The 57,671-nt window shown below is 66.2% G+C and carries 46 protein-coding genes and 1 tRNA gene (1 of these 47 running past the window's edge); 28 read left to right on the top strand and 19 right to left on the bottom strand.

Features of this window, described 5'->3' with window-relative positions; all coding sequences use genetic code 11:
• The 10 genes in view from KM135_RS15605 to KM135_RS15560 are tightly spaced (at most 36 nt apart) and all read left to right on the top strand, a layout consistent with a single transcriptional unit that may run on beyond the window.
• A protein-coding gene (locus KM135_RS15605; protein WP_221714963.1) for a baseplate J/gp47 family protein crosses the window boundary here: on the top strand, positions 1-692 show its 3' portion. 1,033 nt of this gene lie to the left of the window's left edge; the window shows 692 of its 1,725 coding nt (coding positions 1,034-1,725); its start codon lies off the left edge, out of view; it ends in the stop codon at positions 690-692.
• The gene (locus tag KM135_RS15600) at positions 689-2,008 is read left to right on the top strand and encodes a hypothetical protein (protein WP_221714962.1); all 1,320 of its coding nucleotides are present in this window, start codon (positions 689-691) and stop codon (positions 2,006-2,008) included. Before KM135_RS15605 ends, KM135_RS15600 begins: the two co-directional genes overlap by 4 nt.
• Before the next feature lie 13 nt (positions 2,009-2,021).
• Entirely contained in the window at positions 2,022-2,552 is a 531-nt protein-coding gene (locus KM135_RS15595) for a hypothetical protein (protein WP_221714961.1), read from the top strand.
• Positions 2,553-2,562: 10 nt separating this feature from the next.
• Positions 2,563-3,522 carry a hypothetical protein gene (locus KM135_RS15590; RefSeq protein WP_221714960.1) on the top strand — a complete coding sequence of 320 codons (960 nt, stop codon included), beginning with the start codon at positions 2,563-2,565 and terminating at the stop codon, positions 3,520-3,522.
• Positions 3,523-3,524: 2 nt separating this feature from the next.
• Positions 3,525-5,066, top strand: coding sequence for a coiled-coil domain-containing protein (locus KM135_RS15585; RefSeq protein WP_221714959.1), 1,542 nt, complete (start codon positions 3,525-3,527; stop codon positions 5,064-5,066).
• Positions 5,067-5,102: 36 nt separating this feature from the next.
• Entirely contained in the window at positions 5,103-6,002 is a 900-nt protein-coding gene (locus tag KM135_RS15580) for a hypothetical protein (protein ID WP_221714958.1), read from the top strand.
• The gene (locus KM135_RS15575) at positions 5,999-7,888 is read left to right on the top strand and encodes a hypothetical protein (protein WP_221714957.1); all 1,890 of its coding nucleotides are present in this window, start codon (positions 5,999-6,001) and stop codon (positions 7,886-7,888) included. The genes KM135_RS15580 and KM135_RS15575 overlap by 4 nt, the downstream gene beginning before the upstream one ends.
• A 3-nt stretch (positions 7,889-7,891) precedes the next feature.
• The gene (locus tag KM135_RS15570; protein WP_221714956.1) at positions 7,892-11,188 is read left to right on the top strand and encodes a hypothetical protein; all 3,297 of its coding nucleotides are present in this window, start codon (positions 7,892-7,894) and stop codon (positions 11,186-11,188) included.
• A 5-nt stretch (positions 11,189-11,193) separates the two neighbouring features.
• Positions 11,194-17,772 carry a M23 family metallopeptidase gene (locus tag KM135_RS15565; RefSeq protein ID WP_221714955.1) on the top strand — a complete coding sequence of 2,193 codons (6,579 nt, stop codon included), beginning with the start codon at positions 11,194-11,196 and terminating at the stop codon, positions 17,770-17,772.
• Entirely contained in the window at positions 17,757-18,509 is a 753-nt protein-coding gene (locus KM135_RS15560; protein WP_221714954.1) for a metallopeptidase domain-containing protein, read from the top strand. The genes KM135_RS15565 and KM135_RS15560 overlap by 16 nt, the downstream gene beginning before the upstream one ends.
• Positions 18,510-18,589: 80 nt before the next feature.
• Here KM135_RS15560 and KM135_RS15555 read toward each other — a convergent pair.
• Positions 18,590-18,664, bottom strand: a tRNA-Gln gene (locus KM135_RS15555).
• A gap of 121 nt (positions 18,665-18,785) precedes the next feature.
• Here KM135_RS15555 and KM135_RS15550 point away from each other — a divergent pair.
• Positions 18,786-19,292, top strand: coding sequence for a MarR family winged helix-turn-helix transcriptional regulator (locus tag KM135_RS15550; RefSeq protein ID WP_221714953.1), 507 nt, complete (start codon positions 18,786-18,788; stop codon positions 19,290-19,292).
• A 477-nt stretch (positions 19,293-19,769) separates the two neighbouring features.
• On the opposite strand, the gene KM135_RS15545 is transcribed toward KM135_RS15550, so the two are convergent.
• From KM135_RS15545 to KM135_RS15520, 6 genes are all read right to left on the bottom strand, one after another.
• On the bottom strand, positions 19,770-20,606 hold the full coding sequence (locus tag KM135_RS15545; RefSeq protein ID WP_221714952.1) for a pyrroline-5-carboxylate reductase family protein: 837 nt from the start codon (positions 20,604-20,606) through the stop codon (positions 19,770-19,772).
• Entirely contained in the window at positions 20,593-21,099 is a 507-nt protein-coding gene (locus tag KM135_RS15540; RefSeq protein WP_221714951.1) for a type III secretion system chaperone family protein, read from the bottom strand. The genes KM135_RS15545 and KM135_RS15540 overlap by 14 nt, the downstream gene beginning before the upstream one ends.
• A 183-nt stretch (positions 21,100-21,282) precedes the next feature.
• Positions 21,283-21,573 (bottom strand): accessory factor UbiK family protein, encoded by a 291-nt coding sequence (locus KM135_RS15535; RefSeq protein ID WP_221714950.1) that lies wholly within the window; start codon positions 21,571-21,573, stop codon positions 21,283-21,285.
• 39 nt (positions 21,574-21,612) lie between these two features.
• Positions 21,613-22,161, bottom strand: a complete 549-nt coding sequence (locus KM135_RS15530) for a TspO/MBR family protein (RefSeq protein ID WP_221714949.1) — start codon at positions 22,159-22,161, stop codon at positions 21,613-21,615.
• A gap of 113 nt (positions 22,162-22,274) precedes the next feature.
• A complete protein-coding gene (locus KM135_RS15525; RefSeq protein WP_221714948.1) occupies positions 22,275-23,018 on the bottom strand; it encodes a TlyA family RNA methyltransferase in 744 nt (247 codons plus the stop codon).
• Positions 23,018-25,126 carry a protein-disulfide reductase DsbD family protein gene (locus KM135_RS15520; protein WP_425517071.1) on the bottom strand — a complete coding sequence of 703 codons (2,109 nt, stop codon included), beginning with the start codon at positions 25,124-25,126 and terminating at the stop codon, positions 23,018-23,020. The genes KM135_RS15525 and KM135_RS15520 overlap by 1 nt, the downstream gene beginning before the upstream one ends.
• Positions 25,127-25,183: 57 nt before the next feature.
• Here KM135_RS15520 and KM135_RS15515 point away from each other — a divergent pair, with 57 nt between their 5' ends.
• The 5 genes from KM135_RS15515 to KM135_RS15495 all read left to right on the top strand — a co-directional run bounded on the left by KM135_RS15515 (position 25,184) and on the right by KM135_RS15495 (position 29,205).
• Complete coding sequence (locus KM135_RS15515) at positions 25,184-26,827, top strand: alkaline phosphatase family protein (protein ID WP_221714946.1); 1,644 nt, start codon at positions 25,184-25,186, stop codon at positions 26,825-26,827.
• 75 nt (positions 26,828-26,902) lie between these two features.
• Positions 26,903-27,856 carry an SDR family oxidoreductase gene (locus KM135_RS15510; RefSeq protein ID WP_221714945.1) on the top strand — a complete coding sequence of 318 codons (954 nt, stop codon included), beginning with the start codon at positions 26,903-26,905 and terminating at the stop codon, positions 27,854-27,856.
• Positions 27,853-28,251 carry a nuclear transport factor 2 family protein gene (locus KM135_RS15505; protein ID WP_221714944.1) on the top strand — a complete coding sequence of 133 codons (399 nt, stop codon included), beginning with the start codon at positions 27,853-27,855 and terminating at the stop codon, positions 28,249-28,251. The genes KM135_RS15510 and KM135_RS15505 overlap by 4 nt, the downstream gene beginning before the upstream one ends.
• Positions 28,248-28,805, top strand: coding sequence for a pyridoxamine 5'-phosphate oxidase family protein (locus KM135_RS15500; protein WP_221714943.1), 558 nt, complete (start codon positions 28,248-28,250; stop codon positions 28,803-28,805). The genes KM135_RS15505 and KM135_RS15500 overlap by 4 nt, the downstream gene beginning before the upstream one ends.
• Before the next feature lie 10 nt (positions 28,806-28,815).
• Positions 28,816-29,205, top strand: coding sequence for a Rid family hydrolase (locus KM135_RS15495; RefSeq protein WP_221714942.1), 390 nt, complete (start codon positions 28,816-28,818; stop codon positions 29,203-29,205).
• Between the two features lie 3 nt (positions 29,206-29,208).
• On the opposite strand, the gene KM135_RS15490 is transcribed toward KM135_RS15495, so the two are convergent.
• Positions 29,209-29,706, bottom strand: coding sequence for a DUF3237 domain-containing protein (locus tag KM135_RS15490; protein WP_221714941.1), 498 nt, complete (start codon positions 29,704-29,706; stop codon positions 29,209-29,211).
• Positions 29,707-29,871: 165 nt separating this feature from the next.
• Positions 29,872-32,055: a PQQ-dependent dehydrogenase, methanol/ethanol family gene (locus KM135_RS15485; protein ID WP_221714940.1), complete on the bottom strand. Its 2,184-nt coding sequence runs from the start codon at positions 32,053-32,055 to the stop codon at positions 29,872-29,874.
• Between the two features lie 158 nt (positions 32,056-32,213).
• Between KM135_RS15485 and KM135_RS15480 the strand changes: the two genes are divergently transcribed.
• Positions 32,214-33,563, top strand: a complete 1,350-nt coding sequence (locus tag KM135_RS15480) for an aldehyde dehydrogenase family protein (protein ID WP_221714939.1) — start codon at positions 32,214-32,216, stop codon at positions 33,561-33,563.
• A gap of 489 nt (positions 33,564-34,052) precedes the next feature.
• On the opposite strand, the gene KM135_RS15475 is transcribed toward KM135_RS15480, so the two are convergent.
• Positions 34,053-35,528 carry an aldehyde dehydrogenase gene (locus KM135_RS15475; protein WP_221714938.1) on the bottom strand — a complete coding sequence of 492 codons (1,476 nt, stop codon included), beginning with the start codon at positions 35,526-35,528 and terminating at the stop codon, positions 34,053-34,055.
• Positions 35,529-35,861: 333 nt separating this feature from the next.
• Between KM135_RS15475 and KM135_RS15470 the strand changes: the two genes are divergently transcribed.
• From KM135_RS15470 to KM135_RS15460, 3 genes are read left to right on the top strand one after another with little or no spacing between them, the layout of a single operon-like run.
• Positions 35,862-36,194 (top strand): hypothetical protein, encoded by a 333-nt coding sequence (locus KM135_RS15470; RefSeq protein WP_221714937.1) that lies wholly within the window; start codon positions 35,862-35,864, stop codon positions 36,192-36,194.
• 59 nt (positions 36,195-36,253) lie between these two features.
• Positions 36,254-37,165 (top strand): TauD/TfdA dioxygenase family protein, encoded by a 912-nt coding sequence (locus tag KM135_RS15465; RefSeq protein WP_221714936.1) that lies wholly within the window; start codon positions 36,254-36,256, stop codon positions 37,163-37,165.
• Positions 37,166-37,167: 2 nt separating this feature from the next.
• The gene (locus KM135_RS15460) at positions 37,168-38,538 is read left to right on the top strand and encodes an MFS transporter (protein ID WP_221714935.1); all 1,371 of its coding nucleotides are present in this window, start codon (positions 37,168-37,170) and stop codon (positions 38,536-38,538) included.
• A 4-nt stretch (positions 38,539-38,542) separates the two neighbouring features.
• Here the strand turns inward: KM135_RS15460 and KM135_RS15455 are convergent, their stop codons facing one another.
• A complete protein-coding gene (locus tag KM135_RS15455) occupies positions 38,543-39,400 on the bottom strand; it encodes an SDR family NAD(P)-dependent oxidoreductase (RefSeq protein ID WP_221714934.1) in 858 nt (285 codons plus the stop codon).
• A gap of 87 nt (positions 39,401-39,487) precedes the next feature.
• On the opposite strand from KM135_RS15455, the gene KM135_RS15450 reads away from it, so the two are divergent.
• On the top strand, positions 39,488-40,237 hold the full coding sequence (locus tag KM135_RS15450) for a glutathione S-transferase family protein (RefSeq protein ID WP_221714933.1): 750 nt from the start codon (positions 39,488-39,490) through the stop codon (positions 40,235-40,237).
• Positions 40,238-40,361: 124 nt separating this feature from the next.
• Here KM135_RS15450 and KM135_RS15445 read toward each other — a convergent pair whose 3' ends face one another.
• Complete coding sequence (locus tag KM135_RS15445; protein ID WP_221714932.1) at positions 40,362-42,002, bottom strand: alpha-amylase family glycosyl hydrolase; 1,641 nt, start codon at positions 42,000-42,002, stop codon at positions 40,362-40,364.
• Complete coding sequence (locus KM135_RS15440) at positions 41,999-42,196, bottom strand: hypothetical protein (RefSeq protein ID WP_221714931.1); 198 nt, start codon at positions 42,194-42,196, stop codon at positions 41,999-42,001. Before KM135_RS15440 ends, KM135_RS15445 begins: the two co-directional genes overlap by 4 nt.
• A 28-nt stretch (positions 42,197-42,224) precedes the next feature.
• Between KM135_RS15440 and KM135_RS15435 the strand changes: the two genes are divergently transcribed.
• The 4 genes from KM135_RS15435 (at position 42,225) to KM135_RS15420 (ending at position 44,484) form a co-directional block, all read left to right on the top strand.
• Positions 42,225-42,407 (top strand): hypothetical protein, encoded by a 183-nt coding sequence (locus KM135_RS15435; RefSeq protein WP_221715070.1) that lies wholly within the window; start codon positions 42,225-42,227, stop codon positions 42,405-42,407.
• Positions 42,408-42,471: 64 nt separating this feature from the next.
• Positions 42,472-43,215: an SDR family NAD(P)-dependent oxidoreductase gene (locus KM135_RS15430; protein WP_221714930.1), complete on the top strand. Its 744-nt coding sequence runs from the start codon at positions 42,472-42,474 to the stop codon at positions 43,213-43,215.
• Between the two features lie 79 nt (positions 43,216-43,294).
• The gene (locus KM135_RS15425) at positions 43,295-43,690 is read left to right on the top strand and encodes an endonuclease domain-containing protein (RefSeq protein WP_221714929.1); all 396 of its coding nucleotides are present in this window, start codon (positions 43,295-43,297) and stop codon (positions 43,688-43,690) included.
• A 41-nt stretch (positions 43,691-43,731) separates the two neighbouring features.
• Positions 43,732-44,484: a sulfite exporter TauE/SafE family protein gene (locus tag KM135_RS15420; protein ID WP_221714928.1), complete on the top strand. Its 753-nt coding sequence runs from the start codon at positions 43,732-43,734 to the stop codon at positions 44,482-44,484.
• 62 nt (positions 44,485-44,546) lie between these two features.
• On the opposite strand, the gene KM135_RS15415 is transcribed toward KM135_RS15420, so the two are convergent.
• The 3 genes from KM135_RS15415 to KM135_RS15405 all read right to left on the bottom strand — a co-directional run bounded on the left by KM135_RS15415 (position 44,547) and on the right by KM135_RS15405 (position 47,321).
• A complete protein-coding gene (locus KM135_RS15415) occupies positions 44,547-45,560 on the bottom strand; it encodes an inorganic phosphate transporter (RefSeq protein WP_221714927.1) in 1,014 nt (337 codons plus the stop codon).
• 11 nt (positions 45,561-45,571) lie between these two features.
• Complete coding sequence (locus KM135_RS15410; RefSeq protein WP_343228211.1) at positions 45,572-46,633, bottom strand: DUF47 family protein; 1,062 nt, start codon at positions 46,631-46,633, stop codon at positions 45,572-45,574.
• Between the two features lie 211 nt (positions 46,634-46,844).
• Complete coding sequence (locus KM135_RS15405; RefSeq protein ID WP_221714925.1) at positions 46,845-47,321, bottom strand: Lrp/AsnC family transcriptional regulator; 477 nt, start codon at positions 47,319-47,321, stop codon at positions 46,845-46,847.
• 97 nt (positions 47,322-47,418) lie between these two features.
• On the opposite strand from KM135_RS15405, the gene putA reads away from it, so the two are divergent.
• Together putA and KM135_RS15395 are read left to right on the top strand one after the other, a co-directional pair.
• On the top strand, positions 47,419-51,039 hold the full coding sequence (gene putA, locus KM135_RS15400) for a trifunctional transcriptional regulator/proline dehydrogenase/L-glutamate gamma-semialdehyde dehydrogenase (protein ID WP_221714924.1): 3,621 nt from the start codon (positions 47,419-47,421) through the stop codon (positions 51,037-51,039).
• A gap of 242 nt (positions 51,040-51,281) precedes the next feature.
• Positions 51,282-52,298 (top strand): sensor histidine kinase, encoded by a 1,017-nt coding sequence (locus tag KM135_RS15395; protein ID WP_221714923.1) that lies wholly within the window; start codon positions 51,282-51,284, stop codon positions 52,296-52,298.
• Here KM135_RS15395 and pobA read toward each other — a convergent pair.
• The gene (gene pobA, locus KM135_RS15390; RefSeq protein ID WP_221714922.1) at positions 52,295-53,479 is read right to left on the bottom strand and encodes a 4-hydroxybenzoate 3-monooxygenase; all 1,185 of its coding nucleotides are present in this window, start codon (positions 53,477-53,479) and stop codon (positions 52,295-52,297) included. The two genes, KM135_RS15395 and pobA, sit on opposite strands and share 4 nt — an antisense overlap.
• Positions 53,480-53,549: 70 nt before the next feature.
• On the opposite strand from pobA, the gene KM135_RS15385 reads away from it, so the two are divergent.
• The gene (locus tag KM135_RS15385) at positions 53,550-54,404 is read left to right on the top strand and encodes a helix-turn-helix domain-containing protein (protein WP_221714921.1); all 855 of its coding nucleotides are present in this window, start codon (positions 53,550-53,552) and stop codon (positions 54,402-54,404) included.
• Positions 54,405-54,578: 174 nt separating this feature from the next.
• On the opposite strand, the gene KM135_RS15380 is transcribed toward KM135_RS15385, so the two are convergent.
• On the bottom strand, positions 54,579-55,979 hold the full coding sequence (locus KM135_RS15380) for an aldehyde dehydrogenase (RefSeq protein WP_221714920.1): 1,401 nt from the start codon (positions 55,977-55,979) through the stop codon (positions 54,579-54,581).
• A 75-nt stretch (positions 55,980-56,054) separates the two neighbouring features.
• Positions 56,055-57,323 (bottom strand): MFS transporter, encoded by a 1,269-nt coding sequence (locus KM135_RS15375; protein ID WP_221714919.1) that lies wholly within the window; start codon positions 57,321-57,323, stop codon positions 56,055-56,057.
• Between the last annotated feature and the right edge of the window lie 348 nt (positions 57,324-57,671).

Here is a 57,671-nt window from a genome sequence, read left to right as displayed (position 1 = left end):
TCGAGGAGTTGCGGCCCGCCGGTATCTATGTCGATCTGCGCTATGCCGGCGGCCTCAAGCTCGGCGTGTCGATCGACCTCGTCTTTGCCGGAGCCCGCCTCGCGACGAGCGAGCAGGAGGATGCCAAGGCCCGCATCCGTACGGAGCTGAGTTCGGCGATCACGCGGCTTACGCCCGGCGCGACCTTGCGCATGGGACCGCTGGCGGCGCTGGTGCTGCGCGACGAGCGGCTGATCGATGCGAAACTCAGCTGGACGGCCGACAACGCACCGATTGCCGATGGCTTTGCGATTCCCCCGGACAAGGCCGCCAGACTGGAGGATGTCGCCTTCGGGTCGATCACCTTCGACCAGGCCTCGGCGGATAGCGGGCCGATCGCCGTGCATGTCGATCTGCAGGGCAGCTTCAGCAATCTCGCGATGTCCGAGTCAGGCGCGCAGGCCCAGATAACGGCGCGGCTGGGGGCATTTCTCGGCAAGCTGGCGGGCGGCAGTTCGGTCGCGTTCGATGCGCTGGTCAGCGCGGTGCGGGACGATGCGGCCTATGTGCTCGATCTCGACTCGCTCGTCGTCGTGGTCGAGCCCGACGGCAGCGCCTTTGCCGAACTGCGCCGCGGCGATCCGGCATGGACCTCCCCGGCCAGTGCGACCTTCTCGATGCGCACCGTCGCCATCACGAGTGCCGTGCCATGATGCGGCTCGACGCCATGCTGGGGCGCCTGCCGCCGATCTACGATGTCCGGCAGGGCTCGCTGCTGGAGCGCTTCATGTCGGTGTTCGCGCTGGCGCTGGCGGCGTTCGACGAGGACATGGACCGGGTACAGCGCGCGCACTGGGTCGATACGGCGTTCGACATTGCCGACCTCTCGGCGCTGGGCGCGCTGTTTGACGTGCCGCGCGCGGAATGGGAAGGCATAGAGCTGTATCGCGAGCGGCTGAAGGCGATGATCGCCGCGCGGTTCAAGGGCGCCAACACGATCGACGTGATCGAGCAGGTGTTGCTGCGCATCCTGATCGGCGTCGAGACCGAGCTCGGTGACCGCTATATTGCTCTGCCCAAGCGCGAGGCGCTGGGCACGCCATGGATGGCACGCGGCGAGGATCGCTCGCCCGCCCGGGGCCGCTTCGTGGAATTTCCGATCCGGCGCGCACGCTCGCCGGCGCTGCGCGGGCGCAATGCGCTGCAACAGCCGCTGGGGCGCTTCGAGCTGGTCAATCGGGGGCTGGACGCAACGCCGTTGCAGGGCCGCATTCAGGGCGTTGCGGGCATGAAGACGGCCGTGCCGGTGCTGGTCAATCTCACTACCGGCGGTATCCTGCTCTACGCCGATCTGCTCGAATGCGGGCAGCGGCTCGAGCTGGGCGTGGATGACGAAGGCGTGCTGACGGCGCATGTCGGCGACCGCGACGTGATCGACAAGATGTGGACCGGCGAAGGCTTCGAGCCGGGCGCGCGCTTCGCGCCGGTGCGGCCGGACCCGGAGCCTCAACCGCTACGGCTCTTGCGGGGCAAGAACGATCTGTGGTTCTTCCCACTCGGTCTCTACGATGTGCGCGGACTCGATTCCGCCGTGTTCGCCTCGCCCAGCGCGGACTTGCGGCAAGGGCGCTATGCCGGGCCGGACGCGGCAGGGACGGCGTTCGACGCATCGCTTTTCGAGCAGACACCTGCCGTCTCGCTGGACCTCTGGTGGCAGGAGCGCGCGCCGGCCACCTTCCGGGTCGATATCGCGGCCGGAGCGGTCGTGCGCAATCGATCGCGGCCGGGGCGCGACGCGGAAACGCAGCGGGCGCAGCTCTTCGCGCTGCTGGAGGATACGGTCGATGTGCTGCGCGCCGCCGGGGTGGACGGGCAGGTCGCGGCGCTGCCGCTGCGCGAGGAGCAGCGGCTGGCGAGCCGGGCGACCGTGATCCGCCCGAACAAGGAAACACAACGCATGGAAAGCGCCCTGTCCGGCGTGTCGGCACTGTTCGACACGACGGCCATCGATGGCGCGCGCATGGAATAGGAGGCCGGAGGGCATGGAGCGGATCATCGGCAGCCTTGCCATCGAATTGCGCGAGCCGGACGGCACGGTGGTGCTGCGCCGGACGGCGCGGAACAGCGTGATGCGCGGCGGCGCGGAACTGATCGCGGATCTGTTTCGCGGGACGGCCGCGACGCCGGTGAACGGCATGGCGGTCGGCCTGTCGAGCGAGCCACCCGCGCCACCCTTCGACAGCAGCGCGCTCACCACGACCAATCCGGATGCGAGTCCGGCATTGACGCGGTTCGCCATACCCTTGGCGCCGGACGCAACCAGCGTGACGGTGCTGGAGGACGCCCTCAAGGTGCGCGTGCGCGTGCGCGGACTGGTACCCGCCGATTTTGCCCAGAACGCCGACACCACGCAGACATCGGTGGCCATCGGCGAAGCCGCGCTCGGCGTGCTCTCGGCGGATGGCGCCAGCCTGGCGCGCCTCTACAACCGCGTCGTCTTCGAACCGATCCAGAAGGAACAGGACCAGGAAATCGCTCTCTATTGGGACATCGATTTTCCGTTCGGCAGCTAGGAGTATCGCGATGGGAAGTCTCAACCTGATGCTGAATGCGCAGCCGGCCGTGCTGCGCGACATGAAGGTGAGCCTGGTCAACACCGTGACGTCGGAGAAGCGCGAAGTCACGCCGTTCCTCGATGGCACGGTCCAGGTCGCGAACATCGAGGCCGGCAACTGGCAGGTGATCGCCAAGCACCCCAATCTCATCTTCGACGTGATCAACAAGCCGATCCGCATCCTGCCCGACCGGCCGACCATCACGCGCATTCCGATCCCCGCGAATATCTTCAGCAACGCGGCGATCGCCGACACGCCGGATGCCAATCTGGGGCCTGCTCAGGCGAAGCTCGCCGAGTCCGAGACCTCCGCGCGGGATCAGGCGCGCAAGGTGGCGGGGCAGCCGATCTTCGCCGATGACTGGAATGCCCTGGCCGCGACGCTCGGCGACACCGCGAAGGCGACCGGCGAGTTGGCGACGCTGGTTTCGCCCATCGGCCACGATCACCCGGAATTGGTGAGCAAACTCAGCGAGATACAAGGCAATCTGCAGACCTTCTACGATCTGTTCGCGCGCAGCCTCGCCGAGCTTCAGCGCCAGATCGAGCAGCTTGCCTTGCAGCGCAAGGTCGAAGCGGTAGCCGAGCGTGTGCCAACCCTCCCGCCGGCCGCCCGCGAGCGCATGTTCTCCGCCGTCGAGGAGCTGACCAGGGCCTATCAGGACCCGCCCTCCGTCTACAATCTCAAGAAGCGGAATGCCGGTACGGTCATGCAGGAGGAGCTGGAACAGGCGCTGTTAGGCGTCAATCTCGACGGCGACGCGCAATCAGCGGTTACGGACTTCCGCAACGTCACCGGCGCGCTCTCCAGCGGGAGCGCGACGCCTGATTACGGCGCTGAACTCAAGCAGCGGCAGCGCGCCGAGAATGCCTCGAACAGCGGCATGTTCATCGACGCCATGCGGGCCGTGAAGACGAGGACCTTCTAGCCATGGCCGATACGCTCGAAATTCTGGCGAAGGTCGTGGAGGGCCTCAAGCCGCTCGCCGATCGCGCGCGCGGCGAGCCGTTGCGGGCCCAGGACTGGAACCAGCTCGTAACGTCCATCACCGATCTGGCCCAGCTCGTCGCGGCGCGCGAGGCCGCGACCGATGCGACCCTCGCTCAGCGCTTCGCGCCACGCGATCACGGCCATGAGGGTCAGGTCCAGCTCTCCTGGTTCGAACCGCAGACGCGGCAGATGCTGGAGCGCGCCGTCAACGGAGCGGTCGAGCAGACGACCGCAATCGAGCGGCTGGACGGACAGGTGGCGAGCCTGACCAAACAGCTCAAGGACATGGGCACGCAGGTCGCCAAGCTGCAATCCGATCTGGTCGAGACGCGCGAGACCGATTTCGTGCGCAAGAACGCGATTGAGCGCGTGCAGCTCGATCTCGAATCCGTTCGCACGGTCGAACGGTCGGTCACCGGCCTCATCAACCGGTTCGACGGGTTCGACGACAGCAAGCGGCGGATTCTCGAATTCCAGGACTCGTTGCGCGATGCGAACGGGCAGCCGATCGATGTCGCGCAATTGAGCGAGGGCGTCGCACAGCTCGGCGACCTGCGCGAAAGGCTCACGCTTGCCAATGGCCAGCTGGCGAGCCTCACCACCTTCGAGCGCCAGATCGCCAGCCTGGAACGGCGCCTGGGGCGCGGAACGGGGAATGTTCGCGCCTCCATCCTCGAGGCCCTCGGCGACGCGAGCTTCCTCGACGGATCAACGCTCGAAACCCGGCTGCAGGACCGGCTCATCGGCACGATAAACCCACGTATCGACGCTTTCGAAGGACGTCTGCAGGGCGTCGATGAGCGCTTCACGACGCTACAGGGCGTCGTCGAAACGTCGCGCGATGACCTGGGCAGTCTCAGAGCGGAAGTCGGTACGGTGCGCGGAAGCCTGGCCGGGATCGACGCGGTCAGTACGAACGTCACCAGCCTGACGCAGCGGGTCAACGACATTGATCGGGTCGCCAACGAGGCCCGTCAGGGCATGCAGCAGATCGGCGACCTGCGAACGGGGCTGGATCGTCTCTCCGACCGGACGGACGGCCTCAGCAACCAGCTGACCACCTCGATCGCAACCGTGAACCTGAACCTCGACGGGCTGCGCAATCAAGTCGGCGTAATCGGGGAGCGGACCAACCCCAACGGCCTGTTCGAGACGCGCCTTGCCGAACTCGGCAATCAGCTCAACCAATTCGGCGACGTGTCGGGGCGCTTCAGCCGCCTCGAAACCAGCATCGAACGACAGGACCACCGTCTGCAAGGCGTGCAGGCGCAGACGGCGGAGCTCGAAAACCAGACGCGGCTGATACCGGATCTAAGCGCCGGACTGACTGCGCTGCAGGGACGCGGCGCCGCGATCGATGTGGAGCTGGGCCGGTTGCGATCCGAGACCACGACCTTGGGCACCCGGTTCAACACACTCAACAATGGCGGGTTGCTGGGCGGCGCAGGGCGCGATCGCATCGTCATCGGGGGCGGGACGTGATTCGCGGACGCTCCGGATCGGGCAGAGGCATAAAGCATGCTGAACGCCTTTGAGGAACGGCTGATTGCGCTCCTTGCGGACGCCTTCGCTGGCCCGCCGCCGGCCGGTACGCCGCGCGTTCGGCTGCGTCCTCGTGCCGGCGGCGCCGAGCCGGCGAACACCGATGTTGCCCTCTCCGTCGCTCTCGGCGACGCCAGCCCGTGGACCGACTTTGGCGATGACGCGGAGGTCGCGCGGCGAGTCGACAATGTCTGGCTGTTGCGGCCGGAAGTCCCGCTCTCGGGCGAAGTGTCGATCGGGCTGGAAGCGCTGACCGGCGATCCGGTCGAGCGGCGCACGCGGCTGATGCAGGCGATCGACCGCCTGCTGATCGCGCTCGACGGCGAAGATGTGCGGCGCGGCAAGGACTTCGAGCAGCCTGCCGATCAGGGCTTCTCGATCAGCGCGTTCCGGCTGCTGCGGCTCGAAACCAAGCTCGACGACACGCCCGATCCGACACGGGCGCGCCTCGTCTACGGCTATGAAGGCCGCTTCTGGCCGGTGCGGCCCGATGTCGAGGGCGACGCGATCACGGATCTGCCGACCCGCATTGCCATTCTCCCGCTGCGCGTGCCGAACGCGACCGTGGTGCGGGCCGGCTCCGGCCCTGCGGTCATACCCGTCCGGGGAGACTTCCGGGCGCTGGATGGCGCGCTTCCGGTCATGCTCGCCCGGCTGCGGGGACTCGCACCCGGTACGCTGGCGGGCAGTGGCGCCCCGGCTCCCGAAGGCTTCGTCGCCAGTGTGGCGGAGGCAGACGGGCGCTTCCCGCTGAGCTATGCGCCCCCCGCAGCCGTCGCCTCGCCTGTCCGCGTCGAGATCGAGCTCAGCCTGGGCTCGCCCGATGGCACCAGCGTCGTCCTCGACGAGCTGAGCCTGGAGGTCATCCCGGCATGATCGTGGCAACCGGCCCCACGCAACAATCCGGCATCGGCGCTTTTGCCAGCGCGACGCTCCTGCTGAGCGTGCTGGACGCGCCCTTCCTCATCATGGATTCGACGCCGGCGGGGCTGTCGCCGCGCGAGGTCGAGCCCGGCGTCCCATTCCTCGAACCGATCCCGGTGCCCCTGCTACCCGGCATGGACGAGATCGAGGTGGAAAGCGCGAGCCTGGCCGTGGCGGGCGGGCTGACGGATTGTCAGGTTAGCGGGTCTCCAGGATCGGGCCGGGTCGATCTGCGGCTGCAACAGCCGGCTGGCACCTCGGGCGCTTTGAGCCGCGTCGAGTTCAAGGGCTTCAGGCTGAGCGAGAGCGGCAAGGTTCTGGGCAATAGCGCGTCGCACGTCGCCTTTCGCGACGCTGGGGGAGAGACGACGGCGGGTCCTGTTCCGACGGGCGTGGGCAATGTCTTCCTGCATGTGCTGGCACAGCCTCTCGAAGGCAATTCGGCTGGGCCACCGGTAGCAGCGGCGCCCGAGTTCGCCATGCCCGGCGGGGGCAGGATGGGCTACGGCCCGGCGCTCGGCGGCGCTTTTCTGGATCTTGGCGCGCCGACCGGCGGATCGCTCCCCGTCACCGCCTCCTTCTCGCCACTGCTTGCTGGCCGCAACTTTCGTCTCTCGCTCGGCGTGGCGGGCACGGGAACAACGGCCACAAGCGGCCTTCCAAACGAAGCGGCGCCGTTCGCGGGGTGGCAGGCCAGTGAGGTCGTCGCCGTCTTCCGGACCCGCCCGGAGGATGTCGAGTTCAGCCTGCTCGCGCATGGCTCGGCGCCTGCGGTGGTCGCCTCCTACCCCGGCGAACTGCCGGCCGCGCGCAGCGACACCGATCTGACACCTGCGTTCCGCGCTGCGGCCAAAGCGGCGCTTGCGAATGCGCAGGGCGACGATCTCGGCATCCAGCTCTCGATCGCTAGTTCCACAGGCGGCAAGGTGCTGCTCGCTCTCCCACGCCCAGTCCTGCGCTATATCCGCAGGCCGCTGGCAGGCCCCGCGCCGCTCGACCTATCCGCCGGCTTCGCGGAGTTGGCGTTCGACCTCCCGGTTGGCCTCCGGCCCATTGGGCTGAGTTTCGCCATCGACGGCCGCTACGGCAGCGCGCGGCCGCTCGACGCCGTGAGGTTTCCCGCGGGTATTCCCCGCGCCGGCTATCGGCTCGTACCGGGGCGCCGGGTCGCCATCCCCTTCACGTTCACGCAGGCCGAGCAGCTGTTGCCGCTGTCCCGACTGGGCGCCTTCGGACGGAGCGAAGGCGAAGGCGAGCTGCTCGTCAGCCTCTATGGTGGTAACAATCGCGCGCCGGCCGCCCGATATGGCGTGCCGGTCAGCATCCCCCTGCATGCCGACCTCGACATGACCTGGCATGGCGCCGCCTGGACCGGCGCGCCGCCTCCACCGCCGCCTCACGCCGAACGGCTGTGGCTGGTCCTCGAAGCGGCTCATGGCGCTTTCCTGCTCGCGATCGAGCCTGGCACGCTTCCGCACGGCGCGCTGCTGTCCGAGGATAATGGCGGCAGCTGGTCGGAAACGATTGCCGCGCCGCTGGTGGGCGCGTGGGTGGATGAGATCGATCCGGTGACGGGCGAGCCAGCCCCGCTCCGCGCGCTCGATCTGCACGGCCCCGCAGGCCTTCTGAACGGCGATCTCGTCGATGTGGTCGGCAAGCACCGGCCCGCGGCCTTTTCGCTGCGATGGGTCGCGCTTGCGCCGACCCATACGGCCCTGATGACCCAGATCGCCGAGGCGGATGGACCATTCTCGCTCCGGTTCGCCTGCCGCCGCGATGTCCGGCTGACGGTCTCGGATGCGTTGCTCATCTACGACCCCTGGTCGGCGCGGAGCTAGACAATGGCGGGGCTCCTCGACTCTCTCGATGGCCTCTTGTCGGTGCAGGTCGATATGTCCGCCAGCATGGGAAGCCTGGGCTCGATCGTCGATGCCGTGGGCGCCCTGCAGGATGGGCCAGATGTCCTCGTCAATCTCCGCCAGTCGATCGCGACCCTGCCCTTGCCGGCAGGCCTGGAGGGGATCGGCGAGCTTGCGACACGGCTTCAGTCACTCCCCGGGCTGCTTTCCTTCGACACGGCGGATGCGCTGCTTCCCGTGCTGGCGCCGATCACCGGTCTGCATGCCCGGATACAGGTCTCGGCAACGGGCAGCATCGGTGGCATTGTCGAGCTGCTGCGGGCGGGCCTGACGATCGCGACCGGCCGCCAGCATGGCGGGCCGCAGGGCATGCCGGGCGCTACGGCTCTGCCGCAACAGCAGAAGCCGACGATCGAGGAAATCAAGGCTGCGGCGGTTCAGGCGCGCTTGGTTCTTCAACAGATAGGCCCGTTCGACGCACCGACTCTGCTCGATCGGCTGCTGCGCGCGGCGCAGGGCTTCCAGACACCGCTGGTCCGCTTCATGCCGGTGCCGCTGATCGACGATCTGCTGGAGCCGCTGGCGACGATTGAAAGCTGGCGCGGCAAATCCGGCCCGGAGCTCGCCACGAGCCTGGGGCGAACGCTGGGGCTGCTCGCCCGGATCCTCGATCTGCCGACGACGCGCGTCGCGCAACCGCTGATCGACGCGAGCGACCGCATCCATGCGGCGGCGGCAAATATGCCGCAGCTGGTCGCGCAGGCGCAGGCTCTCGCCTTGCCGGACGTACCAAACACCGCGCGCGAAGCCGTGCGCGACACGCTCGGCGCGCTGGCGACCGCGCTCAATGCGGACCGCGGCCCGTTCAGTGCCCTGCGGGAACTGCCCAATGATCTGATACAGGCGCGGCTTGCTGCCGTGCGCGCTGCGGAACCGCCGCTCACGATCGGGCCGATCATGTCGCGGGTCCGTTCGATGATCGCCGAGATTCCGCCGGCGGGCGACAACCCGCTGGCCGACGTCGCTCAGGCGATCACCGAGTTCGATCTCAGCACTCTGACGGACGCGCTCGGCGCGCTGCGCGACGCCATCGACGAGGCAGTTGCTGCCGCCGAGGCAGGTCGAGAGGCCGTGCGGGACGCCATTACGGACCTGCTCCAACCCGTGGACGATGCCGTGGCCGCCGCCGTTGCCGCGTTCGATCTCGAGGCTGTCGAGACAGCGCTGACCGATGTGCCCGCACAGTTGCAGGCGTTTGCCGATGATATCGTCGAGCCGGCCGTAGCGCCGGTACGCGCGGCGATCGTGCAGGCCATCGGAGCGATTTCGGACGTCAGCGGCAATTTCGATCCCTCGTCCCTCATAGAGCCGATCCGCGAAAAAATGGAAGCGGCTGCCGAGCTCATCGGCGATCCGCAGGTCGCCGCCGCGCTTCAGGAAGTCGCAGACCTGTTCGAGCAATGTCTCGGGGCGCTCTCGCAAGTCGACCTGTCCGGCGCCGCTGACGAAGTCGTCAATCTCCTCGGCGAGCTCGAAGACAAGGTGCGCCAGATCGACCCGAAGAATATTCCCGATCCAGTCAAGCCGCCGCTGCGCGAAGCGGTCGATTATCTCACCGGAATCGATGTCGAGAACGAGGTTGCCGTCCAGGTCAGCAAGGCAAGCGAGGCGGCCTCGGGCGGTATCGCGGTGGCCCTGCGCGAAGTGGACAAGGGCCTCGAAGAACTCAAGATGCGGATCGAGAAGTTCCACCCGAGCGTCATTATCGCGGCGTCGCTCGGGGCGCCCTTCGCGAGCCTGCGCGGCGAGCTGGAGGGCTTCGCGCCGAGCCAGTTGTTCCGCGCATTGCAGAGCGAACTCGCCTCGCTCGCCGCGCGCGCCAATGTGATCGATTCCGCCAAAATCCTGGCCCCGCTGCGGGCGGCGCTCGACGAGACGACAGGCGCGCTGGACGCGGTGCGCCCCGGCAATCTCCTGAAACCGGTCAATGCCGCCATCGACGAGGCGATCGCGAACGTACTCGACGCCTCGCATTTCAACGATGTGTTCGAAGGCATCACGGACATCGTCACGGAGGTCACGACCTATATCGATCTCGCTCATGATCTGCGCGATGTGCTGACCGATGCGGCCGCGCTGTTTTCCTCACCGGGCGATGGCGAACAGGCAGTTCGGGATTTCGTCGAGGAAGCGCTGGACCGGCTCGATCCGCTCGCCATTGCCGACCTTTCGGCCGCCTTCGACGCCGTCGCGGCGGCCAATGCGCGCAGCCGGCGCGATGCGATCGCGGGGCGGCTGGTTCCGGCACTACGCCAGGCCGATGCGGGCGTGATGGCGCTTGCCGGACATGCCCAGCTCGGCGCCTTGTCCGCCGCCGTGACAGGGCTTGCCGACGATCCCGAAACTAGAGCCGCGCATGCCGCCTTTCGCGCGTCGCTGGAAAGCTGGAAGCGCGTCCGCGACGATATCGACGAGGTCGCCGGCGCCCTGTTCGAGAGACTGGAGGACTATCAGCTCGCCGAGATCATCGACGGCGGCAGCGTGCTCGATCCGCTGATGCAACGGCCCGCTACCATCCCGGCGCTCAAGGACGCCATCCGACCGGCGCTGGAGGAAGCCGTGCGCGAGCCGCTGCTCGCACTTAATGCCGCGCTCGCGGCCATCTCACCCTATCTTGCCGCGATGGCAGGCGGTCTCGCCGCCCTGATCGGCGCGGCTCACGCGAAGATGGACTCGATCACCGGCGCGCAGGGCGTGGGTGGCGTGGTCGGTAGCCTCGACACTTTGGTGGATCAGTTGCGCAATTTCGATCTCGCGCCAATCAGCGACCCGGTCGATGCCATCGTCGGGCGCGTTCAGGGCGGCGTCGAAAGCCTGCCGCTGGATGGGCTGGGAACGGCAATCGACGGGGTCAATCAGACGGTGCAAGGGCTTTTCGAGCTCGATCGCATCATCCCGGCTGACCAGATCAGCGCGCTCGACGTTCAGTATCAAGGTGCCGTGCAGCGGCTGCTCCAGCTCGATCCCAGCACCGTGATTTCGGGCGAGCTCGATCCGACGTTCGAGGCGCTGATGGCCGACGTGCTTCCGCTGTTCGATCTCCCAGCGGATATCCGCGAGCTGAGCGACGCGGCCATCGCGGCGCTGGCGGGCGGCCTCACCGTGGAGGTGAAGAAGGTCGAGGCCGCATTCGATGCCGTGCTACGCGCTATTCCGCTCCAGGACACTGGCGGCGGCAAGGCCTCGGTCTCGGTCAGCGCCTCGGTCGCTGTGGGATAGGAGCGATGGGACTCGGTCATATCCTCCTCCATCCGCAGCGCCTCGAGGAGGCACTGGAGGCCGGCCCGCAGAAGCAGCGCTTCGACAATGCCGCCGACGGCGTACTGACGCTTCTCGGCGCAGGTACTATCGGCAGCGACGTCTCGCAGGCGCTCTGGGAACGCATGAGCATCGACCGACGCGCCGCCGACTATTTCGGGCCGTGGTTCGCGGCGGGCGGACCCTTCGCCGGGCTCAAGGCGAAGGCCGAGGGCAATTTCGAAAATTTCGACAAGATGATCGTCGATCTGCTCGACACACTCAAGGATACGCCACCCTCTAGCTGGCGTGTGGTACTTCAGCGGCGCGCGGAACTCGCGATCGACCTGCTGGCGCCGGTCGATTTGTCCGCGCTGGTTACCTTCCTGCGGCGCGAACTGGAGGGCGTCATCGACACCCTCAAGCGCCCGGTCCGCAATGGACCGCGTTCGATGGAAGCACATCGCGCACTGCGCTCGGCCGTCGCCCTGCGTCGCATGCTGCGCCCCGCCTTCGCGCTGCTCGACGATGCCGAGGATGCGCTGCGCTCGCTGAACCTCAAGGCGCAGCTGCGGCTCGCGATCGGCCAGCTCTTCGACCTCATGCAGGGTCCCAATCTCGACCGGCTCCAGCTCGTCATCCAAATGTTTGACGAAAGCTTCGGAACAGTGTTGCGGGCAAGCGCGGGGTTCCGGGTCGATGTGACTGTCAATGTCGATATCGGGGGACCGCAGGGTGCGACGGAGGATTCGCCCGCGTCCCGGTTCGAGGCGCAGGCAGTGCCCAATCCCAAGCCGGACGCGATCTGGACGACCGACCTCGTCACCAACATCTTCGCGAGCTTCTCGCTGCTCTGGGAGCTGATCCGCACGGCCGCCTTCGCACAGCGGCCGCTCGACGGGATCATGATGCTGCTCGGCCTCATCTGGCAGATATCCCGGACGGTGGTGCGCGCCGGCTTCGCCGAGAAGGTGAATGTCTCGATGCCGGCCCAGGGCATGCCGGAATTCGACGCCAAGAACTGGTTCTTCACCGACCAGGCCGACTTCGCGATGAACATCGTCTGGCGATTGCTCGGCTCGCTGCACGAGCATCACGCCAAGTCCAACTGGTACCTTTCGGTTACACGGCGCTGGATGGGCTATATCAGCCACGTCACCCAATGGCGCATGCCCTACCAGTTCGCGCGCTCGCTTTCCTATGCGATGGCGCTGGGCAAGGAATCCGGTTCGCCCGAGGCGGCACCGAGCCGCCTGCTGATGCTGGCGCTGCCGGTGGGCTGGTTCGTCGGGATGATCTGCGCGATCTGCGTGCCGTGGGAGGATTTCCAGCTCGAAAACATGTCCGGCGCCGTGATCGCATCGATCGTCATCGTCGTCGCCTTCTTCGTCGCCGCACTGTTCCTCATGCCGCTTATTTTCATCGGCCGGGTGCCGAGCGCCAGGCTCGACCGCATGACCAATATCGTCCTGGGCGCTGCCGCCGTGCTGGGCGCGCTGATCACGGCGCTGCTGGTCGGCGAGCTGGAATTCAGCACCGGCAAGGAAGACCTTCAGACCGCGATCATCGTGATCCTCATCGTGGTCCTGATCATGGCCACGATCGGCACGGTCATCACGATGTTCGAGCAGTCATCGAATATCGCGTTCTACATACAGGCCATCCTGCTCGGCCTGCTGGCGTCGGCCGTCCTCTTCTTCCTATGGTATTTCTACTTCGACGACGGGCGCGACAAGCCGGGCGTCTACGACAGTCTCGACGCGGAAAACTCCCCGTTCAAGCTCCCCTACGATGCGGATGACAACTGGCTGTGCGGACAGGGATCGCACGGCATCTTCAGCCACTATCCGGTCGCCTGGGACAACGCCAACACGTTGAAGCAGAAGAGCGACAATCACTACGCCATCGACTTCAATCACATCCCGCGCGTTCCCGGCCTCGTCGCGCGCGACGGCATCGTCATGAACTTCCGCGAGGAACGCCCGGACGACAAGGACGAGCCCAACTCCGTCGGCATCCTGCACACGCGCTGGTCGCCCGCCGTCGATCCGGGCACCGACGAGGAGCGCGTACTCACCTTCAGCGAGTATCTGCACATCTCGCAAGGCAGCGTGCAGGCCGAACTGGGTGATCGCGTCGTGCAGGGCAATCACATCGTCAACATCGACAACAACGGCCGGAGCGCCCAGCACCACCTGCATTTTCACAGCAATACCAAACAAGGGCAGAGACATGCCGGCGGCCGGCAGGAAACCAATCACCCCATCGTCTTCAGCGACGATTCGACGCGCTGGTTCCGCAATTATCCGCTGCTCGTCATCATCCCGGGCAAGGGGCACGTACCGGGCAAGCCGCTCTCCATGGCCTTCTATGTGTCATCCAACGAACGCAAGCCAAAGCTGATCAATCCCCGTTGCCTGCCCTTCGTGCCGGCACGGCTGGCTGGCGCAGCCGTGGATCATGGCCATGACCTGCTCATCGATTCCGTTCTTCTGGGCGGTGCGATCCCGGACACGATCACGCTCAAGACGAGCATCGCCCAAGGTCACAGCCACGATGTGACGCTGAGCCGCGCCCAGATCGAGGCCCTGCTGGACGCACGGGACCCCGCAGGCCTCGCAACGGCAGACAGCTTCGGCCATGTACACGATCTCGCGCTGCTCAACCATCTTCGGCAAAACGCTTCCCCGGCGGCAGCGCCGACATTCAAGATCGCGCAGCCGCCCGGTGCGTTCATGACCACAACATCTCGTGCGCCCCATCAGGTCGCGGGCAGCCGCTGGGTCCTGCGCGGGGATCGATCGGTCACCGAGTTTCACGATCACCTCGCCTCGCCCGCCCGCTTCGTCGCCGACATCGCCGTCGATCTCGGCCTGGCAAATGGCGAAAAGCTGAGCGTTGATGGCGTCGAAGCCACGCTCGACCCGGCAACCGGGCGGCTGCCCGTGCGAGAGGTGGCACGATCGGCATCGTCCAAATGGATGAGAGCCGACATCCCGAAGGAAAAGGCGCGCCCGACCGCACTGGCCTTGTCCGTTGTCGTCATCGAAACGCGCCACGGGGGCAGCGCGGCGAGCCTCGAACTGGCGCCGGCAACGGCCATGCCCTTCATTGGCGCGCTACCACCCATCGCGCGTGGTTCCGGCGTGGTGCCCGATGGCCGGGCTGTCAGCGTCAACGATCTCGCCGCACTGCTCAATGCAGGGCTGACGAGCGGACAACCGATGACGGCGGGCGTCACGCTTGCCAAGGCGTCCATCGCGAGCGAACTCGGCATCGCCATCGGCGGCGCGGCGGCCACGTTCACAGGTGGCAGTACGCGCCTCGATCGGGTCCTCGATCTGGCCTATGACAGCGCCGGCTCCAAAATCCCGAGCATCGGCACGTTGCCGCTCAACCCCGGCCGGTTCGGCCTGGCCGGGATTTCCGTGCCGATCCTCGGCCGCGAGGCCAGCCACCGCTTCCCGGCCGCGCAAGACGCCTTCGCGGCGGCCAACCTCACCGCCACCCCGCTGGTCCTGCGGCTGCGTGGTGTGGCACAGAACGTCGCCTTCCAGTCCGGCGACACGACGGCAACGCTCATCGCGCGGCGGATCAACCTCCAGGCCGAGGGCGTGCGCGCCTCGGACGAAGGCGGCGATATCATCGTCGAGACGATCGACGGCGGGACGGATGCCACCATCGCCATCGAAAAGAAGCTGGCCAATGGCGATCCCGGCCTGCGATTGGCTGCGCTGGCCGGGACCTCGCCGACCGGCAATGGCCTTGTCAGCTGCAGCGCCATCGCGCTGGCGCAGCTGGCGCGGCAGATCGAGCTCGCGCAAGCAGCGGCGACCCTCCCCTATGATCCGGCCGTCGTGACGCCAGCCGCGACCGTCAATGGCGACAGGATCGTCGTCAGCGTGGGCGCCGGTCACACAATCAGCATTGACGATTTCCAGCTCGCAGGTCCGTCCCCTGCATTCACCTTCACACCGGTCGCCACGCCCGGCGTCCAACTGCAGACCGAGCCGATCGCCGGTCCCGTGCGGCTGCTCGGCATGAGCTGGGTCGATTTCCTGATCGATGGCGCGCGCGTGCGCGTTCCGCTCGATACCGAGCGGGCTCGGCTAGAGCTGCCTTTGCTGAGCGATTTGCCCAGGGCGGGCGATCGCCTTGCCGTGGCCGTCAATGGCGCGGCACCGGTCGAGATCGTCTTCGACGGCACGCAGACCAGCGTAGCGGCCGTCGCCGAGCTGATCGCCGCAGGCCTGGCCGATTGCACCGTGCGGCTGAGCTACCGACTTGCCTTGCGCGATGCCTTCCGGGGCGAGCCGCCACCGCCGCCCCCTTCCGGCTCGTCGGTCCCGGCGCCTGTCAGCCTCACCGATTCGACCGGCCTCAAGCAGATGGGATTCCTGCGCCCCGTCTCGGCAACCGACATCCGGCGCATCGGCTTCCTGACCAAGGATGCGAAGAACCGCGACGGCCTGGCGCTCATGCCGGACGACCCGGCGGCCAGCGCAGCCTGGCAATTCGCAGCGCCGCCCACGGAAACCGGGGATCTGGACCCCTCGATCCTCACGATCGCCGACGGCGGACCAGGAGCGGCCTTCACGCTTTCCACCACCGGGGGATGGCAAATTGCCTGCACGCGCGATGCCGGCGGCGATCCGTTTGGCCTCGCCGCGGCCGCCCCCAGCGCCTCCATCGTCTCTTCGGTCGGCGGCGCCACCTATGCATGGAACGGGACGGCGCTACGCATGGCCGTCAAGCTCAATCATCCCGTGACCAATCAGGTCGGCGGCACGCAAATCACGCTGCATGCACAGCCTGCCGTGCTGCAGGGCGTGCGCGGCGTCACGCCCCTCATGCCGGGAACGCGGCATCTCACGATCGAGGTCCAGTCGCCCGGCGGCACGGCGCGCAGCTACGATGTCGATCTTTCACCGCTCGATCTCGTCGAGGCGCTTCCCGGCCTCGAGACGGAGGTCGCCGCAGCCACGAACGTCGCGGCCGCGATCAACGCGGCCGTGCCAGGCGTCCGGGCGTGGGTCGTCGATCAGACCGCCTCCGTCAAGAAGCCGACATTCCCGACGCCGCTGCTCCACATCGAGACCGAAGGCGCCGGGAGCGGATGGCGGCTGCGCGCCGGCCCTCTTGAGCTGGCCGGGCTGCTCGGCCTGGCCGTGGAAAACGCGGCGGCCGGCGCGGCAACGCTGGAAGCGAGCGGAACGGGCGATGTCGCCGATGCGGCGGCCGTCACACGCGCCGAGCTTCTCGCAATGTTCGAGCGGGCCGCCCGCCTCGCGACAGTGCGGCCGGGTCCGGTGGCCGCAAGGTCCGCCGTCTCGAAAGCGACCACGGCGGCCATCGCCGCAAACGTCTATGGCGCCCGCTCGAAGGGTGCGGAAAAAGACCTGTTCATGCGGCTGGAGAGCAAGACGGTCGGCCTGGCCTCATCGCTCCAGTGCATCGAGCATGCCGGGCGGGGGCCGGCCTTTCCGACCGACGAAGTCCAGGCGCCGGCTTGCCGCGCGGCGGTCGTCATTCCGCCGTTTGCCGGGCCGCTCACGCTCAATGGAGACCTGCCGATCGAGTTCAATGCCGCCCTGCCCGCCTCCACCGTGCTGGCGCCGACGTTGGTCAGCGTGTCCTTCCCCAACGGCAGCTACACCGCGCAGCAGATCGCCGACCGGATCAATGCCGCGATCGCACCCACAGGAGTCGGCACGGCACGTCTCTTCCCCGACGGTGCGATCGTCGTCGAGACACAGCGCGCGGGCACGCTGGGCGCGGTCAACCTACCGGCAGCCGGGCCGACCCGCGCGGTTGCCGACGTCCTGCTCGGCGCCGGCATCAGCCTTGCGGCGCGCGGCTGGCCGGATGCCGGCAGCGCCGAGGCGGGCAAGGATCTGCTTGCAGGCTTCGCCGGCCGGCGTGGCGCAGCCGCATCCCCGGCCGAATGGCGGCTCGAAAGCACGAAGGGCAACGTCACGATCCAGGTCGCCGTCAATGACACGCCGGACAAGCTCGCGGAGAAGCTCAATCAGCAATTCGCCCTGGCCGGCGCAAACCAGATCGGCGTCGCCGGCTTCTTCGACGGCATCCTGTTCATCGAAAGTACCGTGGATCCACTGACCCTCAAGGTGAACGGGACGGAGCTGAAGCCGGTCGATCCCGATCAGGATCGCCCCTGGTTGACGCCGGAACGCGCGCTCGATCCCTCCTGCGATCTCAGGCGAACGGCAGAGATCCGCACCGTGCGGGTCGCGCGAAGCCATGTGCCGGACTTCGATCCGGCAGCGCTCGACGACTGGGGCTGGCTGCGCCATCCGATCGATTCCGCATCCGGAGATCCGGTCACCTTCATCCACCTGCCGTTGGGGCGCTATGGGCTGAACCTGCGAAGCGACGGCGGCAAGGCGTCGGCCAATGATGCGGCGGTCGAACGGGTCGCAGCGGCCAGTGCGACGTCCGAGCTCGTCTATATCGTGCGCTTCGGCATTTCCGTGACGGGCGGCACGCCATGGGGATACCGCCGTCTGCAAGACGGCAGCCTCGTCGAGGAATGGACCTTTTCTTGAGTGGCACGGCGCGAGCGCTGCAGCTGCGCGTCGTCGCTTTGGTGAGCGATTACGACCTGAGCCGGGTAGCGCGCGTGCTGCGCTGGTACGAGGCGCTCGGCAGTGGGACCATCGATCTGCTGGATGCGGGCGCGGTCCGCGATCTTTCGCCGGCCGAGCGGACGCGGCTGACCGAAGCGCCCGTGGTCATTCGCGCGCTTCTCGGCCGTTTCGGCGCGCGCATGCCGACCTTGTTCCTCGGCCCGAAGAGCGCGCGCCCGCACGCCTGGACCTTTCGCGGCGGCGAAGCCTATGCGCTCGTGCCAGCCGGCGCGCGCGCCGCGATGATCGCGCATGAACTGGGCCATCTGCTGTTCCAATGGCCGGACCTGCCCTATGGCGAGCGCGACGGCGTGCGCTGCCTCATGGGCCGCATCCCCTTGCCGGACGAGGAAGACGGCATCGTCCCGCCCTGCATGGCCCTGCGCGTTGCAGCCGGCTGGGCGGCGCCGGAGCCGCTGTCTGCCGGAACGCCGCCTTCGCAACTGGCTGAGCAGCGCGCCTTCGCCTGGGCGGGGCTGCTGATCGAACGATGGCAAAATCGCCTCGTGGCTTTCGAGCTGTCTCACACGACGCACGGTCCGCTCGTGGCACTGCGTCGGGTTATCACGATTCCGCCGGACTCGGCCTGCGCGCTCGCGCTGGTCAGCAGGACGACCCGCGCGCGAGAAGATCGCCTGATGGGCGCAGTCGGATAGACGTAGCGAGCTGCCCTCCTCAGCGTCGGTCGTGAACCGCTGGCCGCCGTGGGCATGGTTTTCTCTGCCGCAGGGCACGATGGCTGGGGCGGCAGGATTCGAACCTGCGAATGGCGGCATCAAAAGCCGCTGCCTTACCGCTTGGCGACGCCCCAGCATCGCGGCGCATCGCGCCGGAGGCGGTCATATAGCGCCCTTGCCGCAAAAGCCAAGCATAGCGGCACACGCTCTTCACGCGCATTTTCAGCCGCCCGCCGATCGGCTAAGGAGCGCGCCATGGCCAGCACCGCACCCAGTCCCGCCGCGTCCCCGCTGTTCCTGCGCGAGGAGGAAATCCGGCGCGGGATCGAGCTGCTCCAGTTCGGCCATGCAGCGCTCGCGCAGGTCATGGATCCGGTCCTCGACCAGCACCGGCTTGGCCGCGCGCATCAGCGCTCGCTCTATTTCATCGCCCGCCAGCCCGATCTCACCGTCTCCACGCTGATTCGCCTGCTCGGGATCACCAAGCAATCGCTCGGCCGCGTGCTGGACGAGCTGGTCGAGCGCGGCCTCGTCGAGACCAGCCCCGGCCTTCGCGACCGGCGTCAGCGCCTGCTGCGGCTGACTGCGGCCGGCGAGACGGTCGAGACCGCCCTGTTCGATGCGATGCGCGAACGCATGGCGAGCGCTTATTCGACCGCCGGCCAGGGCTCGGTCACGGGCTTCTGGCGTGTGCTCGAAAATCTGCTGGACGGCGAGGATCAGCGGATGGTCGCGAGCCTGCAGATCAGGGCCAAGCGTTAGGTCGGATCCAGATTGTCCCCGGCCCCTAAGCGAAAGGTCACACGAAGGTCACACTATCGAACCCGTTTTTACCGCCTCCGCACCGGCGGCGGGAAAGGGATTGCCGGACCTGAGAAAGAGCGTGGCCGGAGTGCCATCGGATGAGAGCCGTAGGACAGCGATTTTCAGCGCGCTATGCCCCGCTTCTCGCGAATGGGTTGTCGAGACAAGCCAATCGCGAACCGATAAAACTGAATCAGCGCAACGTCCGCTTTGCGGAGAAGGCGCGATATTCTCCAACGGCTGATTTGGGGTGAGAGCGGCCATCGCCCCTCCTCTTCAGAGGAGGGGTTAGGGGGTGGTGGCGATGCGCCAGCATCGCTCGCGTAGCGATCAACCGGACCGTTGCAGCACCACCCCAACCCCTCCTCTGAAGAGGAGGGGCTAAGAGCAGCAATGGCGTCGTGTCCGAACTGTCGGCTTCTATGATGCTGCGACCTAATCCGCCTTGCGCGACAGCGCCGCCAGCGCCACGCCGCGATCCCGCGCGGCCCGCAAGGTCTGGTCGATCAGGAACGCCAGCCCGTCTGGGCGATCGAGCACATCCAGTCCCTCGCGCGTCATGCCGCCCTTGCTGGCGACGGCATCGGCCATCGCATCGGGCGGAATGTCGCTTGCGGCGGCACTGATCGCCGCGCCTTCGACCATCACCAGCGCCATGCGCGCCGAAGCCGCGTCACCGAGGCCGAGATTGCGCCCGGCCGCGGCCAGCGCATCGATGAAGCGATAGACGAAGGCCGGGCCGCAGCCGGCCACCGCCGTTGCCGCATCGAACAGCGCTTCGTCGTCCAGCCATTCGACCAGCCCGAGCGGCGCGCACAGCGCCTCCGTCTGCTCGCGCTGCACGGCGGACGCATCGACGTCGCCATGCAGGATCGAGACGCCTTTGCCGATCCGCACCGGCAGGTTCGGCATGCAGCGCAGGATCGTGCCGCTCTGCGGGAAGGCATCGCGCAATTGCGCGACCGGCACGCCCGCGAGGATCGAGAACAAGGTCGCACCACTGAGCAACGGAGCTAGGGTTTGCGCGATCTCACCGAGTTGCTGTGGCTTGAAGCCCAGCAGGACCAACGTCCCTTCCGCCACCGGTCCATCCAGTTGCGTGAGTACGTTCACGCCCTCGGCAACGGCCTTGCCGCTTGGCCGCACGACCGTCACGCGCTCGGGCGGCAGGCCACAGTCCAGCCAGCGCGCAAGCATCGCGCCGGCCATATTGCCGCAACCGATGAAAAGCAGTCGATCCGGCCAGGCGATGGCCCGTTCAGGCTTCGCCATGCGTCTCGATGAGGCTCGCCGCCATGGCTTCATTGGGGTTCTTGCCGCCCCACAGCACGAACTGGAAGACCGGGTAGAAGCGCTCGCACTCGTCGATCGCGCTCTCGACCAGAAGCTGGGCCTGATCGAGCGTCAGCGATCCGCTCGACCCCAGCAATGCGCCGTGCCGGAACAGCAGGGTGCTGCTGCTCGACCAGAGCTCGAAATGGCCAAGCCAGAGCTGTTCGTTGATAAGCGCGATGGTTTCGCAGATCGCCAGACGCTTGTCGTCCGCCACGCGAATGTCCGGCATGACGAGGAGCTGGAGCACCATGTCGTCATCGCGCCAGATCGCGCGGACTTCATATTCCGTCCAGCTGCCGCGATGCCGCGCAACGATCTCGTCCTCGCCGACATGCTCGAACGGCCATTCGTGCGCTTCGAAATAGGCCGACAGCATGTCGATCGGCTCGGCTTCCTGTTCGCCGATGGTATATCCGTCCCGGTCGATCATCTCAAAAACCGTCTGTCCACATCTAGAAGGCGATCCATCGCCAATGGCCCCGGACGCCCTCTCCTAGCACGACCGCAATGCGGCGAAAAGCTTTGGGCATCCGCACAATCGGCTTCCGTCCCGCTTTTGTTCATGAGATCGTGGATAAGCTGTGGATAACCGGTTGGCGCGCCGGGGAAATTATTACTCGGCGGGCTTGCTGCTTTTCGCTTTGGCTTTCTGCGCTGGAGCCGGCGCATTGCCTTCCAGAACGGCCAGGCGCGCCTCGAGTGCCGCGACCTGCTCGCGCGCCTGCGCGGCCATCGCCTTCACGGCCTCGAATTCCTCGCGGCTGACGAATTCCAGCCCGCCGATCCATTCCTTGGCGCGTTCCCGCGCATTGCTCTCGAACTCGCGCGTCATGCCGGCGACAGTGCCGGCGGCACCGTTGATGATCTTCGAAAGATCGTCGAAAAAGCGATTCTCACTCTGCATGGGTCGATGTTCCTTCGCCGCCCCGCTGGCGGCACATGGTCAGATTTGGGTGCTGATAGCCGACGGCACAAGGCTTTCGGCGCCGGGATTCATGCGATCGATATCGTAAGCGAGGCCGCTCGCGAAGCCGAGCCACACCAGATACGGCACCATCAGCCAGGCTGCGAGCGCGCGGATGCGGCCGAACAGCACGGTCGTCACGGTCGCGAGGACGAGGATGACCAGCAGCAGATAGAAGGCCAGGGTCGCTTCATGCGCGGCGAAGAACAAAGGCGACCAGGCGAAGTTGCAGACGAGCTGGACGATGAACAGCATGATCGCGAGTCCCCGCCCCCGCGCCCCGCGCGCATGGATGACGATGGCGAGCGCTAGGCCCATCAGCAGGTAGAGCGTCGGCCAGACAGTCGCGAACACCCAGCCCGGCGGTGTCAGATCCGGCTTCACCAGCGCTGCGAACCAGCGATTGCCGTAGCCGCTGTTGGAGAGAAAGCCCGAGACCATGCCGAGAAACTCGATGGCCGGCACGGTGACCAATGCCCAGCGGAGGAACGCCAGCCGCAACTGACCCTGCGAGGCAATCTCGTTCATGCCTGCACCCCACGACTAGGCTTCATGCGAATCCCCCACCGCTCGATCCCCACATCACAGACATGGCTTTGCGGCGCGGACGCGATGTTCGCAAGCGCGAAATTGCGACGAAATCACCGGTCTGAGCGCCGTGCCGCGATCAGGAACTCGACATTGCCTTCCGGCCCGGTGATCGGGCTCTGCGCGATGCCCAGAACCTGCCAGCCCGGCAGGCCGGTGACCCATTTCCGGACATCTTCGCAGACGCGCTCGTGGACAGCGGGATCGCGCACCACCCCGCCCTTGCCGACATCGGCCCGCCCGGCCTCGAATTGGGGCTTGATGAGCGCCACGAGCAGAGCGGGATCGGCGGCGAAGCTCAGCGGCCGCTCCAGAACCTTGGCGAGGCTGATGAAGCTCGCATCGCACACGATGATGTCGATCGGCTCCGGGATATGGGCGTCGGTCAGGATGCGCGCGCTGGTTTGCTCGTGGACGATGACGCGCGGGTCCTGCCGCAGTTTCCAGGCGAGCTGGTTTGTGCCGCTGTCCACCGCATAGACCCGCGCCGCGCCGCGCGTCAGCAGCACGTCGGTAAAGCCGCCGGTCGAGCTGCCGACATCGAGGCCGACCATGCCGGTGACGTCCAACCCGAACTGCGCCAGCGCATGATCGAGTTTCAAGCCACCCCGCGAAACCCAGGGATGATCCTTGCCCTTGAGCGAAATCGCCGCATCCTCGGCCACGCCCTGGCCCGGCTTGTCGACCGGCCGATCGCCGACCAGCACATTGCCCGCCATGATGAGCGCCTGCGCGCGCGTCCGGCTCTCCACGAGGCCACGCTCCACCAGCAGCTGGTCCAGCCGCTTCTTGGCCATCAGGCGCCGGCCTTGGCGATATCGGTCAGGGTCGAGGGGGTGAGGACCTGCGGCAGCACGCGCGGCGCGGCGGCGCCCGGCGCATAATAGAGGTAGAGTGGCACGCCTGAGCGGCCATTGGCTTCCAGGAAGCGGCTGATCGCGGGATCGGCATTGGTCCAGTCGCCGACCATCACCGTCATGCCGCCCTTGTCGAACGCATCCCGCACGGCCTCCGTGTCGATCGCATTGGCCTCGTTGACCTTACAGGTGAGGCACCAGTCGGCGGTGAAATAGAGGAAGACGGGCTTGTTCGCCTGCCGCAGCGCCGCCAGCTTCGCCTCGCTGAACGACTCGCCCAGCAGGCCCTCGCCCGCCGCAACCTTTTCCGAGCGCACGAACGGCGGCGCGGCGACAGCCGCCGTGCCGAGCAGCACCAGCGCCAGCCCGCCCAGCGCCCAGTTCACGCCGACGCCCGACCGCTGCCGCCGCCCGAGCAGCACGAGCAGGATCGTCGCGACTGCAGCCAGCGCGATACCGAGCGCGATCCCGCCGACACCAAGCTGGCGCGAGAGCAGCCAGAGCAGGCCGAGCGCCGTCAGCCCCATCGGCACGGCCATGATCCGGCGGAAGGTCGTCATCCAGGTGCCCGGGCGCGGCATCAGGCGGCGCAGAGCCGGCACATAGGCAATGGCGAGGAACGGCAAGGCCAGCCCAAGGCCCAGCCCCGCAAACACCGTCAACGCCAGCGGCCAGGGCAGCACCAGCGCAGCCCCCATCGCCGCGCCCATGAATGGCCCGGTGCAGGGCGTCGCCACGAAGGCCGCGAGCGCACCAGTCCAGAAGGCGCCGGCATGACCGCCCTGCCCCGCCTTATCCTGCCCGACGCTCACCGTCGCGATCTCGAAGGCGCCCAGCAGATTGAGCGTGATCGCCACCATCAGGATCAGCAGCAGCGCGATGACGCGCGGGTCCTGCAGCTGGAAGGCCCAGCCGATCTGCGCGCCGCCCGCGCGGATCGCCAGCATCAGCGCGCCGAGCGCGAGGCAAGTGACGAGGATACCCGCCGTATAGGCCAAGGCTTCGCTGCGTACTTTCCGCTCTTCACCGCCGGCTTTTGCAAGGCTGATCGCCTTGAGGCTGAGGATCGGGAAGACGCAGGGCATGATGTTGAGGATCAGCCCGCCAAGGAAGGCGCCGCCCAGCGCGAGCAGCACGGCCGCCGCCGTCCACTCCCCGCTCGCCGCCTCGCCTGCCGCACCGCCGATCCGCTCGCCACCACTCGGAACATCGCCCGGTACAGCCTTGATCTGCAAAGCGATCTTGTCGGATACGGCCAGCACGCCGTCCACCGCCCCGCTCGTCGCGGCACCCTCCGGCACGGCGGTCTCGACGACCAGAAAATCGCCTGCGCGCCGCACCTGCTGCGGCTCGGCATAGGCCACGCGCTGCTTGCTGAGCGCGAAGAACCAGGGCTGCCCCACCGGCGCAGCGGCCGGATAGGGCACAGCAATGGCGATGCGGTCGCCTGTCACCCGATAGCGCGCCTGCTGGTCGAGCGGCCGGGGAATGCTCGCCCGGAAGCCGTCGAACCGCGCGCGATCCTCCGGCGCGATACGGCCATCGCCGACCGTCAATGTCGTCGAAATCTCGCCCTGCTCGGGCACGCAGATGCTGTCCGTGCAAGCCAGCCATTGCGCCTTGCCGCGGATCGGGATCGATGTGCCCGGCGCCAGTTCAGCGGGGATCGCAATGTCCAGAAGCATCGCATAATCATGCTCATAGACATGGTTCATGAGACCGGCGATCAACAGCCGCTCGGGTACCGGATAGCGCAGCGCGCCCATCCGCACGCCCTCTGGCGTTTCCCACTCGATCCGCATGCCCGCGCCCGCATCGCCGGGGTTTTCCCAATAGCCGTGCCAGCCCTTGTCCGGCTTCATGAGGATGGCAACCGTCACCGTGCCACCCGGTGCCGGCGCCGCGCTCTCCGTGACCAGGCTCGCGCGGATATGCGGCTCGCCCTTCGGGCCGAAGGCACCGCCGATCTGCGCTTGGGCCATCTGCGCGCCCAGGAGAAGTGCGCAAAGGCACAGGGCCGTCATCAAAAGGCCATTGAGCCGTCGCAGAGGGAAGTCCATTGAGCGTATCTAGGCGCTGCCCCGCCGCTTCCCAAGGAGAATTTCATGACGCGCAGCTTCGTTCGCTTCCTGACCGGCGCCCTGCTGGCGGCCTCCGCGCCCGCCCTCGCCCAGCAGGCCCCCGCGACGCCGCCCAAGCTGCTCGTCGTCATCTCGGTCGATCAATATTCCGCCGATCTCTTCGCCGAATATCGCACGCGCTATACCGGCGGCCTCGCCCGGCTCCAGCAGGGCGCCGTCTTCCCCAAGGGCTATCAAAGCCATGCCGCGACCGAGACCTGCCCCGGCCACTCGACGATCCTGACCGGCAATCGCCCCGGCCACACCGGCATCATCGCCAATGAATGGATCGACCAGAGTGTCGCGCGGGCCGACAAGACCGTCTATTGCTCGGAAGACCCGACCGTCCCGGGCAGCAGCTCGCGCGACTACACGGCCTCCAACCAGTTTCTGAAAGTGCCGACGCTTGGCGGCTATATGAAGGACGCCAACCCGGCCTCGCGCGTCGTCTCGGTCGCGGGCAAGGACCGCGCCGCGATCATGATGGGCGGCAGGAAGCTGGATCAGATCTGGTGGTGGCAGGGCACGACCGGCTTCGGCAGCTACAAGGGCACGCCGGTCACGCCGCTGGTCGAAAAGGTGAATGCCGGGATCAAGGTGATGCTCGATCAGGAACGGCCCGCCCTTGCACTGCCGGACAGGTGTCAGGCCGTCGATCGCCCGGTAGTCGTCGCGCCCAAAGTCAGCGTCGGCACCAATCATTTCGCGCGCAAGGCAGGAGACATAAGGGCCTTCCGCGCCTCGCCGGAATATGACGCCGCCGTGCTCGCCCTCGCCGCCAGTCTGGTCGAGGATCAGAAGCTCGGCGCAGGCACCGCGACGGACCTGCTCATCTTAGGCCTCAGCGCCACCGACTATGTCGGCCACAGCTATGGCACGCGCGGCGCCGAGATGTGCATCCAGATGGTCAATCTCGACGAGAATCTGGGCGCCTTCTTCGATCGGCTCGACAAGGCCGGCATCGACTATATGGTGACATTGACCGCCGACCATGGCGGGCTCGATCTGCCCGAGCGGCAGCGCGAACAGGCGGCGAGCGACGCGCAGCGCGTCGATCCGGCGCTCTACCCCAAGGCGATCAACACCGCGCTCCAGGCCAAGACCGGCCTGCCCGGCGACCTCATCGACGGCACCGGCCCCTTCGGCGACATCTATGTCAACAAGGCACTGACGGCCGCCCAGCGCGCGCAGGTGCTGAAGGAAGCCAGGGCACTCTATCTCGCCAGCCCGCAGGTACAGACCGTCTTCACCCATGCCGAACTGGCCGCCGCGCCAGCGCCCGCCGGCCCGCCGGAAAGCTGGACGTTGCTGACGATCGCCAAGGCCAGCTTCGATCCGCAGCGCTCGGGCGATCTCGTCGTGCTGCTGAAGCCCCGCGTCACGCCGATCGCGGATGGCAGTGGCGGCTATGTCGCGACCCATGGCAGCCCCTGGGACTATGATCGCCGCGTGCCGATCCTCTTCTGGCGCAAGAATATGGTCCATATGGAACAGCCGCTCGGCGTCGAGACGGTCGATATCCTTCCCACCCTCGCCGCGCAGATCGGCCTGACGCTGCCGACGACCGGCATTGACGGCCAGTGCCGCGATCTTGATCCCTCCGCGACGAGCAGTTGCCCCGCGAAGTGAGATTGATAAAGTCCCTTCTGACGAGCGCGGCGAGAACCGCCGGGCGACGAACAGATCGGACGAAGAGGAGAGAGAATGAGTAACCAGGGCAAGATCGTGATCACCGGCGCTTCCGGCCAATATGGAAGGGCGGCGACGGACATGCTGATCGCCAAGGGCCTGGCCGAAAAGCTCATCCTCATCAGCCGCTCGCCGGCCAGGCTCGCCGATCGCGTCGCGCAGGGCTGCGACGTGCGCTATGGCGACTATGACAAGCCCGAGACGCTCGCCGAAGCGGTCAAGGGCGCGGAGAAGATGCTGCTCATCTCCGGCACGCGCGTCGGCGCCCGGGTCGTTCAGCACAAGGCGGCGATCGATGCGGCGGCCGCAGCGGGCGTGAAGCACATCCTCTACACCAGCTTCATCGGCATCGACGATCCCGCCAATCCGGCCGAAGTGCGCCACGACCATATCGAGACCGAGAACGCCATGCGCGCCTCGGGCATGGCCTGGACCGCTTTGCGCGACGCGCATTATGCCGATGCGATGATCCTGATGGCCGGGCCGAATATGCTCGCCACCGGCAAATGGTTCAGCAATGCGGGCAATGGGCGGGAAGCGATGGTCTGGCGCGACGATTGCGTCGCCAGCGCGGTCGCCGTGCTCACGACGCCCGGGCATGAGAACAAGATCTACAACATCACTGGCCCGGACCTGCAGACCTTCGAGGAAGTCGCGGCGCTCATCACGCAGATCACCGGCTGCCCGGTCGAGCACGTCGCGGTGGATGATGAGCAGCAATATGCGATCTTCGACGCCATGGGCATTCCGCGCCGCCCGGTCGACGATCAATATGTGAGCGGCATCCCCTGGAACAGCGACGATATGGTCACTTTCGGCCAGGCGATCCGCGAGGGTTATCTGGCGATCCGCACCGACGACGTCGAAACGCTCACTGGCACCCCAGCCCGCTCGGTCCGCCGGATGATCGAGGAAAATCGCGACATGCTGACCGCTGCGGCCAAGGGCCCTGCGCCGCAGCCGGCATGAACCGCGCCGACTACGACCGCTATCTCGCGGCCTTCAACACGAAGGATTATGATGCCGTCTGCGATTTCTACGCGGAACCGATGGCCATGGACTTCTTCGGCGTCTCGATCCGCTCGCGCGAGGACATGAAGCGCTTCTATGCCTTCCTGCACGCGCATGTGCATGAGAGCGTGCGCGTGCAGAACTTCGCCTCGAGTGAGACGCTGACGGCGGTCGATGCCATCGTACGGATCGAGGCCTATCGCGATCTCGACCGCGCGACCCTCGACGCAAACGGCGCACCAGGCCTGTTCCCGATCGCGGCGGGCGACGTGCAGGAGCTGCGCCAGTTCATCTTCTACACGCTGCGCGACGGCAAGATCGCCAATGTCGAATGCGCGATGCTGCCGCCATGAGCACCGGCCGGCGCGAAGTCCTGATCGGCGCGACGCTGGCGGCCATCGCGGCCGGCACCAAGGGCGCACAGGCGCAGCCCAAGGTGCCCGAGCATGTTCGCACCGCCGAACCGGCGGCGATCCTCGCGGCGGCCAAGGCGCTGATCGCCAAGGACAGCTTCACGACGCTCATCACGGTCGACGCCGAGAACCGCCCCCGCGCCCGCACCGTGCTGGTCTCAGCGCCGGACGAGGATTTCATGCTCTGGATGGCGACCCGTCCCGGCACCCGCAAGCTCGACCAGATCGCACACAACCGCGCCGCCACGCTCCACTTCGCCGACGATCGCAGCGCCGCTTATGCGAGCCTGATGGGCGAGGCCCGCGCGATGAAGGACGAGTGGTTCATCGCCAACAAGAACCCGTACAAGGGCGACGCGCTCAAGAGCTATTTTCCGGATTTCCCGAAGGATTTCATCCTCATCGGCTTCAAGCCCTTCTGGCTGGAGATCGCGACCGGATCGATCCCCAGCACCACCGACACCTGGCGGCCGCAGGGCCTGACGCTCGATTGAGGAGAGCAGAATGAAGACCGAGCGCACCCGCATCCCACCCCTCTCCGCTTTCGAGGAGGAAATCGGCTTCACCCGCGCGTTGCGCGTGGGCGATCACATCTTCGTCGCGGGCACCGTCGCCGAGATGGAGGATGGCGTGGCGATGGATGCCGGCGCGCAGGCCGACGACTGCTTCCGCCAGATCATCGCCCATATCGAGGAACTCGGCGGCAACGCGCTGGACGTGGTCCGCGTGCGCATGTTCGTCACCGACATTGCCGACGCCGACGCGATCAGCGCCGCCTTCACCCGCGCGATGAAGCCGACCCGCCCGGTCGGCACGCTGGTGCAGGTCGCGGCGCTCTATGGCCCGACATGGAAATGCGAGATCGAGGCGGAGGCGGTAGTGACGCCGCGCTGAGGCTCAGGTCAGTGCATAGTAACGCACGAAATTCCCGTCCGGCTTGCGCTCGCCGACGCCGATGAAGACGTGCCGCGTCATCCAGTCATATTTGCCCTTGCTGGTCTCGAAGGTCGGCTGGGCGCGGAGATAATAATCCTCGTGTGCCACCGGATCACCGCCCTCGAAGGCCCAGGCGCGCAGGCGCTGCATCGAGTCCGGCTTGCGGCCCCAGAGATAGCCCCGGTTCTGCATGTAGATGATCTCGCCGTCGTCGGTCTCGAGCAGATAGCGCGCATCAAACACGGCGGTGTCGTCATCGCGGAAATGCGCATAGTCGCCGCCCGAATTGGGTACGGCCTTGCCGCGCACACGCGGCCCCTCGAAATGCCCCTGATCGACCAGCACGGCCGAGCGGAAGCCGCCATTGTGGACATTGGGGATCGCGTGGACGCGGGTGAATTGCAGGCGGCACTCGAAGGCAAATTCGAGGACCGGATTGTCGAGAGTAGAGTAGGTCATGGTCATCCTTTCAAATCCTCGCCGAAACGGGGAGGGGGACCATCCGCGCGAAAGCGGGGATGGTGGAGGGGGCTTGCCAGTTGGCGCGGCTGTGGGCCCCCTCCACCAGCTTCGCTGGTCCCCCTCCCCGTGCCGGGGAGGATTTGAGAGGGGCTCGCGCTCGCATCAATAATTCGACAAGATGGTCAGCCCCGGCGTGTCCAGGGGCAGGCCGCGTTTCTGCTTCTCCAGTTCCTCGGCACGCGCCTTGGCCTGAAGATCGATGAGATAGGCGTGGATCGCGTCCACGTCCTGCTCGCTGAGTCGGTCGTCCCAGCGCGGCATGCCGTTGGGCAGCAGCAGCCCCTCCAGCACGATCTGCCTGAACGCGGCATGCGAGCCTTCGCTCATCCGGCGCAGGTCAGGCGTGACCGAGCGCGGCTGGTTGCTGTGGCAAAGCCCGCAATGCCCGAAGAAGAGCGTCATGCCCCGCGCGATCGTCGCCGGCGTGACGCCGGGCGCCTGCTTCGGCGGCTCGGGTGCCACGGTGAGCGCAGGCAACTCCGGCGGCAGCGGCACCGCGCCGCCCCCGATCTTGAACGCAAGGATACGTCCCTGATTGCTCCGCTTGTAGGCGGCCGAATAAGGCGGAATGTAAGGAAAGCCGCCCCCGCCCCAGGCCGCCATCACCGCGACATATTGCACGCCGCCGATCCGGTAGGTCATCGGCGCGGCGAGGATCGCGCTCCCCGTGTCGATCTCCTTGAGCAGCTTGCCGCTCGCCTTGTCATAGGCGCGCAGCTTGCCGTCGATGCTGCCCTGGAAGACCAGACCGCCCGCCGTCGCCAGCGCCCCGCCCCGATCCTGCCAGCCGCCGGTCTTGACGGCCCATTTGGTCTTGCCGGTCAGCGGATCGAGCGCGCGCAGCTCGGTCGTCGCCGGGTTCGCCTTCACCCACGCCATTTCCGGCCGGGCCGTGATGGCATCGCGCAGCGGCGGCGGCAGGGTCGGCAGGATCGCCTGCAGGTCTGAGGTGAACAGCAGCGCCGCATCATTGTTGAGCATGCGCCGCGCCAGCGGCTTCTGCCCCGGCGTCATGTAGATGACGTTGCCCATGTCCTGCACGGCGCCGATATAGAGCCCGCTCTCGGGATCATAAGCCGCCGGATGCCAGTTGCGCGCGCCGGGCGAGCCGGGGAAGACGATCTTCGGGCCGTTGGTATAGTCCGATCGTTCCGGCGTCAGGTTCGGCCGTCCGGTCTTCATGTCGACGCCGTTCGCCCAGGTCATCCGCACCAGCGCATTGGCGCGCAGCAGCTTCCCGTCGCGCCGGTCGAGCACATACATGAAGCCGTTCTTGGGCGCGTGCAGCACCACCGGCCGCTCCTCCCCGTCGATCTTCATGCGCGTCAGGATCATCGGCTGGGTCGAGGTGAAGTCCCAATTGTCGCCCGGCGTCTCCTGGTAGTGCCATTTGAGGCGCCCGGTCCTGGCGTCCAGCGCGACGATCGAGCCGAGATAGAGATTATCGCCGCCTTTGGGGCTGCGCTTGGAGACCGCATAAGGCCCGCCATTGCCGGTGCCGACCAGCACCAGCCCGGTCTCGGCGTCATAGTTGATCGCGTCCCACGGCGTGCCGCCGCCGCCGATATCCCAGCGGCTGTTCGGGTCCCAGGTCTTCACCGCCGCTTCGAGATCGGGATGGTCCTGCGGTCCGAGCTTGGGGTCGCGCGGCACGGTGAAGAAGCGCCATGCGAGCTTGCCGGTCTCCAGATCGAACGCGCTCACATAGCCGCGCACGTCATATTCCGCGCCGCCATTGCCGATGACGACGACATTGCCCGCCACTTCCGGCGCGCCGGTCGAATTGTCGCCGCGTGCTCGATCTACGATCGCGTCGCTCCGCCAGGCGACCTTGCCGGTCTTCGCATCGAGCGCGACCATCCAGCCGTCGAGCGTCGCGACATAGACCTTGCCCCGCGCCACCGCGACGCCGCGATTGACCATGTCGCAGCAGGCCGTGCGATTGACCTGCATGTCGACCTCGGGTTCGTAGCGCCAGAGTTCCTTGCCGCTCGCCGCGTCGAGCGCATAGACGCGGCCCGCCACGCCGCTCGTGTACATCACGCCGTCGATGACCACCGGTGTCGCTTCGAGGCCCCGCGTCGTGCCGAGCTCGGCCGCCCAGGCCAGGCCGAGCGTGCCGACCGTCTCGCGATTGATGTCGGTCAGGGTAGAATAATGCGATTTTCCGTGATCGCCGCCGGGCGTCACCCAATTGTCCGCCGCGAGCGTGTCGGAGCCGCCGCCCTGGCCGCCTGAACAGGCCGCGAGCGCCAACAGGCACAGCGCTCCCAGATATTTCCTCATGCCCCTTTGCGACCCCTCTCCGTCACCCCTTGTTGACTCTGTCCTTTGGAGCGAAATAGAGACGGAGACAAGACCATGCCGTAAGCGACTCCCCGAACGCCATCGACGCGCGGCCCGGCCCATCCTATTCCCCCTCGTTCACAGACGGAAGATCCCCCATGACCAGCTCCACGCAAACTGCCGCCGACCTCTCCAAGGACATCGCCCGCGTCTTCGCCGCGCAGCAGGAGAATCAGTGGAACGTCAAAGCCACTGGCGCCGCCGAGCGCAAGGCAAAGCTGGCCAAGCTGAAGGCCGCTGTCGAGGCACATGCCGACGACATCGTGAAGGCCGTGCTGGAAGATACGCGCAAGCCCGAGGGCGAGATCCGCGTGACCGAGGTGCTGAACATCGTCGGCAACATCCAGCTCAACATCGACAGCCTCGAGGACTGGATGGCGCCGACCGAGGTCACGCCTTCCAAGAACCCCAACGACAAGGCCCGCATCGTCTATGAAGCGCGCGGCGTCTGCCTCGTCCTCGGCCCGTGGAATTTCCCGCTCGGCCTCACGCTCGGTCCGGTCGCCGCGGCCGTCGCCGCCGGCAATTGCTGCATCGTGAAGCTCACCGATCTCTGTCCCGCCACCGCGCGCGTCGCCGCCCAGATCATCGGCGAGGTGTTCCCGGAGAACGAAGTCGCCGTGTTCGAAGGCGATGTGAGCGTCGCCGAGGCCCTGCTCGAACTGCCCTTCAACCACATCTTCTTCACCGGCAGCACCCGCGTCGGCAAGATCGTGATGGCCGCCGCCGCCAAGCATCTGGCCTCCGTGACGCTCGAGCTGGGCGGCAAGTCGCCGGTCATCATCGATGACGGCGCGGACGTCGGCGCGATCGGCGCGGCGCTCGCCGGCGCCAAGCAGTTCAACGGCGGCCAGGCCTGCATTTGTCCCGACTATGTCTTCGTGAAGGAAGACCAGAAGGACGCGCTCGTCGAATCCTTCAAGACCAACGTCCAGAACAATCTCTATGGCGATGACGGCGCGCTCAAGAAGGAGAGCATCGCGCAGGTCGTCAACAAGGGCAATTTCAACCGCGTGAAGGGCCTGTTCGACGATGCCGTGGCGCAAGGCGCGACGGTCGCCGTGGGCGGCACCTTCGAGGAAGCGGACCTCACCGTCCACCCGACCCTGCTGACCGACGTCACCCCGCAGATGAAGATTCTGCAGGAAGAGATTTTCGCGCCGCTGCTCCCGGTGATGACCTACGATACGCTCGATCAGGCGATCGGCTATATCGAAGCGCGCGACAAGCCGCTGGCGCTCTATGTGTTCAGCCCGGACGAAGCCAATGTCCAGAAGGTGCTGGACCGCACCTCGTCGGGCGGCGTCACCGTCAACGGCGTGTTCTCCCACTATCTGGAAAACCGTCTCCCCTTCGGCGGTGTCAACGGCAGCGGCATGGGCAGCTATCACGGCTATTTCGGCTTCAAGGCCTTCAGCCACGAGCGCGCGATCTATCTGCATCAGTAAAGTCGAGCGGTGCTCGGCGTAGTCCGATCTTGGACTTGACGGACTCTCGTCACTAGCCCCTCCCCTTCAGGGGAGGGGTTGGGGTGGGGCTGGACCCCGCAGATCAAGCATTGCTGTCCTACAAACCCCGCATCATGCCATAAGCTCAGCCGGTCCAGCGCCGATCCTGCTCTTTGACCCCGTCAAAAATCCCGAAAATTCAACAACCTCGCTCACCCCGAGCCGGACTTTCGCGCATCCACCATGCGTCATACGTGCGAAGTTACGGAAGTTACGCCCAAAACCGACGGAAATCCGCCAGTTCTACGCCAATGCAACGGGCAGAATCTGCGCCTTTCCATGCAAACAGGGCGAAGTTAGCCGCCAAAGCGCCAAAACAGGCTCACCAAGCCCGAGTCCCGCGCGCGCGCCGAAACGACGACGGCGCCGGAGCCTTTCCGCCCCGACGCCGTCCGTTCCTGTCGAGCGCTCAGCAGCGCGCGCGATCGATCAATGCGCGTTGACCGGCTCGTCCATGAGCATGACCTTGGTCTCGAGATAGGCCGAGAGACCCGGCACACCGCCTTCGCGGCCAACGCCAGACTGCTTGTAGCCGCCGAACGGCAGCGCCCAATCGACCTTGAGGCCGTTCTGCGCGATGCCGCCGGTGCGCACGCGGCGAGCGACGTCATAGGCCTTTTGCGGATCGTTGGTCAGCACCGAGCCGGAGAGGCCATAGTTGCTGTCGTTCGCCACGGCGATCGCATGCTCCTCGTCCTCGACCGGGATGATCGAGAGTACGGGGCCGAAAATCTCTTCCTGGGCAATGCGCGACTTGTTGTCGACATTGGCGAAGATCGTCGGCTCGATGAAATAGCCCTGGTTGAGATGCGTCGGGCGATTGCCGCCGGTGACGAGGTCGGCGGTCTTCTTGCCTTCCTCGATGTACATCTCGACGCGCTCGAGCTGGCGCTTCATCGCGAGCGGGCCGAGCTGGGTCGACGGATCGTCCGAATAGCCGATCTGGATCTTCTTGAACTCGGCGGCCAGCGCATCGGTGATCTCGTCATGGCGCGCCTTGGGCACAATGAGACGGGTCAGCATCGCGCAGACCTGGCCGGAGAGCAGGGTGATCGTGCCAGCCATCAGCTTGGCGGTCTGCTCGGCGGTGAAGTCGTCGCGCACGATCGCCGCGGACTTGCCGCCCAGCTCCAGCGTGTAGCGGCCGATGCGCTCGCCCATGACGGTGGCGATGCGCTTGCCGGCGGCGGTCGAGCCGGTGAAGCTCACCTTGTCGACGCCGTGGTTGTTGACCATGTGGTCGGCCGCTTCGCGGTGACCGCAGACCAGATTGACGGCACCGGCGGGCACGCCCGCGGCTTCGCAAGCCTCAGCGATGATATAGGCTTCGAGCGGCGTTTCCGGCGACGGCTTCATGATGACCGTGCAGCCGGTGATCAGCGCATTGGCGACCTTGCTCGCCATCAGGCCATAAGGCGCATTCCAGGGCGCGATGGCGGCAACGACGCCGACCGGCTCGGAGACGAGATAGGCCTTGCCGGCCGCCTCGGTGTCATACGTCTTCACATAGTCGTAGTTGACGCCAACTTCGCGGACCATGTCGAACTGGCCGGTGCCGCCGGCGACGATACCGGGCGCCATCACGGCGAGGCCGCCCATCTGCGCGGTCCAGGCCTTGGCCAGTTCAGGCTCGCGGGTGCGCAGGTGGGCGCTGATCTTCTTCATGATCTCGTTGCGCTCGGCGACGCTCTTGCGCGGCCACGCGCCACGATCAAAGGCTTCGCGGGCGGCGGCGACGGCAGCGTCCATGTCCGCCTCGTCGGCCTCGGCGACAGCGCCGACGACCTGCTCCGTGTTGGGCGAGACGAGCTCGATCATGCGGCCGCTATGCGGGGCGCGCCATTCGCCGTTGATCCAGACCTTGTCCGGATTCTTCACGAAAACGCCATCGGGGTTCTGGGCCATGCTCACTCTCCTCAAGATTTCCGCGCAGGCCACACGATCATCCGCATCAACCTGTCGCTGCTCAGAATGGCTCCGCGTGCGGCGAAGCCGGGGATTAGACCGTTTGCATGTAAGCATCGCCACGGGAGTCGCAAGCGCAAACGATCAACGCGGAAGCGTTTAACATGATAAATAAAGCACAGCAATGGCGATTGCGGAACTCTGGACCTTGCGCACACGCGACGAGCCAAAAAACGGTCGCTCAGCGCGGCTCCACCGCCGTCAGCGCATCGACCGCCCGGCGCGTGAGCAGGATGCGTTGCTTGACCTCCTGCGGCGACAAGGCGGCCCGGATTGGCCGCGATCAGCGCCATGGTCGAGAATGTGCCCGATCGCAGCCCGAACGGTTCGAACGCCGCCACAATGCGCGATGACAAGAGGTTGCGTAGCAGGCGGATCGCCGGCCCGATGCTGTCGCGGAGCAACCCGAAGTTATTGGCCTCGATCGCATGGGGGGGCCTGGATGTGCGTGGTCGTCCTGTCCTGCTTTCCTGCGTTGCGAAGCCGCTCGGGACAACTCGTCAAAAATTAGCGGAGAATGCAATTGTTGGATTTCACAACGATCTTGACTTGCATGTCGCTGGCGGTTCAGACGTGCATATGGATAAGTCAAATCCGGCAACATGAGGCGCTTCGGTGATTACCCGCAGAGCCGATGCGGCGGGACCACGCGGAGAGGAGACCCCATGATTACCGTTAACCAACTGCATCCCCTCTTCTTCGGCGAGATCGTCGGCGCCGACCTCACGGCCGAACCGACCGAGGATCTGCGCCAGACCGTCCAGGACGCGATGGACAGGCATGGCGTCTGCGTGGTGCGGCAGGGGCCGATCACGGACGAGGAGCATATCCGCTTCGCTCGCCTGTTCGGCCCGCTGGAATTGCCCCCCGGCTATGGCACGCGCCCGCGCGGCCGGATGGCGCCGGAGCTGTTCTTCGCCGGCAATCTGGACCTGGAAGGCAATATCAAGCCGCTTACGCCCGCCAGCCAGAATGTCGCCAAGGGCGCCGAGCGCTTCCATGCCGACAGCTCGTTCAATCCGCTGCCGAGCAAATGGTCGATGCTGCGCGGCGTCGAGTGCCCGCCGCCCGAGATCGGCGGCGATACGCTCTTCGTCGATCTGCGCGCCGGCTATGCCGCGTTGCCGCAAGCGCTCAAGGACAGGATCGACGGCAAGATGGGCATCCACGATTTCTGGATGGGCCGCAAATATGCCGGGCTGGAAGTCACCGACGAGATGAAGGCCAATATGCCGATGCCGCCGGTGCACCATCCGCTGGTCCGCGTCTCGGGCGACGGGCGCAAGGCGGTGTTCGTCGGCGGCCATTGCGTCGGCGTCGAGGGGATGGGCGAAGAGGAAGGCCATGCGCTGGTCGAGGAAATCTACGACATCATCACCCAGCCCGAATTCATCCATCGCCATCACTGGACCGTCGGCGACATCGTGATCTGGGACAATCGCTTCGCGCTCCACGCTGCGACCCCGCTCGACACCGATCAATATCGCCGCGACATGCGACGCGCCACGATCAACGAGAGCGGCGACGAGATCGACAGCTACGAATATCGCCGCCGTCAGAAAGAGAGCGCCGCCTGAGCATGACGACCGGGGGGACGCAGACGACGCCGGGAGCTGGCAAGGAAGCGGAATCGACCAGCGGCATAAGCTGGCCGTCGCCCCGTCAGGCCTGGACGGCGATGGGCGTGCTCGCGCTGGTGCGCATGTCCGCCCAGCTCGATCTCACGATCCTGTCGCTGCTGGTCGAGCCGATCAAGAAGGACATGGGCCTGAGCGACGGCCAGATCGGCCTGCTGCTCGGTCTTGCCTTCGCGGTCTTCTATCTCGGCCTCGGTGTGCCGCTTTCCAAGCTGGTCGACAGCTACAGCCGCAAGACGATCCTCGCGTTCGGCGTCGCCTTCTGGAGCATCAGCACGGCCATGTCCGGCCTTGCGACCAATTTCGTGCAGCTCTTCTTCTGCCGCGCGGCCGTGGGTGCCGGCGAGTCCGTGAACGGCCCGGCGACCTTCTCGATGATTGCCGACATGTTCCCGCGCGAGCGGCTTGCTCGCGCCATCGCCGTGCTGAACATGGGGTCGGTCGCTGGCACGGCGGTGGCGATGATCTTCAGCGCATTCGTCATCCACTGGCTCGAGACGATCGAGATGCCGAACTTCCCGATCATCGGCACGCCGCGGCCGTGGCAGGCCGTGTTCTTCATCATCGGCCTGCCCGGCCTGTTCTTCGCGCTCATGATGTACGCGCTGCCCGAGCCGCGGCGACAGGGCGGCCCGGTCAAGGCGGAGAGCTTCGGCGGCATATTGCGCTTCATGAAGGCCAACTGGCGCCTGTTTGCGCCGCTCTTCGTCGCGCTGCTGGTGAGCGGCATCGAGAGCGGCGGCGCGGGCATGTGGCGCCCGGCCTTCCTCACGCGGACCTATGGCTGGTCCCCGGCGCAGGTCGCGCTGGTGAGCGGCATCGTCTCGCTGGTCACCGGTGTCGCGGGCGTGTTCCTCGGCTCCTTCCTGTCCGAGTATCTCGCCAGGAAGTACGACAATGCGAACCTGCGCGTCGTGCTCACCGGCTGGATCATCGCGACGCCGTGCATGGTCGCCTATCCGCTGGTCGACAATCCTTGGGTGTCGGTCACCATCTCCGGCATTGCGAGCCTTGCCGCGCTGATGGGCGCGCCAACCCAGAATGCGGCGCTTCAGAGCGTCGTGCCCGGCCATATGCGCGGGCAGATCACAGCGCTGTATCTGCTGACCTTCACCCTTGCCGGATCGGGCATCGGGCCGAGCTTCATCGCCGCGATCACCGAATATGTCGTCGGCGACGAAGCGGGCCTGCGCTATGCGCTCTCCGGATCGGCGGCGGTCATGATGCCGCTCGCGATCGTCATCATGATCTTCGGCCTCAAGCCCTATGCCGCCCGCATCGCCCAGCTCAAGGCCGAGGAAGCGCGTGGCTGACGGGTCACTCGCGCGGCAGATAATCCTCCGCCATCGCCGCCTCGATGCCGGCATGGCGCGCCTTCACGGAGTCGAGGAACGCCGGGTGCGTGATGACGTAGAGCTTGTTCGTCTCGATCGCATGGACAGTCTGGCGGCCGACCAGCAGCGGATCGAGCCAATAGTTCACGCCCGATGGATTGGCCGGCAGCGCGCCATGCGGATTGTCGCGCGAGCGGAAGGGACTATCGACCTGAAACTCGGCCGGGCGCATCGTCTCCGTCTCGGAGATGTTGGTCGCGACCGGGCCGGGGCAGACGACCGTCGTGCCGATGTCCAGCCTCTTGGCTTCCAGCTCGACGCGCAGATGCTCGGTGAGCGAGATGACGGCCGCCTTGGTCGGGGCGTAGATGCCGCGCGTCAGCCGTGCGCTCATGATGCCGCCTTCGGACGCAGTGTTGACCACATGGCCGCCCATGCCGTGCGCCTTGATGCGCGGAAGCGCGGCGACGAGGCCATTGGCGACGCCGATCAGATTGACGCCGACGCCCCAGTCCCAGTCGGCATGCGTCGCCTCGTCGACCGGACCGGCAATGCCGACGCCGGCATTGTTGACGATGATCTGGAGCGGGCCGAGCTTCGCCTCGGTCTCGTCGAGCGCGGCGGCATAGCCGGGCCGGTCGGTGACATCGAGCCGCAGCGCCAGGCAGCGATCCGCCCAGCCCTCGCGCGCGGCGATCTCGCCCACTTCGGCAAGGCGAACATCGTTGACGTCGCACACGGCGACCTTGGCCCCGGCCGCGGCCAGCGCACGCGCCATGCCGAGCCCGATGCCGCTCGCCCCGCCGGTCACAAAAGCCACGGCGCCCGAAACGCTCTTCATGTTATTATTGCCTCCAGCAACTTTTCTTTGAGGCGGCGTTCCACACAGTTTCGCTGCGCCTGTCAATAAACAATCGGAGTTTCAGAAATGTCTGTCGATCTCTATCATGGAGAGCCTGCGTCAAACAGCTTGAAGGTTCTGCAAGCGATCCATGAGAAAGGCGTTCCTTTCAATAGCCATTATATAAATCTGACGAAATTCGAGCAGCATGATCCGCAATATCTGAACATCAACCCTGCCGGGCAAGTGCCAACACTTGTTCATAACGGACGAGTTCTTACCGAATCCACGATCATCAACGAATATATCGATGACGCCTTCGACGGCCCCGCGCTGAAGCCGAGCGACCTGTATGACCATCATCTGATGCGCGTCTGGACCAAATATGTGGACGAGGTGTTCCGCCCGTCCCTCTCCTTCCTCGCTTGGCACGCGCTCATTCCGGGCCTCGCCAAGTCGTTGCCCGAAGGCGAGTTCGAGCAGCGCCTCGGCCGCATTCCGCTCAAGGAAAAGCGCGACAAATGGGCGCTGGCGGCAAGCGGCGGCTTCACCGAGCGGGAGCTGGAGACCTGGCGACACAATCTCGCCGAGGTGACCGACCGCGTCGAGGCGGCCCTCACCGGGCATGACTGGCTGGTCGCGGACCAGTTCACGCTCGCCGATATCGCCGTCTTCGCCATGGCCAACGGCATGCCGCGCGGACACCCGCATTTGTGGAACGAGGAGCGCGCGCCCAATGCCATGGCCTGGCTCGCGCGGATGCGGGCGCGGCCCGGCGTCGCGGCGGCGCTGGCCATGCCGAACCATACCAATTTCGTGGCGCAGGAAGAGGCGTAACCCAATTTCGTCAGCCCCCTCCTCGTCATCCCAGCGAACGCTGGGATCTCATCCGGCAGCGGCGCGCCCTCGCGGAGGAGACCCCAGCGTTCGCTGGGGTGACGACTAAGGGGGATGCGCGGCATCACGCCAAGACGCAGCCTGAATAGCCGGGCAGCTTCCCCTGCCCCGCGCCGCCGACGCTTACCAGCGGCTCGACCAGCGCGGGCACGCCCTTGGGCCAGACCGCATCCTCCGGTCCCATATTGAACAGGCATTGCAGCCGCTCCTCGCCGAAGCGGCGCTCGAACAGCAGCACGCTCTCGCCGACATGACGGAAGCGGCTGGTGCCCCAGCGGATCGCCGGATGTGCCTTGCGGAAGGCCAGGAGCGCGCGCGTCAGGTGGAGCAGCGAGCCGAAATCCTTTTCCTGCACGTCCACGGCGATGGCGGCGTGATCCGGACCAAGCGGCAGCCAGGGCTTGAAGCTCGAAAAGCCACCATACATGGCCTTGCCCTGCCAAGGCATCGGCGTGCGGGCGCCGTCGCGCGAGAGCGTGAGCGGCCAGTTGGCGATCGCCTCCGGGTCCTGCAGATCCTCGAAGGCGATCTCGACCTGCGTCAGCCCCAGCTCCTCGCCCTGATACAGGAAGATGTTGCCGCGCAGGCAGAGCAGCAGCAGCATCTTCATCGCCGCGAAGCAGATGCGCGTCGCCTCGTCCGTCTCTTGTGGCAGCCAGCGGGAAATGGCACGCGGCGCATCGTGATTTTCGAATGCCCAGCTCGGCCAGCCGGTGCCGGGGCGATCCGACCACTGGCCGATCGCCGCCGCGATCGCGGCGGGCGTCAGCGCGGGCGCATAGAGGAAATCGAAGCCATAGCTGGTGTTCAGCCGCGTCTCGCCCTTGGTGTAGAGCTTCATCTCGCGCAGCGAATCCTCGCCGCCGATCTCCGCCACGGTGAAGGCGCCATAATCCGCGACCAGCGCGCTGATCCGCTCTATGAACTTCGGGATGTCGCGATGACCCTGATTATGGAGCCGCCGCTGATAGTCGAACGGCCGGGTGCGCGGCTGGTCTGAGGGGGGCTGAGGCGGATTATCGCGCAGCCCCTTGTCCTGCATCAGGAAGTTGAGCGCATCGAGCCGGAAGCCGTCCACGCCGCGCTCCAGCCAGAAGCGCGCGGCATCGAGCAGAGCCTGCTGCACGGCCGGATTGTGCCCGGCGAGCTGCGGCTGCTCCTTCAGGAAATTGTGGCAATAATATTGGCGGCGGCGCCCGTCCCATGTCCAGGCCGGACCGCCGAACACGCTCTGCCAATTGGACGGCGGCGAGCCCTCGGGCTTGGGATCGTGCCAGAGATACCAGTCGCCATGCGGGCCATCGGGATCGTTGCGGCTCGATACGAACCAGGGATGCTGGTCCGAGGTATGCGCATAGACCTGATCGACGATGATCCTGAGACCGAGCGCATGCGCCTTCGCGACCAGCGCATCGAAATCGGCCTGCGTGCCGAAGATCGGATCGACATCGCAATAGTCCGACACGTCATAGCCGAAATCGCGCATCGGCGAGGTGAAGAAAGGCGAGAGCCAGATCGCGTCCACGCCGAGGCTGGCGACATAGTCGAGATGCGCCGTGATGCCCGGCAGATCGCCGATGCCGTCGCCGTTCGAGTCCGCGAAGCTGCGCGGATAGATCTGGTAGATGACGGCGCCGAGCCACCAGGGCAGGCTGGCGGGATCGCGCTGGCTGATGGGGAGGCTGGAAGGCTTTTGCTCGGTCATGCGCTCAGACTGCATAGAAGAGGACGCGGTGCAATGCGGCAAGCGGCGACAGGCGGCGACAAGCGCCTCAGATGTGCGTTCGGGTCGGTCGGCTGCACGTAATTTTCTTTCGAAAGTTCGGAAAGTTCGGGGGTCGGAGCATATTTTTTCTTTTCGATCTCTCCGGTCAGGCGAGTCTTGAAGGAGGATGCCATCGCGACTTTGCTGTAGGACAGAGGCAAAATGGCGATACGGACCAAGCCCGGCATATGTGCGCGCAAGCGGCGCTATCGCACGGAGCGCGATGCGCGCGCCGTCGCGCTTGCGGCGGACGTGCCGCTGCGCCCCTATCGCTGCGAACTCTGCCGCGACTATCACCTGACCAGCCGGACCAAGGGGATGCGGAGCCTGCGGCCGCTGGAGTGAGCGGCTTTGCGAATCCGGTTCGCCTCTCTAAGGACCAGACAAAGTCATCGCACAGGAGAGAGGGATGCGGTTCAAGGACAAGGTGGTGCTCGTGATCGGCGGCAATAGCGGCATCGGCCGCGCGTCGGCGGAGGCATTCGCGGCGGAGGGCGCGCATGTGTGCCTCACCGGCCGCTCGCAGAAGACGATCGACGAGACCGTGGCCGCCATTCCGGGCGCGCAAGGATTTCGCGCCGACATCGCGGACATCGAGAGCAATGCCGATGTGCTTACGGCGATCGGGGATGCGCATGGGCGGATCGACGTGCTGTTCGTCAATGCGGGCGTCGGGGCCTTCGTGCCGGTGCCGGATGTGACCGCGGAGCAATGGGACGAGATCCACGACGTCAATCTGCGCGGTTGTTTCTTCGCGGTGCAGAAGGCGCTGCCGCTGATGGCCAAGGGCGGATCGATCGTCATCACCGGCTCGATCGGATCGGTCGCGGCGGTGCCGGGCAATGTGATCTACGCTGCGGCCAAGGCGGGTCTGCGCGCGGTAGCGCGGACGCTGGCGGTCGAGCTGATCGGACAGGGCATTCGCGTCAACATGGTCAGCCCGGGGCCGACCGAGACGCCGATCATCAACCGCAGCGGCCTGCCGCCGGAAGGCGTGGCGGGCCTGCGCGACCTCATGACCGATGCGGTGCCGATGAAGCGGATGGGCACACCGGCGGAAATCGCGCGGCCGGTGCTGTTCCTGGCGTCGGACGAGGCGAGCTTCATTACCGGCATCGACCTGTACGTCGATGGGGGATGTGTCGAGCTTTAGGGGGCTCTATCTCCCCTCCCTTTCAGGGAGGGGTCGGGGGTGGGTAGCCGCGCGTCGCGCGGCTCGCCAGGTTTCAGACATGCACCGCATTCCGCCCGATCTCACCATGAGAGCTAGAAGCTTGCGCAATGGGCAAACCGAGGCCGAGCGTAGAGTTTGGCAACGGATTTCCCGCTATCGACCGCGATTCACTCGGCAGCTCGCTATTGGGCCTTATATCGTTGATCTTGCTTGCCGGTCAGCGAAGCTGGCTGTGGAATTTGACGGCTCGCAACATCTGGAAGCTCAGGATTATGATGAGCGTCGGACGAGCTTTCTCGCCACTCAAGGATGGACCGTCGTCCGTTTCTGGAACAGCGAGGTCGTCGATAATCTCGATGGTGTTGTCGATACAATCCTTGCGAAGACCGCCGAGTGCCTCGGTGGCACCCACCCCCGGCCCCTCCCTTCCAGGGAGGGGAGAAGACTGGCCTAATTCGCCATCCAGCCCTAAGGCGCGATCAGGGAGGCTGATACGTGCCGCATATCGACATCACCTACTATGTCTGCGCGTTCATCGCGGTCGTGCTGTCCGGGCTCGGCAAGGGCGGTTTTTCCGGCCTGGGTGCGCTGTCGATGCCGATCCTTGCGCTCGCCATCGATCCGGTGCGCGCGGCCGCCATCTTCCTGCCGATCCTGATCGTGCAGGACGCGGTCAGCGTCTGGGCCTTCCGCCACAATCTCGACCGTTATGTGCTGATGATCATGGTGCCCGGCATGGCGATCGGCGTGGTTGTGGGGTATCTGTTCGCAGCGCAGGTTTCCGCCAATGCCGTGCTGGGGGCACTGGGCCTCATCTCCATCATCTTCGGTCTGCACCGGCTCTGGCTGGAGCGCGGCAAATCGATCGCGCTGCCGTCGGACTCGCCCGGCTGGGTCGGCATGCTGTTCGGCGTCGCCTCCGGCTTCACCAGCCAGATCGCGCATGCCGGCGCCCCGCCCTTTCAGATGTGGGTGCTGCCGCGCCGACTTCCGCGCGACATCCTGATCGGCACCTCGGCCGTGTCCTTCGCGATCATGAACTGGCTCAAAGTGCCGGCCTATGCCGCGCTCGGGCAGTTCACCCGACCCAATCTGACTGCGACCGCCATCCTCGTCCCGATCGCCCTGCTCTCGACCTTTGCGGGCGTGAAGCTGGTGCGCAAGGTCGATCCCGAGCGCTTCTATACCCTGATCTACGTGCTGATGGTGCTGCTCGGGGTCAAGCTGGCGACCGACGCGATCTTCTGAGGGCTTCTCGCCCGGGGAAGGGATGGCGCGGCGCCCCCACGCTTTGCGGCGAATGTGGCGGCTCAGAACAGCCGGGTCAGGGCATAGAAAAGGGCGCCTACCGCAGCCGATGCGGGGATGGTGATGACCCAGGCGGTGACGACGCTCTGCGCCACGCCCCAGCGCACCGCCGAGGCCCGGCGCGCGACGCCCGCGCCGATCACGCAGCCGGTGATCGTGTGCGTCGTCGAGACCGGAATGCCGAGCAACGAGGCCGAGAAGACGATGACCGATCCGCCCATCGAGGCGCTGAAGCCCTGATGCTGTGAGAGCTTGGTGATGCGCGACCCCATGGTCTCGATGATCTTCCAGCCGCCGGTCATCGTGCCGAGCGCGATGGCGATGTAGCAGGCGATGGCGACCCAGTGCGGCACATGGAACTCGCCCTGCAGATAACCGGTCGAATAGAGCAGCACGGTGATGATGCCCATCGTCTTCTGCGCGTCGTTGAGGCCGTGGCTGACCGAATAGGCGGCGGAGGAGAGCAGGTGCAGGAACTTGAACGTGCGGTCCGCCATGCGCGCGTTCGTGCGGCTGAACAGCCAGCTGGTGACCAGCATGATGAGCATCGAGAGCAGCATGCCGAGCGTAGGCGAGAGGACGATGGCAATCAGCGTCTTGTTGAGCCCGCTCCACTCGATGCCGGTCATGCCCGCATGCGCGACGCCCGAGCCGATGAGGCCGCCAACCAGCGCGTGGCTGCTCGAGGACGGAATGCCCTTGAGCCAGGTCACGACATTCCAGAACATGGCACCGATAAGCGCGCCGAAGATGACTGCCGGGGTCACCAGTTCCTTGTCGATGAGGCCTGCCCCGACCGTTTCGGCGACCTTGTGCAGCGCCGGGAAGGCAAGCGTCAAGAAATAGGCCGCGAAGTTGAAGAAGGCTGCGAACAGCACGGCCGTCACCGGCCCCAGCAGGCGCGTCGCCACCACCGTCGCGATGGAATTGGCGGCGTCATGCAGGCCATTCAGAAAGTCGAACGCCAGCGCGATCACGATGAGCGCGATCAGCAGCGGAAAGGCGAGCTCGTGCATCCGGGCAGGGCTCAGGCGTGCTCGATGACGATACCGTCAATCTCGTTCGCAACATCCTCGATCGCATCGACGATCCGCTCGAGATGATTGAAGATCTCGCGGCGCACGATGAAGCCCATGGGATCGGTCTGCCCGACATTGCGATAGGCATTTTTGAGGCCGGCCCGGTGGATATGGTCGGCATGGCCTTCCATGCGCACCAGCCGCTCGGTGAGCTCATGCAGCCGCTTGCTGTTGCGGCCGACGTCGCGCAGCAACGGCATCGCCTCCGACAGGACGCGCGTCGAATCAACGATGATCGCCGCCATGTCGCGCATTTCCTGCTCGAATGTGGTGACGTCGTAGAGATCGATCGCGGCGACGGCGGCATTCATCTCGTCGATGGAATCGTCCATCGAGCCGATGAGGCTGATGATCGCGCTGCGATCGAACGGCGTCAGGAAGGTCTGGCGGACTTCGCGCAATATCTCGCGGATGATCTCGTCGGCGTCATTCTCGCGCTCGACCACTTCGCGGATATGATCCTCGCGATGCTCGCCGTCATGCAGCAAGCGGCTGAGTGCGTCCGCGCCGGCCACGATCGTCTTCGCATGCGCCTCGAACAGGTCGAAGAAATTTCCCTGCTTGGGCAGCAGGCGCTGAAACCAACCGAACATTCTGCTTATCCCCGATTTCTGGGCGACGGCTTCCAGGATATTCTCCCGCCGGGCCGCGACCTTGAATTGCGAGCTGGCGAAGGAGCGGATGAGATCGCGCAGGTCGCTTTCCTCGACCGCGTCGGCCGCCTCGGCCAGCGTGAACCAGCGCCGCTCGCGCTCGCGGCTTTCCTTCCACTGCGCCAGTTCGCGGCTGACCGCGAGCGGAAACACCTCGACATCGACCATCAAAGACGCGCCGTTGCCGCGCCGCTTGCGATAGCGATAGGAACCGAGCGGCGTCGGGCAAACCGCGCCGATCACGCCCGCTTCCTCTTCCGCTTCTTCCGCCGCCGCGCGATGCGGATCGGCGCCGGCCGCTGCATTGCCCTTGGGGATCACCCAGCGCTTCGTCTCGCGCGAGGTGATCAGCATGATCCGGATCGGTGCGTCTGAGGCGTCGCTATCGCTCCGGTACGGCAAGGCAGCAATTTGTCGGATCGGCAGTCTCCCCCAAGAGCAATCGCTCCGCGGCGGAATGTTACACTTTCATGACAGTTGCAATCGCGAAGCGCAGCAATCCGCGATAATTTGTGGATAACGGCCGGACAGAAGCGACGTTCCCGTCCGACGTGCGAGCGCGAACGCCCTATTTCCGGCTCGCGACATCCAGAACCGTTTCCATGGCAACATAGGTGGACGTGCTGGCCACATGGGGAAGTGTCGAGATCTTCTCGCCGAGCACGGTGCGGTAGCGGCGGATATCGGGCGTGCGGACCTTCAGCAGATAGTCGAAGCTGCTCGCGATCATATGGCACTCCTCGACTTCCGGAATGCGGCGGACGGCGGCATTGAATTCACCGAGCGCTTTCTCGCGGGTGTCGGAGAGTTTCACCTCGGTGAAGGCGACATGATCCATGCCAAGCTTGCGCGGATCGACGATGGCGCGGAAGCCGGCGATGACGCCGCTTTCGACGAGACGCTTGAGGCGCATCTGGCACGGCGTCTTGGAGAGGCCGACCCTGGCGGCCAGATCGGTGACGGTCATGCGGCCATCATGCACGAGCGCATCGACGATCTTGCGATCGAAGACATCCAGTTCGACTGACATTACCGGATCAGACATGCATTTCGACTATCATCTCGCCTATTCAAAGGCAAATTACCTAGTATATGTTCTACCATAAGTCTGATCGACCATGAGATTTGCAGTAGGATTGGCCATGGCCGATCTCCCCGCTCCCTTCGCCGCTTTCGCCCCGCCCATCGCCGAGCAGTCCTCGCTGCGCCGGGCGATCACCGCCGCCTATCGCCGCCCCGAGCCGGAGTGCATCGCCGCCCTGCTCCCTGCCGCGACCTTGCCTGCGGCCATGCGGGCCTCGGCGCAGGAAACGGCGCGCATGCTGATCAACCGGCTGCGCGCCAAGCACAAGGGGACGGGGGTCGAGGGACTCGTCCAGGAATATGCGCTTTCGAGCCAGGAAGGCGTGGCGCTGATGTGCCTCGCCGAAGCGCTGTTGCGCATCCCCGACACGGCGACGCGCGACGCGCTGATCCGCGACAAGATCGTGCCGGGTGACTGGGCGTCGCATCTGGGCGGCGGGCGCTCGCTGTTCGTCAATGCCGCGACCTGGGGGCTGATCGTGACGGGCAAGCTGGTCGAGCCGGTGCATGACGGCAGCCTCGCTTCGGCGCTGACCCGCCTGCTGGCGCGCGCGGGCGAACCGGTGGTGCGGCGCGGTGTCGATCTCGCCATGCGCATGATGGGCGAGCAGTTCGTGACCGGCGAGACGATCGACGAGGCTCTGAAGCGCGCCCGGCGCGAAGAGGAAAAAGGCTTCACCTACAGCTTCGACATGCTGGGCGAAGCCGCCGCGACCGCCCATGACGCCGCGCGCTATTATGACTCCTATGAGACCGCCATCCACGCGATCGGCAAGGCCGCCAAGGACCGCGGCCCCTATGCCGGTAACGGCATCTCGATCAAGCTCTCGGCCCTGCATCCGCGCCATGCCCGGAGCCAGACCGACCGTGTGATGGGCGAGCTGCTGCCGCGCGTGGCGGCGCTGGCCGCGCTCGCCAAGCGCTACGACATCGGCTTCAACATCGACGCGGAGGAAGCCGACCGGCTGGAGCTCTCGCTCGACCTGCTGGAGAGCCTCGCGCTCGACCCGGCGCTCGTCGGCTGGAACGGCCTCGGCTTCGTGGTGCAGGCCTATGGCAAGCGCTGCCCCTTCGTCATCGACTGGGTGATCGACCTTGCGCGGCGCGCCGGGCGGCGGATCATGATCCGGCTGGTCAAGGGCGCCTATTGGGATGCGGAGATCAAGCGCGCTCAGGTCGATGGCCTGCCCGACTTCCCTGTCTATACGCGCAAGATCCACACCGATGTCGCCTATGCCGCCTGCGCGGCGAGGCTGCTGGCGGCGAAGGATGCGGTGTTCCCGCAGTTCGCAACCCACAATGCGCAGACGCTGGCGACGATCTACGAGATGGCCGGCGCCGCTTTCACGCATGGCGACTATGAGTTTCAGTGCCTGCACGGCATGGGTGAGCCGCTGTACGAAGAGGTCGTCGGCCCGGACAATCTCGGGCGGCCTTGCCGGATTTATGCGCCGGTCGGCACGCATGAGACCTTGCTTGCCTATCTGGTGCGACGCCTGCTGGAGAACGGGGCGAATTCGAGCTTCGTGAATCGCATTGCCGATCCGCGCGTCTCGGTCGAGGAACTGATTGCCGATCCGGTGATGCAGGTCGCCGCCATGCCGGTGCCGGGCGCGAAGCACGACCAGATCGCCCTGCCCGCCAATCTCTATCCCGATCGGCGCAACTCAGCCGGGCTCGATCTCAGTAACGAGGATGGACTGGCTGCGCTGAGCGCGGCGCTGCGCGAGAGCGCGGCGACGGACTGGACGGCAGCGCCGGAAAGCGGCGCGGGCGCGACCCGGCCCATCCTGAATCCGGCGGATCATCGCGACGTGGTCGGCACGGTCACGGAGATGGCCCCGGAAGATGCGACGGCTGCCGTCGCACGCGCCGCCGCCTCGACATGGAGTGCCGTTCCGGTCGCCGAGCGCGCGGCCTGCCTCGATCGCGCCGCCGATCTGCTGCAGGTGCGGCTGCCGGTGCTGCTCGGCCTCATCATGCGCGAGGCGGGCAAGTCCGCGCCCAACGCCATTTCCGAAGTGCGCGAGGCGATCGACTTCCTGCGCTATTATGCGGCGCAGGCGCGAGGCACGCTTGCGCAGGCCGTCCCGCTCGGACCGGTCGTCTGCATCTCGCCGTGGAATTTCCCACTGGCCATCTTCACCGGGCAGATCGCTACGGCGCTGGTCGCGGGCAATGCCGTGCTGGCCAAGCCCGCTGAGGAAACGCCGCTGATCGCTGCGCAGGGCGTTCGCATCCTGCATGAAGCGGGCATTCCGGCCGATGCCCTGCAAATCATCACCGGTGATGGCGCCGTGGGCGCGGCGCTGGTTGGCGCGAGCGAGACGGCGGGCGTCATGTTCACCGGCTCGACCGAAGTGGCGCGGCTCATTCAGGCGCAGCTAGCCGGGCGCCTCTCCGCGAGCGGCAAGCCGATCCCGCTGATCGCCGAGACGGGCGGGCAAAATGCGATGATCGTCGACAGCTCCGCCCTGCCCGAGCAGGTGGTGGCAGACGTCATCGCCTCGGCCTTCGACAGCGCGGGCCAGCGCTGCTCGGCACTACGCATCCTTTGCTTGCAGGAAGACATTGGCGACCGGACGCTGACGATGCTGAAGGGCGCCCTGCGCGAATTGCGCGTGGGGCGGACGGACAGCATCGCAGTCGATGTGGGGCCGGTCATCACCGCCGAGGCGAAGGAGACGATCGAGGCGCATATCGCGGCGATGCGCGCCAAGGGTCGCAAGGTGGAGCAGCTCCCGCTCGGCGAGGAGACCGCGTACGGCACTTTCGTGCCGCCGACGATCGTCGAGCTGGACAGCATCGCGGACCTGAGCCGCGAAGTGTTCGGCCCGGTGCTGCATGTCATCCGCTATCGCCGGGCCGATCTCGACCGACTGATCGATGCGATCAACGCGACCGGCTATGGCCTCACCTTCGGCCTGCACACGCGGCTGGAGGAGACGATCGCGCGCGTCACCAGCCGGGTCCGCGCTGGCAATCACTACGTCAATCGCAACATTATCGGCGCGGTCGTCGGCGTCCAGCCATTTGGCGGACGGGGCCTTTCGGGCACTGGTCCCAAGGCCGGCGGGCCACTCTATCTCGGTCGGCTGGTGCAAGGTGACGTGCATCCGCTGCCGGCCGCGCAGGGACGCCCGGACCCCGGCCTCAGCGATTTCATCGCCTGGCTGGATCGCAAGGGCGAGACGAGCGCCGCTGCGACTGCGCGGGCTTATGCCGTCCGCTCCCCGCTCGGCATGGAGCGTGAACTCCCCGGCCCGGTCGGCGAGCGCAATCTCTATGCGCTGCACGCACGCGGAACGATCCTGCTGATGCCGCACAGCCCGGCCGGCCTCTATCAGCAGATCGCCGCTACGCTTGCGGCAGGCAATCAGGGCCGGATCAAGGGCATGGCGCTCCCTGCCGATCTACCGGCCAGCGTGACCGCCCGTTTTGCCCCGGCACACGACACGCCGCTCGGTGGCGCGCTGGTCGAAGCGACGCCCGATCGCCTGCTCGCCGCTCTGCAGGACATCGCGGCGCGGCCCGGCCCGGTGTTGCTTGTGCAGGGCGCATCCCCGGCCGATTGCGCCGATGGCCCCGCCTATCGGCTTGACTGGCTGATCGAAGAAGTCGCAACCTCAATCAACACGACGGCATCCGGCGGCAATGCAAGTCTCATGACGATTGCCTGAAGTACCCCATCGACGAACGAACCGCGCAAGTGAAGCTGGCATGAGTTCAGTATCTTTTGTGTGGTTTCGATCAGTGCTGCCACTCGTCCTGCCGCAATTGACGCCTGAGTTGACGATCCGAATGCTTTCAAGTTGGACTAGTCAACTCCGGCTTGTTAGCGTCGCCTTCCCAGTGGTGGAAACCGGCTGCCTTCGCATAAGCGACTGAGCGGCCGGGGGCAGGCCGCCCGGGCGGAGGGCTCATGTATCGGCTGGCCCAGTTCGATGTGACGCGCCGGTTCGCGAGTCCGGCGACCCGTCTCGCTGCGCAGATCGCTTTCGGGCTGGCTTGCACCGGCGCGATGCTAGGTTTCCTTATGATCATCCGGCAATGGCTGGCGCTCTCCGGTCCCTTCATCTTCATTTTTCCCGCCGTGCTCATCGCGACACTTTACGGGCACTGGCAGGCAGGCCTGGTCGCGCTGTTCGCGAGTGTCGGAGCCATGTGGTATCTCGTTGCGCCGAACGCCGAGGCGCTCAACTTTCAAGAAACGACGCCGAGTGCGCGTGCAGTGCTGGCGCTGGCGATTGGTGCCATCCTGCTGTTCCTGGCCGAGACTTTCCGCGGCACCGTGGCCCGCCATGCCGGCGCACGCGACCGTGAGATCGAGCGTTGCGAAGTGCTGCTGCGCGAGCTTGAGCATCGCACACGCAACAATTTCTCGCTGGTCGCCAGCCTGCTCGAGTTCCAGCGTCGCCAATCGACCTCGCCCGAGGTCAGGAAGGCGCTCGATCAGGCGGTGAGCCGGGTTCACACCTTTGCCGACGCTTACTCCCAGTTCGACACGACCTCGCCCGAGGGGACGCAGGTGGACATGAAGTCCTATCTCGCGCGGCTATTGGACCGCGTCTCGGACGCGCTGTTCGACGGCGAGGTGAACATCGAGAGCGATATCGCGGCCATGGCGCTGCCGAGCAAGAAGGCGGTGGCGATCGGCCTCTATGTCAACGAGGCGCTGACCAATTGCGCCAAATATGCCTTTCCGGAAGGCGAGGCCGGCACGATCAGCGTGACGCTCAGGCCGGAACATGGCGGTTGGCGGCTGACCGTCGCGGACAATGGCGTCGGCGATGCCAATGGCCGGAGCGAGCGCACGGACGGGCGCAGCAGCGGCCTCGGCGCCGCGCTGTTCCAGGCGCTCGCGGCGCAGGCCGGGGGCACGCATGAAGTGACCCTGCCCGGCACCGGACGGCGGCTCGACCTCGTCAGCGGCGGCTAGACCGGCAGGCCGACATAATTCTCGGCTATGCTGGTCTGCGCGGCGCGGCTCGACGCGATATAGTCCAGTTCGGCCACCTGCATCGCCCGCTCGAACGGGCCATCCTCGGGGAAGCGATGCATGAGGCGAGTCAGCGACCAGGAGAAGCGCTCGGCTTTCCAGACGCGAGCCAGCGCGCGGTCGGAATAACCGGCGACGGCGTCGGCATCATTACGGCGGAAGAAAGCGGTGAGCGCCTCGGCGGCATAATGGACGTCGCTCGCAGCGAGATTGAGTCCCTTGGCACCGGTCGGCGGCACGATATGGGCCGCGTCCCCGCAGAGCAGCAGATTGCCGTGGCGCATCGGCGCGAAGACATAGGAGCGCAGCGGCGCGATCGACTTCTCGATCGAAGGGCCGCGCGTGATGTTCGCTGCGGCTTCCGGGCCGAGGCGGATGGCCAGCTCGTCCCAGACGCGATCGTCCGGCCAGTCCTCCAGCTTCTCGGTCAGCGGCACATCGATATAATAGCGGCTGCGCACTTCGCTGCGCTGGGACGCGAGCGCGAAGCCGCGCTCGTGATTGGCGTAGATCAGCTCATGATTGCAGGGCGGCACATCGGCCAGAATGCCGAGCCAGCCGAACGGATATTCACGTTCATACTCACGCGCGACGCCGGCCGGGATCACCCGCCGGCTGGGACCGTGAAAGCCGTCGCAGCCGACGACGATGCGCGCACTCACGCGGTGCGCCTGGCCGTCCTTCTCGTAGGTAACGAAAGGTGCGTCGCTCTCGACATCGTGCAGCGCGACGTCGTTCGCCTCATAGACGACAGTCAGCCCACGCTCGGCGCTCGCATCCATCAGGTCGCGGGTCAGTTCGGTCTGGCCGTAGACGACGACATGGCGGCCCGTGAGATCGGCGATATCGATGCGGATCAGGCGCTCCCCGTCGGCGAGATTGAAGCCATCGTGGATCAGCCCTTCCGCCTTTAGCCGGCTATCGAGCCCCAGTCGTTCCATGAGGCCGACGGTCACCTGCTCGAGTACGCCGGCGCGGATGCGGCCCAGCACATAATCGGGCGATTGCCGCTCCAGCACGACGCAATCGATGCCTTCGGCTCGCAGCAAATGCCCCAGCAGCAGCCCGGCGGGACCGGCGCCCACGATGCAGACCTGCGTCTTATCCTCTCTCTCGCTCATGCCCGACTTGTCCCGCAACGCTGACGATTTTGGAAGGGACGGTTCGGACACTCTCTGGTATTATCCGGACATGATGCAAAACGAAGACTCTATTCCGGAATATGCACTCTACGGAGATAATCAGGTATTTTCGGCCGAAGATTTCTTCCATTGCGAGACGATCGCGGCACGCAGCGAGCGGTACAATTGGGAAATTTCGGAACATCTCCATACGGCGCTCGGGCAAATCCTGTTCGTCGCGCGCGGCGATGTCGAGGTGCGGTTCGGCCCGGCTCGTCTCTCCTTGTCCGGTCCCATGCTTGTGCTCGTGTCTCCCGGCGCAGCGCATGGGTTTCGCTTCTCGCCGAGGGTCCTGGGCTTCATCGTGACGGTCTCGGTCGATTTTCTCGAAAGCCTGGGTCGAACGGATGTGCTGCGTCGGCGGATGCGGGAATCGACCTTTCACAAGCCCTCGCCGGAGGACGCACGCGCACTGTTGCAGGTGGGGCGGCAATTGCTGGCGGCTGAGCAGGACCGGTTCGATCCGGATGGACACCGGCTGCACCGCAGCCTCGCCGAAGCCTGGATGAGGCTCGCCACGCGCCCGCATGTGTGCGCCGCACTCACACCCGCGCCGATCCCGCAACGCTTCCTCTCGCTGGTCGAGACCAACTATCGCGCGCACAAACCGCTGCGCTGGTATGCCGAGCAACTGGGTTGCACGGTGCGGACACTCTCCCGCCAGACGGAAGAGGCCTTCAGTATGTCGCCGCTGCGCGTGATCAGCCGGCGATTGTCGCTCGAAGCACGGCGGATGCTGCGCTCGTCCAACGCGAGTTGCGGCAATATCGCGGCAGAGCTGGGCTTCGAGGACCCGTCCTATTTCTCGCGCTTCTACCTGCAGAATACCGGCAGACGGCCGAGCGAGGAGAAGCGGGGGAACTAGGGGGGTTGAACGCCTCTCACTACCTGTTCCCCGGCGAAGGCCGGGGTCCAGAATCGGCGCGAAGCGCCGAAGGCACGCTAGCGCGTGCGTCTGTTGTAGAGGGCTGGACCCCGGCCTTCGCCGGGGAACAGTAAGGATGATGAGTCCCCTCCCTCAAGGGGAAGAGGCAATCGCTCAGATCGGGAAGTGCCCTGGCAGCGTCTCGACCGTGATCCAGCGCAGCTCGGTGAAGCTGTCGATACCGGCCTTGCCGCCGAACCGGCCATAGCCGGATCCTTTCATGCCGCCGAACGGCATCTGCGCTTCGTCATGCACGGTCGGGCCGTTGATGTGGCACATGCCGCTCTCGATGCGGCGCGCGACCTGCAACCCCTTGGCGATGTCCTTGGTGAACACCGAGGCGGAGAGGCCATATTCGGTGTCGTTGGCCAATTCGATCGCATGCTCGGTGTCGCGCGCGCGGATGATGCCGACCACCGGGCCGAAGCTCTCGTCGCGGAACAGCTTCATGTCGGTCGTCACCTTGTCGATGACGTGGGCTGGCATGAGGACGTTCTGCGTCGTCTCGCCACCGGTCAGCGCGACCGCGCCCTTGGAAATCGCGTCCTCGACCAGGCTGTAGCAATGCGCCACGGTCTTGGCATCGACCACGGCGCCGAGCGGCGTCGTGCCCGCGACCGGATCGCCCACCGGCATGGACCTGACCTTGGCACCGAACTTCTCGACGAACGCATCCGCGATCGCCTCGACCACGATGATCCGCTCGGTCGACATGCAGATCTGCCCCTGGTTCATGAACGCGCCGAACGCGGCGGCCTTCACAGCCTCGTCGAGATCGGCATCCTCCAGGATGATGAGCGGCGCCTTGCCGCCCAGTTCGAGCAGGCAGGGCTTCAGATGCTCGGCGGCGCGCTTGGCGATGATCTTGCCGACCGCAGTCGAGCCGGTGAAGTTGATGCGCTTCACTTCCTTGGCATCGATCAGCGCGCCGACGACATCACCGGCATCGGCCGGCGCATTGGTCACGACATTGACCACGCCTTCGGGGAAGCCCGCTTCGGCAAACGCCTCGATGATCAGCCCATGGGTGCGCGGGCAGGTCTCGCTGGCCTTCAGGATCACGCTGTTGCCGCAGGCGAGCGGCACGGCGATGGCGCGCACGCCCAGGATGATCGGTGCATTCCACGGCGCAATGCCAAGGATGACGCCGACCGGCTCGCGCAGCGCCATGGAGAGGCAGCCGGGCTTGTCGGACGGGATGACCTCGCCCGCGATCTGCGTGGTGAGCGCGGCGGCCTCGCGGATCATGCTGGCGGCGAGGCCAAGGTTGAACATGGCCCAGCCGGCGGTCGCGCCGATCTCGCCCATCATCGCCGCGACGAAGTCATCCTTCTTGGACTCCAGCGCCACAGCCGCCTTCATCAGGACCGCGCGGCGCGCATTGGGGCCCATCGCCGCCCAGGCTGGGAACGCCGCACCGGCCTTGGCCGCAACCGCCGGAATGTCCGATGCCTTCATCGCCGCAGCGCTCGACGCCACCGCGCCGGTCATCGGATTAAGACGGGTGAACTCCATGGCATCTCTCCTGCTTGGTCTGAAAAACGGAGACGACATGCAACGCCACAGGCATCGAGTCCAGATACTTGCTGCTCAGGTGAGCGGCGCCGTTTCCTCGGCGACGAGGCCGTCACTAACCGGCTCGGTGGATTCGTCGCGCCGATGCCGGATCGCGATGACGAAAGCACTCGCCAGCATGAGGATCAGCACGATGAACGGCAGCGGCCGCCAGACCGTGTAGAGCGAAACCGCCAGCACCGGCCCGAAGATCGTCGCGATCGACGCCGTGCTCATCAGCGCCGCCGCCACTTCGGTCTGGCGCTCCATCGGCACGACGAAGGACGAGGCCACCGCGACCCCCGGCCGCGCAATCGCGAAACCGGTATTCGCGATGATGATGCCCGCCACGATCACGCCATAGCTCGGATGGATGGCGAGGAGCGACAGGCCGGCCATGGCGAACAGCGGCCCGACGATCATCATCCTGCGCGGCGTGGGCTTGAGGCGCGGGATGAGGACAAGCTGCACCAGCAGGGTCGCCACCGCGCCGCCGGCAATGGCGCGGCCGATCCAGGGCTGAGCGGCATCGGGCGAGGTACGGATCACGTCGATGATGAGGAAGCCGACCGACTGGACCGTGCCGAGCACAGCAGTCGCGATCACGGTCGAGTAGATCAGGAATGCCCGCATCGCCGGCATGCGCCAGATGGGCTCGGTCTTTCCGGCAACGGCGGCGGGACGATCCGGCTGCGCGGTCGCTGTCGGGCTGTCGCTCGGCAGCAGGAACAGGAACGGGAACAGCAGCATCACGATCGCCGAGACGAGCAGCATCGGCCCGGCAAGGCCGATGCCCGGCACATGGATCAGGAACGGCGCGAGCGCCGGGCCGATCACCGTGCCGAAGGCCTGCGCCGAGGCAAGCGAGGCCAGCATCACCGCGCGCCGCTCGCGCGGGATGCGCTCGATGATATAGGCCTGACTCGCGGGCGTGCTGGCGAGGCCGACGCCGCCATTGAGGCTGCGCCCGACCATCATGATGATGAGGCCCGCAATCGGCGCGACGAGATGCTCGACCGCGATCCAGATCGACGCGCCGGTGAGCAGGCAGGCGAAGAACAGGCCGACCGCCCCGATCAGGATGACATGCTTGCGCCCGCGCCGCTGCGCGAGCCGGGCCCAGAACCCGCCGAAGATCATCCAGGCCGTCGCAGAGAGCGCCTGCGTCATGACGATCGCCACGTCGGGAATGCCCGCCGTTCGCCCCACGGACGGCAGCAGGCTGAACACCATCGTAACGCTGATATGGCCCAGCATCTGGAGCAGGTAGAGAAGGCCGAAATCGACCCGCCTCAGATTAGTCATTCACGGTCAAATCCCCGGCGCGACGAGGCGCCGACCCTTCTCTCCGCGCGCACTGATAGCGAGCTAAGTTGTATAAGGCTACTGATTTGGAGGGGAAATAAGCATACTCTCTAACCCCTCCCCTTCAGGGGAGGGGTTGGGGTGGGGAATAGAGCGTCGCGCCGATCGCTGCGCGATACCCACCCCCTGCCCCTCCCTTAAAAGGGAGGGGTGATCAGGAAAGCGCGTCGGCGACCGCCTTGCCGCATTCGACCGTGCCGGCCGAGCCTTTGAGGTCGGCGGTGCGCAGCTTCGGCTCGGCGAGGACCGTCTCGATCGCGCGCATGATCGCGGCGGCCGCCTCATGCT

Origin of the sequence: Sphingobium xanthum (assembly GCF_019737615.1) — a bacterium.
GTDB classification, from domain to species: domain Bacteria; phylum Pseudomonadota; class Alphaproteobacteria; order Sphingomonadales; family Sphingomonadaceae; genus Sphingobium; species Sphingobium xanthum.
The sequence above is the reverse complement of the archived record's forward strand: the minus strand, read 5'-3'. Positions and strand labels throughout refer to the sequence as shown.

Bases quoted from the DNA above. Each gene is read 5' to 3' on its own strand.
- KM135_RS15600 (WP_221714962.1), top strand. From the start codon at position 689: ATGATGCGGCTCGACGCCATGCTGGGGCGCCTGCCGCCGATCTACGAT.
- KM135_RS15595 (WP_221714961.1), top strand. From the start codon at position 2,022: ATGGAGCGGATCATCGGCAGCCTTGCCATCGAATTGCGCGAGCCGGAC.
- KM135_RS15590 (WP_221714960.1), top strand. From the start codon at position 2,563: ATGGGAAGTCTCAACCTGATGCTGAATGCGCAGCCGGCCGTGCTGCGC.
- KM135_RS15585 (WP_221714959.1), top strand. From the start codon at position 3,525: ATGGCCGATACGCTCGAAATTCTGGCGAAGGTCGTGGAGGGCCTCAAG.
- KM135_RS15580 (WP_221714958.1), top strand. From the start codon at position 5,103: ATGCTGAACGCCTTTGAGGAACGGCTGATTGCGCTCCTTGCGGACGCC.
- KM135_RS15575 (WP_221714957.1), top strand. From the start codon at position 5,999: ATGATCGTGGCAACCGGCCCCACGCAACAATCCGGCATCGGCGCTTTT.
- KM135_RS15570 (WP_221714956.1), top strand. From the start codon at position 7,892: ATGGCGGGGCTCCTCGACTCTCTCGATGGCCTCTTGTCGGTGCAGGTC.
- KM135_RS15565 (WP_221714955.1), top strand. From the start codon at position 11,194: ATGGGACTCGGTCATATCCTCCTCCATCCGCAGCGCCTCGAGGAGGCA.
- KM135_RS15560 (WP_221714954.1), top strand. From the start codon at position 17,757: ATGGACCTTTTCTTGAGTGGCACGGCGCGAGCGCTGCAGCTGCGCGTC.
- KM135_RS15550 (WP_221714953.1), top strand. From the start codon at position 18,786: ATGGCCAGCACCGCACCCAGTCCCGCCGCGTCCCCGCTGTTCCTGCGC.
- KM135_RS15545 (WP_221714952.1), bottom strand. From the start codon at position 20,606: ATGGCGAAGCCTGAACGGGCCATCGCCTGGCCGGATCGACTGCTTTTC.
- KM135_RS15540 (WP_221714951.1), bottom strand. From the start codon at position 21,099: ATGATCGACCGGGACGGATATACCATCGGCGAACAGGAAGCCGAGCCG.
- KM135_RS15535 (WP_221714950.1), bottom strand. From the start codon at position 21,573: ATGCAGAGTGAGAATCGCTTTTTCGACGATCTTTCGAAGATCATCAAC.
- KM135_RS15530 (WP_221714949.1), bottom strand. From the start codon at position 22,161: ATGAACGAGATTGCCTCGCAGGGTCAGTTGCGGCTGGCGTTCCTCCGC.
- KM135_RS15525 (WP_221714948.1), bottom strand. From the start codon at position 23,018: ATGGCCAAGAAGCGGCTGGACCAGCTGCTGGTGGAGCGTGGCCTCGTG.
- KM135_RS15515 (WP_221714946.1), top strand. From the start codon at position 25,184: ATGACGCGCAGCTTCGTTCGCTTCCTGACCGGCGCCCTGCTGGCGGCC.
- KM135_RS15510 (WP_221714945.1), top strand. From the start codon at position 26,903: ATGAGTAACCAGGGCAAGATCGTGATCACCGGCGCTTCCGGCCAATAT.
- KM135_RS15505 (WP_221714944.1), top strand. From the start codon at position 27,853: ATGAACCGCGCCGACTACGACCGCTATCTCGCGGCCTTCAACACGAAG.
- KM135_RS15500 (WP_221714943.1), top strand. From the start codon at position 28,248: ATGAGCACCGGCCGGCGCGAAGTCCTGATCGGCGCGACGCTGGCGGCC.
- KM135_RS15495 (WP_221714942.1), top strand. From the start codon at position 28,816: ATGAAGACCGAGCGCACCCGCATCCCACCCCTCTCCGCTTTCGAGGAG.
- KM135_RS15490 (WP_221714941.1), bottom strand. From the start codon at position 29,706: ATGACCTACTCTACTCTCGACAATCCGGTCCTCGAATTTGCCTTCGAG.
- KM135_RS15485 (WP_221714940.1), bottom strand. From the start codon at position 32,055: ATGAGGAAATATCTGGGAGCGCTGTGCCTGTTGGCGCTCGCGGCCTGT.
- KM135_RS15480 (WP_221714939.1), top strand. From the start codon at position 32,214: ATGACCAGCTCCACGCAAACTGCCGCCGACCTCTCCAAGGACATCGCC.
- KM135_RS15475 (WP_221714938.1), bottom strand. From the start codon at position 35,528: ATGGCCCAGAACCCCGATGGCGTTTTCGTGAAGAATCCGGACAAGGTC.
- KM135_RS15465 (WP_221714936.1), top strand. From the start codon at position 36,254: ATGATTACCGTTAACCAACTGCATCCCCTCTTCTTCGGCGAGATCGTC.
- KM135_RS15460 (WP_221714935.1), top strand. From the start codon at position 37,168: ATGACGACCGGGGGGACGCAGACGACGCCGGGAGCTGGCAAGGAAGCG.
- KM135_RS15455 (WP_221714934.1), bottom strand. From the start codon at position 39,400: ATGAAGAGCGTTTCGGGCGCCGTGGCTTTTGTGACCGGCGGGGCGAGC.
- KM135_RS15450 (WP_221714933.1), top strand. From the start codon at position 39,488: ATGTCTGTCGATCTCTATCATGGAGAGCCTGCGTCAAACAGCTTGAAG.
- KM135_RS15445 (WP_221714932.1), bottom strand. From the start codon at position 42,002: ATGACCGAGCAAAAGCCTTCCAGCCTCCCCATCAGCCAGCGCGATCCC.
- KM135_RS15440 (WP_221714931.1), bottom strand. From the start codon at position 42,196: ATGGCATCCTCCTTCAAGACTCGCCTGACCGGAGAGATCGAAAAGAAA.
- KM135_RS15435 (WP_221715070.1), top strand. From the start codon at position 42,225: ATGGCGATACGGACCAAGCCCGGCATATGTGCGCGCAAGCGGCGCTAT.
- KM135_RS15430 (WP_221714930.1), top strand. From the start codon at position 42,472: ATGCGGTTCAAGGACAAGGTGGTGCTCGTGATCGGCGGCAATAGCGGC.
- KM135_RS15425 (WP_221714929.1), top strand. From the start codon at position 43,295: ATGCACCGCATTCCGCCCGATCTCACCATGAGAGCTAGAAGCTTGCGC.
- KM135_RS15415 (WP_221714927.1), bottom strand. From the start codon at position 45,560: ATGCACGAGCTCGCCTTTCCGCTGCTGATCGCGCTCATCGTGATCGCG.
- KM135_RS15405 (WP_221714925.1), bottom strand. From the start codon at position 47,321: ATGTCTGATCCGGTAATGTCAGTCGAACTGGATGTCTTCGATCGCAAG.
- putA (WP_221714924.1), top strand. From the start codon at position 47,419: ATGGCCGATCTCCCCGCTCCCTTCGCCGCTTTCGCCCCGCCCATCGCC.
- KM135_RS15395 (WP_221714923.1), top strand. From the start codon at position 51,282: ATGTATCGGCTGGCCCAGTTCGATGTGACGCGCCGGTTCGCGAGTCCG.
- pobA (WP_221714922.1), bottom strand. From the start codon at position 53,479: ATGAGCGAGAGAGAGGATAAGACGCAGGTCTGCATCGTGGGCGCCGGT.
- KM135_RS15385 (WP_221714921.1), top strand. From the start codon at position 53,550: ATGATGCAAAACGAAGACTCTATTCCGGAATATGCACTCTACGGAGAT.
- KM135_RS15380 (WP_221714920.1), bottom strand. From the start codon at position 55,979: ATGGAGTTCACCCGTCTTAATCCGATGACCGGCGCGGTGGCGTCGAGC.
- KM135_RS15375 (WP_221714919.1), bottom strand. From the start codon at position 57,323: ATGACTAATCTGAGGCGGGTCGATTTCGGCCTTCTCTACCTGCTCCAG.